Annotated in this window: 52 protein-coding genes, 1 rRNA gene and 1 riboswitch (1 of these 54 only partly in view); of the genes, 26 read left to right on the top strand and 27 right to left on the bottom strand. The window is 72.0% G+C overall.

Annotation, left to right across the window (positions count from 1 at the left end):
- The 10 genes from ACFWRV_RS22600 to ACFWRV_RS22555 all read left to right on the top strand — a co-directional run.
- Positions 1-1,269, top strand: partial view of a sigma-70 family RNA polymerase sigma factor gene (locus tag ACFWRV_RS22600; protein ID WP_384337276.1) — the 3' end only. It extends 1,875 nt beyond the left edge of the window; 1,269 of the gene's 3,144 nt are visible here — the last part of the coding sequence; its start codon lies beyond the left edge, outside the window; it ends in the stop codon at positions 1,267-1,269.
- 606 nt (positions 1,270-1,875) lie between these two features.
- Entirely contained in the window at positions 1,876-3,603 is a 1,728-nt protein-coding gene (locus ACFWRV_RS22595) for a class I mannose-6-phosphate isomerase (RefSeq protein WP_384337275.1), read from the top strand.
- A complete protein-coding gene (locus ACFWRV_RS22590) occupies positions 3,603-4,571 on the top strand; it encodes an ROK family protein (protein ID WP_384337273.1) in 969 nt (322 codons plus the stop codon). Before ACFWRV_RS22595 ends, ACFWRV_RS22590 begins: the two co-directional genes overlap by 1 nt.
- Before the next feature lie 50 nt (positions 4,572-4,621).
- On the top strand, positions 4,622-5,656 hold the full coding sequence (locus tag ACFWRV_RS22585; RefSeq protein WP_384337271.1) for a LacI family DNA-binding transcriptional regulator: 1,035 nt from the start codon (positions 4,622-4,624) through the stop codon (positions 5,654-5,656).
- A 164-nt stretch (positions 5,657-5,820) separates the two neighbouring features.
- Positions 5,821-6,990, top strand: a complete 1,170-nt coding sequence (locus ACFWRV_RS22580; RefSeq protein WP_384337269.1) for a LacI family DNA-binding transcriptional regulator — start codon at positions 5,821-5,823, stop codon at positions 6,988-6,990.
- A 103-nt stretch (positions 6,991-7,093) separates the two neighbouring features.
- The gene (locus tag ACFWRV_RS22575) at positions 7,094-8,722 is read left to right on the top strand and encodes an FAD-dependent oxidoreductase (RefSeq protein WP_384337267.1); all 1,629 of its coding nucleotides are present in this window, start codon (positions 7,094-7,096) and stop codon (positions 8,720-8,722) included.
- 187 nt (positions 8,723-8,909) lie between these two features.
- On the top strand, positions 8,910-11,039 hold the full coding sequence (locus ACFWRV_RS22570; protein WP_384337265.1) for a hydantoinase/oxoprolinase family protein: 2,130 nt from the start codon (positions 8,910-8,912) through the stop codon (positions 11,037-11,039).
- Complete coding sequence (locus ACFWRV_RS22565; protein ID WP_384337263.1) at positions 11,036-11,602, top strand: hypothetical protein; 567 nt, start codon at positions 11,036-11,038, stop codon at positions 11,600-11,602. Before ACFWRV_RS22570 ends, ACFWRV_RS22565 begins: the two co-directional genes overlap by 4 nt.
- Before the next feature lie 3 nt (positions 11,603-11,605).
- On the top strand, positions 11,606-12,886 hold the full coding sequence (locus tag ACFWRV_RS22560) for a TRAP transporter large permease subunit (protein ID WP_384337261.1): 1,281 nt from the start codon (positions 11,606-11,608) through the stop codon (positions 12,884-12,886).
- A gap of 65 nt (positions 12,887-12,951) precedes the next feature.
- Positions 12,952-13,950, top strand: a complete 999-nt coding sequence (locus ACFWRV_RS22555; RefSeq protein ID WP_384337259.1) for a hypothetical protein — start codon at positions 12,952-12,954, stop codon at positions 13,948-13,950.
- 123 nt (positions 13,951-14,073) lie between these two features.
- Here the strand turns inward: ACFWRV_RS22555 and ACFWRV_RS22550 are convergent, their stop codons facing one another.
- The 3 genes from ACFWRV_RS22550 to ACFWRV_RS22540 form a co-directional block, all read right to left on the bottom strand.
- Positions 14,074-14,406, bottom strand: a complete 333-nt coding sequence (locus ACFWRV_RS22550) for a hypothetical protein (RefSeq protein ID WP_384337257.1) — start codon at positions 14,404-14,406, stop codon at positions 14,074-14,076.
- A gap of 10 nt (positions 14,407-14,416) precedes the next feature.
- Positions 14,417-17,104, bottom strand: coding sequence for a DNRLRE domain-containing protein (locus tag ACFWRV_RS22545; protein WP_384337255.1), 2,688 nt, complete (start codon positions 17,102-17,104; stop codon positions 14,417-14,419).
- 204 nt (positions 17,105-17,308) lie between these two features.
- A complete protein-coding gene (locus ACFWRV_RS22540) occupies positions 17,309-17,656 on the bottom strand; it encodes a substrate-binding domain-containing protein (protein ID WP_384337253.1) in 348 nt (115 codons plus the stop codon).
- A gap of 67 nt (positions 17,657-17,723) precedes the next feature.
- Here ACFWRV_RS22540 and ACFWRV_RS22535 point away from each other — a divergent pair, with 67 nt between their 5' ends.
- The gene (locus ACFWRV_RS22535) at positions 17,724-17,924 is read left to right on the top strand and encodes a hypothetical protein (protein WP_384337251.1); all 201 of its coding nucleotides are present in this window, start codon (positions 17,724-17,726) and stop codon (positions 17,922-17,924) included.
- 307 nt (positions 17,925-18,231) lie between these two features.
- Here ACFWRV_RS22535 and ACFWRV_RS22530 read toward each other — a convergent pair whose 3' ends face one another.
- Entirely contained in the window at positions 18,232-18,960 is a 729-nt protein-coding gene (locus ACFWRV_RS22530) for an aspartate/glutamate racemase family protein (RefSeq protein ID WP_384337249.1), read from the bottom strand.
- A 171-nt stretch (positions 18,961-19,131) separates the two neighbouring features.
- Here ACFWRV_RS22530 and ACFWRV_RS22525 point away from each other — a divergent pair, with 171 nt between their 5' ends.
- Positions 19,132-22,263, top strand: a complete 3,132-nt coding sequence (locus tag ACFWRV_RS22525) for a discoidin domain-containing protein (RefSeq protein WP_384337247.1) — start codon at positions 19,132-19,134, stop codon at positions 22,261-22,263.
- A gap of 268 nt (positions 22,264-22,531) precedes the next feature.
- Positions 22,532-22,993: a Rieske (2Fe-2S) protein gene (locus ACFWRV_RS22520; RefSeq protein ID WP_384337245.1), complete on the top strand. Its 462-nt coding sequence runs from the start codon at positions 22,532-22,534 to the stop codon at positions 22,991-22,993.
- On the opposite strand, the gene ACFWRV_RS22515 is transcribed toward ACFWRV_RS22520, so the two are convergent.
- Positions 22,980-23,648 carry a cysteine hydrolase gene (locus ACFWRV_RS22515; RefSeq protein WP_384337244.1) on the bottom strand — a complete coding sequence of 223 codons (669 nt, stop codon included), beginning with the start codon at positions 23,646-23,648 and terminating at the stop codon, positions 22,980-22,982. The two genes, ACFWRV_RS22520 and ACFWRV_RS22515, sit on opposite strands and share 14 nt — an antisense overlap.
- Positions 23,649-23,776: 128 nt before the next feature.
- Between ACFWRV_RS22515 and ACFWRV_RS22510 the strand changes: the two genes are divergently transcribed.
- Entirely contained in the window at positions 23,777-24,247 is a 471-nt protein-coding gene (locus ACFWRV_RS22510; RefSeq protein ID WP_384337242.1) for a pyridoxamine 5'-phosphate oxidase family protein, read from the top strand.
- 34 nt (positions 24,248-24,281) lie between these two features.
- Here ACFWRV_RS22510 and ACFWRV_RS22505 read toward each other — a convergent pair whose 3' ends face one another.
- Complete coding sequence (locus tag ACFWRV_RS22505; protein ID WP_384337240.1) at positions 24,282-25,196, bottom strand: LysR family transcriptional regulator; 915 nt, start codon at positions 25,194-25,196, stop codon at positions 24,282-24,284.
- A gap of 74 nt (positions 25,197-25,270) precedes the next feature.
- Here ACFWRV_RS22505 and ACFWRV_RS22500 point away from each other — a divergent pair, with 74 nt between their 5' ends.
- Entirely contained in the window at positions 25,271-26,326 is a 1,056-nt protein-coding gene (locus tag ACFWRV_RS22500; protein ID WP_384337238.1) for a DMT family transporter, read from the top strand.
- On the opposite strand, the gene ACFWRV_RS22495 is transcribed toward ACFWRV_RS22500, so the two are convergent.
- Positions 26,313-27,644, bottom strand: a complete 1,332-nt coding sequence (locus ACFWRV_RS22495) for an aminotransferase class I/II-fold pyridoxal phosphate-dependent enzyme (protein WP_384337236.1) — start codon at positions 27,642-27,644, stop codon at positions 26,313-26,315. The two genes, ACFWRV_RS22500 and ACFWRV_RS22495, sit on opposite strands and share 14 nt — an antisense overlap.
- A gap of 35 nt (positions 27,645-27,679) precedes the next feature.
- On the opposite strand from ACFWRV_RS22495, the gene ACFWRV_RS22490 reads away from it, so the two are divergent.
- Positions 27,680-28,390 (top strand): pyridoxamine 5'-phosphate oxidase family protein, encoded by a 711-nt coding sequence (locus ACFWRV_RS22490; RefSeq protein WP_384337234.1) that lies wholly within the window; start codon positions 27,680-27,682, stop codon positions 28,388-28,390.
- 232 nt (positions 28,391-28,622) lie between these two features.
- Here ACFWRV_RS22490 and ACFWRV_RS22485 read toward each other — a convergent pair whose 3' ends face one another.
- The 3 genes from ACFWRV_RS22485 to ACFWRV_RS22475 form a co-directional block, all read right to left on the bottom strand.
- Entirely contained in the window at positions 28,623-29,582 is a 960-nt protein-coding gene (locus tag ACFWRV_RS22485; RefSeq protein WP_384337232.1) for a DMT family transporter, read from the bottom strand.
- A gap of 160 nt (positions 29,583-29,742) precedes the next feature.
- On the bottom strand, positions 29,743-30,774 hold the full coding sequence (locus ACFWRV_RS22480; protein WP_384337230.1) for a DMT family transporter: 1,032 nt from the start codon (positions 30,772-30,774) through the stop codon (positions 29,743-29,745).
- A 96-nt stretch (positions 30,775-30,870) separates the two neighbouring features.
- Entirely contained in the window at positions 30,871-31,410 is a 540-nt protein-coding gene (locus ACFWRV_RS22475) for a Clp protease N-terminal domain-containing protein (protein ID WP_384337228.1), read from the bottom strand.
- Between the two features lie 245 nt (positions 31,411-31,655).
- Here ACFWRV_RS22475 and ACFWRV_RS22470 point away from each other — a divergent pair, with 245 nt between their 5' ends.
- Together ACFWRV_RS22470 and ACFWRV_RS22465 are read left to right on the top strand one after the other, a co-directional pair.
- Positions 31,656-31,850, top strand: coding sequence for a hypothetical protein (locus ACFWRV_RS22470; RefSeq protein ID WP_384337226.1), 195 nt, complete (start codon positions 31,656-31,658; stop codon positions 31,848-31,850).
- Between the two features lie 79 nt (positions 31,851-31,929).
- On the top strand, positions 31,930-32,361 hold the full coding sequence (locus ACFWRV_RS22465) for an SRPBCC family protein (RefSeq protein WP_384337224.1): 432 nt from the start codon (positions 31,930-31,932) through the stop codon (positions 32,359-32,361).
- A gap of 114 nt (positions 32,362-32,475) precedes the next feature.
- On the opposite strand, the gene ACFWRV_RS22460 is transcribed toward ACFWRV_RS22465, so the two are convergent.
- Entirely contained in the window at positions 32,476-33,081 is a 606-nt protein-coding gene (locus ACFWRV_RS22460; protein WP_384337222.1) for a PadR family transcriptional regulator, read from the bottom strand.
- A gap of 122 nt (positions 33,082-33,203) precedes the next feature.
- On the bottom strand, positions 33,204-34,175 hold the full coding sequence (locus tag ACFWRV_RS22455) for a helix-turn-helix transcriptional regulator (RefSeq protein ID WP_384337220.1): 972 nt from the start codon (positions 34,173-34,175) through the stop codon (positions 33,204-33,206).
- A 141-nt stretch (positions 34,176-34,316) separates the two neighbouring features.
- Here ACFWRV_RS22455 and ACFWRV_RS22450 point away from each other — a divergent pair, with 141 nt between their 5' ends.
- The 3 genes from ACFWRV_RS22450 to ACFWRV_RS22440 all read left to right on the top strand — a co-directional run bounded on the left by ACFWRV_RS22450 (position 34,317) and on the right by ACFWRV_RS22440 (position 35,580).
- Positions 34,317-34,712 (top strand): RidA family protein, encoded by a 396-nt coding sequence (locus tag ACFWRV_RS22450; protein WP_384337316.1) that lies wholly within the window; start codon positions 34,317-34,319, stop codon positions 34,710-34,712.
- Positions 34,713-35,081: 369 nt separating this feature from the next.
- Positions 35,082-35,342 carry a DUF6400 family protein gene (locus ACFWRV_RS22445; protein ID WP_384337218.1) on the top strand — a complete coding sequence of 87 codons (261 nt, stop codon included), beginning with the start codon at positions 35,082-35,084 and terminating at the stop codon, positions 35,340-35,342.
- On the top strand, positions 35,326-35,580 hold the full coding sequence (locus ACFWRV_RS22440) for a hypothetical protein (RefSeq protein ID WP_384337216.1): 255 nt from the start codon (positions 35,326-35,328) through the stop codon (positions 35,578-35,580). Before ACFWRV_RS22445 ends, ACFWRV_RS22440 begins: the two co-directional genes overlap by 17 nt.
- Here ACFWRV_RS22440 and ACFWRV_RS22435 read toward each other — a convergent pair.
- Positions 35,552-36,115, bottom strand: coding sequence for a dihydrofolate reductase family protein (locus ACFWRV_RS22435; RefSeq protein WP_384337214.1), 564 nt, complete (start codon positions 36,113-36,115; stop codon positions 35,552-35,554). The two genes, ACFWRV_RS22440 and ACFWRV_RS22435, sit on opposite strands and share 29 nt — an antisense overlap.
- 252 nt (positions 36,116-36,367) lie before the next feature.
- On the opposite strand from ACFWRV_RS22435, the gene ACFWRV_RS22430 reads away from it, so the two are divergent.
- Positions 36,368-37,189: a PhzF family phenazine biosynthesis protein gene (locus ACFWRV_RS22430; protein WP_384337212.1), complete on the top strand. Its 822-nt coding sequence runs from the start codon at positions 36,368-36,370 to the stop codon at positions 37,187-37,189.
- A 43-nt stretch (positions 37,190-37,232) separates the two neighbouring features.
- On the opposite strand, the gene ACFWRV_RS22425 is transcribed toward ACFWRV_RS22430, so the two are convergent.
- Complete coding sequence (locus tag ACFWRV_RS22425) at positions 37,233-38,033, bottom strand: CPBP family intramembrane glutamic endopeptidase (protein ID WP_384337210.1); 801 nt, start codon at positions 38,031-38,033, stop codon at positions 37,233-37,235.
- Positions 38,034-38,197: 164 nt separating this feature from the next.
- On the opposite strand from ACFWRV_RS22425, the gene ACFWRV_RS22420 reads away from it, so the two are divergent.
- Entirely contained in the window at positions 38,198-39,991 is a 1,794-nt protein-coding gene (locus tag ACFWRV_RS22420; RefSeq protein ID WP_384337208.1) for a substrate-binding and VWA domain-containing protein, read from the top strand.
- A gap of 87 nt (positions 39,992-40,078) precedes the next feature.
- Here the strand turns inward: ACFWRV_RS22420 and ACFWRV_RS22415 are convergent, their stop codons facing one another.
- A complete protein-coding gene (locus tag ACFWRV_RS22415; RefSeq protein ID WP_384337206.1) occupies positions 40,079-41,584 on the bottom strand; it encodes a glutamate--cysteine ligase in 1,506 nt (501 codons plus the stop codon).
- A gap of 484 nt (positions 41,585-42,068) precedes the next feature.
- Between ACFWRV_RS22415 and ACFWRV_RS22410 the strand changes: the two genes are divergently transcribed.
- Together ACFWRV_RS22410 and ACFWRV_RS22405 are read left to right on the top strand one after the other, a co-directional pair.
- A complete protein-coding gene (locus ACFWRV_RS22410) occupies positions 42,069-42,653 on the top strand; it encodes a hypothetical protein (protein ID WP_384337204.1) in 585 nt (194 codons plus the stop codon).
- 326 nt (positions 42,654-42,979) lie between these two features.
- Entirely contained in the window at positions 42,980-43,186 is a 207-nt protein-coding gene (locus ACFWRV_RS22405; RefSeq protein WP_205083960.1) for a DUF5999 family protein, read from the top strand.
- A gap of 103 nt (positions 43,187-43,289) precedes the next feature.
- Here ACFWRV_RS22405 and gcvP read toward each other — a convergent pair whose 3' ends face one another.
- On the bottom strand, positions 43,290-46,175 hold the full coding sequence (gcvP, locus tag ACFWRV_RS22400; RefSeq protein WP_384337202.1) for an aminomethyl-transferring glycine dehydrogenase: 2,886 nt from the start codon (positions 46,173-46,175) through the stop codon (positions 43,290-43,292).
- Positions 46,176-46,368: 193 nt separating this feature from the next.
- A riboswitch (glycine riboswitch) is annotated at positions 46,369-46,466 on the bottom strand.
- 132 nt (positions 46,467-46,598) lie between these two features.
- Between gcvP and ACFWRV_RS22395 the strand changes: the two genes are divergently transcribed.
- Positions 46,599-46,973, top strand: a complete 375-nt coding sequence (locus ACFWRV_RS22395; protein ID WP_384337200.1) for a PRC-barrel domain-containing protein — start codon at positions 46,599-46,601, stop codon at positions 46,971-46,973.
- Here the strand turns inward: ACFWRV_RS22395 and ACFWRV_RS22390 are convergent.
- The 11 genes from ACFWRV_RS22390 to rrf all read right to left on the bottom strand — a co-directional run.
- Positions 46,892-48,352, bottom strand: a complete 1,461-nt coding sequence (locus ACFWRV_RS22390) for a DNA polymerase IV (protein WP_384337198.1) — start codon at positions 48,350-48,352, stop codon at positions 46,892-46,894. The genes ACFWRV_RS22395 and ACFWRV_RS22390 overlap by 82 nt on opposite strands.
- Positions 48,353-48,463: 111 nt before the next feature.
- Positions 48,464-49,090 (bottom strand): MerR family transcriptional regulator, encoded by a 627-nt coding sequence (locus ACFWRV_RS22385; RefSeq protein WP_384337196.1) that lies wholly within the window; start codon positions 49,088-49,090, stop codon positions 48,464-48,466.
- Between the two features lie 168 nt (positions 49,091-49,258).
- A complete protein-coding gene (locus ACFWRV_RS22380; protein WP_006123076.1) occupies positions 49,259-49,732 on the bottom strand; it encodes a bifunctional nuclease family protein in 474 nt (157 codons plus the stop codon).
- Between the two features lie 53 nt (positions 49,733-49,785).
- Positions 49,786-50,529: a MerR family transcriptional regulator gene (locus ACFWRV_RS22375; protein WP_384337194.1), complete on the bottom strand. Its 744-nt coding sequence runs from the start codon at positions 50,527-50,529 to the stop codon at positions 49,786-49,788.
- A gap of 41 nt (positions 50,530-50,570) precedes the next feature.
- Complete coding sequence (locus tag ACFWRV_RS22370; RefSeq protein ID WP_384337192.1) at positions 50,571-51,350, bottom strand: FHA domain-containing protein; 780 nt, start codon at positions 51,348-51,350, stop codon at positions 50,571-50,573.
- A 190-nt stretch (positions 51,351-51,540) separates the two neighbouring features.
- A complete protein-coding gene (locus ACFWRV_RS22365) occupies positions 51,541-52,350 on the bottom strand; it encodes a DUF881 domain-containing protein (RefSeq protein WP_384337190.1) in 810 nt (269 codons plus the stop codon).
- 5 nt (positions 52,351-52,355) lie between these two features.
- Positions 52,356-52,688, bottom strand: a complete 333-nt coding sequence (locus tag ACFWRV_RS22360) for a small basic family protein (protein WP_003970459.1) — start codon at positions 52,686-52,688, stop codon at positions 52,356-52,358.
- The gene (locus tag ACFWRV_RS22355; RefSeq protein WP_384337188.1) at positions 52,685-53,599 is read right to left on the bottom strand and encodes a DUF881 domain-containing protein; all 915 of its coding nucleotides are present in this window, start codon (positions 53,597-53,599) and stop codon (positions 52,685-52,687) included. The genes ACFWRV_RS22360 and ACFWRV_RS22355 overlap by 4 nt, the downstream gene beginning before the upstream one ends.
- A gap of 97 nt (positions 53,600-53,696) precedes the next feature.
- Positions 53,697-56,192, bottom strand: a complete 2,496-nt coding sequence (locus ACFWRV_RS22350; protein WP_384337186.1) for a sugar phosphate nucleotidyltransferase — start codon at positions 56,190-56,192, stop codon at positions 53,697-53,699.
- A gap of 112 nt (positions 56,193-56,304) precedes the next feature.
- Positions 56,305-56,913 (bottom strand): CDP-alcohol phosphatidyltransferase family protein, encoded by a 609-nt coding sequence (locus ACFWRV_RS22345; protein ID WP_007452211.1) that lies wholly within the window; start codon positions 56,911-56,913, stop codon positions 56,305-56,307.
- Between the two features lie 159 nt (positions 56,914-57,072).
- Positions 57,073-57,159: ribosomal RNA gene (gene rrf / locus ACFWRV_RS22340) — 5S ribosomal RNA — on the bottom strand; the annotation flags it as partial.

The raw sequence follows: 57,159 nt of genomic DNA, 5'->3' as shown, positions 1-57,159 counted from the left end.
GTCACGGCGGTGCGCAACGGCGTGATGGGCGTCAACCTGCTCGGCGACGGCGGCCCCGACGATGTGGTGGTCCGGGGCAGCAACCTCAGCTTCAACGGCCGCAAGGGCATGGGCGGCGGCAAGGCGACGAACCTGCTGCTCGAGAACAACCTGGTGTCGTACAACAACACCGAAGGGTTCCGCACCGCCTGGGACGCCGCCGGGATCAAGGTCACCGACTCCGCGGGGGTCACCGCGCGCGGCAACCACCTCCTCGGCAACTACGCCCACGCGCTGTGGCTGGACATCGACGTCCGCGACGCCGAGGTGACCGGCAACCGCCTGACCGCCAACCGCCAGTTCGGCGTGTTCTTCGAGATCTCCCGGGGCGCGGTGCTCGCGGGCAACGTCTCGGCGAACAACGGTGCGGGCGTCGCCGTGGCCAACGCCTCCGGCGCCCGGATCGTCAACAACACGCTCTCCGGCAACGTCACGAACCTGCTGGTGAAGGAGAACGCCCAGCGCAAGCCGCAGCCGTGGGAGGCGAAGACGGGGGCGACGTTCACCACGCGCGACGTGAGCGTCACCAACAACCTGTTCGTGGCCCCGTCCACGGACACCACGAAGGAGCACCTGCGCGTGCAGCGGTGGCCCTGCGCCGTCCAGCCCCGCATGGTCTCGACGCTCGACCACAACGCGTACGTCGACGATCCGGCGGCGGGTTCTGTGCGGCTCGGCACCTTCCAGCCCGCGGGCGACTCCTGCACGGCGCTGGAGCCGGGCGGCCTGGACGAGTTGCGCGGGCTCTCCTACGAGCGTGCGGGAGCTCAGGTCACCGGCGAGGACGCGCGGGACGCGGTGGCGAGTCCCGTCCGCGGCGACTTCACCATCCCCGGCGGCAGCCCGCTCGGCGGCACGGGCGCGCCGCTCGACGCGCGCACGGCTGAGCTGATCGGCGCCCCGGCGGGTCGACCGGTCGACCCGGGAGCCCCGGCGGGCGCGCGGAAGGACGCGGACGGCGGCGGAGCGCCCCGGCCGCAGGGAGGCCAGGCGCCGACTCCCATCGCGCAGGCTCCCCGGGCGGACGGCGGCGAGCCGGATGCCGGTGCCGCGAAGAGCGATGCCGGAGCGGGTGATTCCAAGACGCTGTCCGGAGGTGACGGTGAGGTGCTGGCGGTGACCGGCGCTCAGCTCTGGCCGGCAGCCGTGGGCGTAACGCTGCTGACCGGCGGCGCGTTCCTCGTCCTGAGCCGGCGGCGGAAGGCGGCAGGCCGGCACCGCTCGGCGTAGGTCGCGTGACCGGAGGTCCGGCTCCCCGTCCGGGAGCGGGAGCCGGACTTCCGGCCGTGGCTGTGGCACCGCGACGCATCACCACCCGGTGGGCCTCGGACGACACGCTCCTGGGCCCTGGTCGGTCCCCACAGTCGGCCGACCGCGATGGCGCAGACGGGGAGGCACCCCGGGGTGGCAGGGGATGGTCGCCGAGGAGTGCACGGTACGCCAACCGCCGTCAGCGGAGGAATCATGCAACCGCACGACTGCGCACTCCTGAGGCCCCAACAGCCGCGAGCTTCCGGCGCCTTCGTCCGCGCCCCGTGACGGCGAGTCGGCCGCGGGTCCTCCATCAGCCGGATAGGCCGAGAGTCCACCGGACCCTTGACCTGAGGCGGAACTGTGCCCAAACTTCGTTCATGCGCATCACTAATGCGCATGAACGATGATGCGCACCTGGTCTGCCCATGCGGCGATCTCCTGTGTCGTGGCCTGACCTTGGGCCCGCGCATCGGCCGCAGTGGCGGTCGCGCGCGCCCGTCCCCCCTCCTTCGGCCGCGCTGGGGAGCGGCGCGCGATGGTATCGATAACACACCTGCTGACCTGTTCCTTCGGAGGCTTCAGATGACCCGTTCCTACGAGCTCCATCCCCGCTACCCGGCCGTCGGAGGGGAGGTGGTGCGCGGGTGGGACGCCGCAGCGCGAACCATCGAAGGCCCCCCGGCCGTATTGGCGTTGGACGGCCCGGCCGCTCTCGACTGGGAGTCCGCCGTGACCGCCCTGTCCGCAGCCCTGAACGCGCGCGGGGTGGACGTCGACGCCGTGGACGTGAGGCGGGGCGCGGCCGCGTGGGAGACCGTCCTGGAGCGGACCGGGGACGGGCCGGGAGCCGACCCCTACTACCTCCCGCTGGCCTCGGTCCCCATGGCGGAGCTGTACGACGAACTGCCCGCGCCCGAGAAGCCCGACCACGGGGTGGTCATCGTCTTCGGCCCCGGCGCGGCACTCGTCGGGCACGACGTCCTGTGGTACGCGGACCTGCCCAAGCGCCACGCCGAGGCGGCCGTCGCGGCGGGCGAGCTGCCCGTGGGGGTGAACCTCGGCCGTCACCAGGAGCCCGGCGACCTGCGTCGCCTGTTCTACGCCGACTGGCCCGTGCTCGACACGCACCGCGACGCCCTCGCGTCCCGCATCGACCGGTGGCTGGACCTGCAGGACATGTCCGACCCGGCGTCACTCGACGGCGACGCCGTCCGCGCCACCCTCGCCGAGCTGGCCCGCGGACCGGTACGTACGCGCCCCTACTTCAACTCGACCCCCTGGGGCGGCCGGTGGGCTGTCGATGAGCTGGGGTTCGCACCGCACGGCGGCAGTACAGCGCTCGGCTACGAACTCATCGCCCCGGAGGCCGGCGTTCTGGTGGGGCCGGGCCCGCAGGCGCAGGTGGAGCTGCCGTTCCAACTGCTCTGCGTTCTCCACCCGCTGGAGTTCCTCGGCGCGGAGGTGCACGAGGAGTTCGGTACGTCTTTTCCGATCCGCTTCGACTACCTCGACACCGTCGGCGGCGGGAACCTCTCCCTGCACCTGCACCCGCGCGCCGACTACATGCGCGACCAATTCGGGTGGTCCTACACCCAGCACGAGACGTACTACATCACCGCCGCCCGCGGCGAGGACCCGCGCGTCCTGCTCGGGCTGCGGGAGGGCTGCGACGTGGGACTGATGCGCAAGCAGGTCGTGGCCGCGGTCGAGCACGGCGAGGAGATGGACGTGGAGCGGTTCGTGCAGAGCCACCCGGCGCGGGAGGGGCAGCTCTACATGATCCCCGCCGGCACCCCGCACGCCTCAGGACGAGGCAACCTCGTCCTGGAGGTCAGCGCCACTCCCTACCTCTACTCGCTGCGCTTCTACGACTGGCTGCGTACCGACGCCGCCGGTGCTCCGCGCCCGCTCGCCCACGCGCACGCGTTCGCCAACCTCGACCTCGGCCGCCAGGGCGAGGACGTACGGCGCGACCTCGTCCAGAGCCCCCGCACGCTGCGGGAAGGTCCCGGCTGGCGCGAGGAGGTGATCGGCGCGCTCCCCGAGATGTTCTACGAGGTGCGTCGGGTCGTGCTCGACCCGGGCACGACCGCCGCCGGCCCCGCCGCGATGGACACCGAAGGGCGCTTCCACATCCTCAACGTCTCCCGCGGCCAGGGCGTGGTCGTCGAGACGGCGGACGGCCGCGGCCACGAACTCGCCTTCGCCGAGACGCTGACCGTGCCCGCCGCCGTCGGCGGCTACCGGATCCGGCCGTTGGGCGAGGAGACGGTCCACGTCGTGACCTCGCTCGTCAGCAGGAGGAGCTGATGCGGGACGGCCCCGCCGTGGTCCCCTCGCTGGAGATCGGCGGTACCCACGTCACGGCCGCTCTCATCGACCTGGACGCCCGAGCAGTGATCGGCGCCCCCGTGCGCGAGGAACTGCCGTGCCATGGCGGCGCGGACGAGATCCTCGGCCGGATCGCCGCGACCGCCGACCGCATCGACGCGCCCCGTGGAGCCCGCTGGGGCGTGGCCGTGCCCGGCCCGTTCGAGTACGCGACGGGCGTCGCCCGCTTCGAGGGCGTCGGCAAGTTCGACTCCCTGTACGGCGTCGACCTGGGAGCCGAGCTGCGCCGGCGCATGCGCACCGGGCCGGCCGCGCTGCGGTTCGTCAACGACGCCGACGCGTTCGGCATCGGGGAGTACGCCGTCGGAGCCGCGGCCGGACACGCGCGCGCCGTGTGCCTCACCCTCGGCAGCGGCGTCGGCTCGTCGTTCCTGGACCACGGCGTGCCGGTCGACGACGGGCCGCTCGTGCCGGGCGGGGGCCGGGCTCACCGGCTGTCCTTCGACGGCCGGCCGTTGGAGGACACCGTCTCCCGGCGGGGCATCCGGACCGCGTACGCGCGCGCCTCGCCCGACGGTGCGGACGTCTCGCCGGATGTCCGGACCATCGCCGAGCGCGCCCGCGCCGGGGAGGCTGCGGCCCGCTTCGTCCTGCACCACGCCTTCCGGGCGCTGGGGCTGACGATGGCGCCGTGGCTGCGGCGTTTCGAGGCCACGGTGCTGGTGGTCGGCGGCTCGATCGCCGGCTCGTGGGACCTGGTGGAAGCGCCGCTCCGGTCGGGTATGGCCGAGGCCGGGCCCGGCGGCGGTGCCGTGCTGCCCCTGCCATGCTCCGCGCGGCGTCCGGAGGACGCCCCCCTGGTGGGCGCCGCCCGCTGGGCGGCGTCCGGCTCCGGGCCGCTGACCGGCGGTGTCCCGGACCGTACCCGGCGGCCCGCCTATGATTGAGGACGGCCGGCGGCACAGGAGCGCCGGGCCTCGAACAGATCGGGAACGCCGTGCCCCAGTCCGACCGGTCAGGACGGCCGCGCCGCTCCGCGCCGACCGTCCGGGATGTGGCTGCTCGGGCCGGCGTGAGCCCGATGACCGTCTCACGGGTGCTACGTGGCGAGCCCCGGGTGAGCCCGAGTACCAGGACCCGTGTCCTGGCCGCCGTGGACGAACTGGGCTACCGGCTCGACGAGGTGGCCCGCAGCCTGCGGCTGGGGCGTGCCAGCGGTCTGCTCGGCCTGGTCGTCACCAATCTGGCCAACCCCTTCTACTCCCGGCTCGCCCTGGGCGCCGAGGAGGTCGCCCGGCACCACGGGCTCCGGCTGGTCCTCGGCAGTACGGGCGGAGAGGTGCGGCGGGAGGCGGAGCTGACGGACGACCTGGTCTCCCGTCGCGTGGACGGCATGATCGTCGTGCCCGCCGCCTCCGAGCAGACCCACCTCGACGCCGAGACGCTGAGAGGCACCCCGCTCGTCCTCGCCTCCCGCCCGCCGTCGGGCATCGAGGCCGACACCGTGCTCGTCGACGACTTCGGCGGCGCGCGGGCCGGCGCCGCGCAGTTGGTGCGTGACGGTCACACCTCCGTCGGGTTCCTCGGCAACCCTCCCGGGCTGTTCACCGGCGCGGAGCGCTTCCGCGGCTGGCGGGCGGCGCTGGAGGAGGCGGGCGTGCCCGTGCGCGACGCGTGGGTGAGGCGTGACGCGCGGGACATCGGCACGGCGCAGGCGGCGGCGCTGGACCTGCTGGAGCGCTCCGACGCGCCGACGGCGCTGTTCTGCGCGACCAACCGGCTCACCCTGGGCGCCTACCGCGCCGTACGTCAGATCGGGACGGGCACCGCCCTCGCCGGGTTCGACGCGGTCGAGTTGGCGGACGTACTGGAGGGCCCGCTCCTGATCGTGTCCTACGACGCGGACGAGATCGGCCGCCGGGCCGCCCGGCTGCTGATCGACCGCGTTCTGGCGGAGCCCGGCACGCCGGTCCGTCCCGCCCGCCGTTCGGTCGTGCCGACCACCCTGGTCCGGTACGGCGTCACCCGCTGACGCGTCGCGGCCGGACCGCCGGCGCCCGATGATCCTGGCGCGCGTCCGGTGCGCCCGCACCGGCGTCTCCGTCGCGAAACTCCTTCCACATCAGTGCTGTCGGGCCTCTTGACGGGCCATTCGAGGTCCTTCAAAGTGCTCGTTAATGCGCAACAGTAATGCGCATGAACGACCGTCGAACCATGAGGAGCCACACCGTGGACCAGCCCCGGAATCGCGCGAAGCGCGGCCGGACGCCCACACCGACCGGAAAGACCTCCCGCCCCCGGCAGGCCGAGGTGGCGGAGCTGGCCGGGGTGTCCCAGGCCACCGTCTCGCTGGTGCTCTCGGGCCGGAAGCAGGGGCAGGCCATCACGGCGCAGACCCGAGAGCGGGTACTCGAATCGGCGCGCAGCCTCGGCTACGTGCCCGATCCGGCCGCACGGCGGCTGGCGGCGGCCCGCAACGACCTGCTGGGCGTCTTCAGCTTCACCGCGACGTTCCCGACGGACGTCGAGCACTCCTACTACCCGTTCCTCGTGGGCGTGGAGCAGGAGGCGGCGCGGCTGGGATACGACCTGGTGCTGTTCACCGGGTCGAGTTCCGGCGGCGCGGGTGCGTCCGCACCGGACCGACCGGACTACCCGGTGGGCGCGCTGAGCCGGGTACGGCTTGCGGACGGGTGCCTGTTCATCGGACGCCACGCGCCCAGCGGCGAACTGAAGCGCCTCATCTCCGACGGCTTCCCCGTCGTCTACCTGGGACGCCGCGACGAGCCGGAGGGCCTGCGCTGGGTGGGGGCCGACTACGTCAGCGCGACGGGCGAGGTCGTCGCCGAGATGGCCCGGTGGGGTCACGAGCGCGTGATGCTCCTGCGCGGCAACGAGGACGACCCGCCCTCCGCGGACCGCCAGCGCGGCTTCGTCGAGGGGCTGGACGCGTCAGGGATGACAGCGGGGCCGCAAGCGGTCTTCCGCACGTCCGACCCGGCGCGGGACGTGACCGCCGAATGGCTGCGGGACCGGCTCGCCGAGGGGGTCACGGCGTTCGTGGTCGAGGAGAGCGACACCGGGGCGGAGTGGCGGGCGATCACCACCGCGGTGCGCGCGGCCGGGCTGTCGTGCCCGGGCGACCTGTCGCTGGCCATCCTCGGCAGTCCGCCGGCGGACCTGGACCACGGTCCCGAGGCCACCGGGTTCGACGTACCGCGCGCCGAGTTGGGGGCGGCGGCCGTACGTCAGCTCGCGGCGCTGATCGCCGGCGAGGAGACGGACACTCCTCCCGTCGCCTGCACCTTCCGGCGGGGTTCGACGGCGGGCCCGGCCCCGGGCCGCCGCGCCGCTCCGTCCGTTTGAACCGACCGACCACCTGGATCGCACGACGACCGGGTCCGCCCGTCAGCTCCCGGAGCGGCGGGCCGACCCGAGCAGTGACGTCATCACACCAGCTAGGAGCAACGTGATACCCGAAGCAGACATCCTCATCGTGGGCGGCGGACTGGGCGGCGTGGCCGCCGCTCTCGCCGCCTGCCGGGCGGGAAGCACCGTCATCATGACCGAGGAGACCGACTGGATCGGCGGGCAGCTCACCAGCCAGGGCGTTCCCCCGGACGAGCACCCGTGGGTCGAGCAGTTCGGCACGACTGCCACGTACCGTCAACTCCGTGAGGGGATACGGGACTTCTACCGCCAGTGGTACCCGCTGCGGGCGGAGGCCGCGTCGCTGACCGATCTCAACCCGGGGGCCGGACGCGTCAGCAAGCTGTGCCACGAACCGCGGGTGGCGCTCGCCGTGATGAACGCCATGCTCGCCCCGCACGTCTCGGGGGGCCGGCTGACGATCCTCACCGAGCACCGCCCGGTCACCGCCGAGGCGGACGGGGACCTGGTGCGGGCCGTGACCGTCGAGGACATCCGCGACGGCACCCGCCGCACCCTCACCGGCCGGTACGTCATCGACGCGACGGAGACCGGCGAACTCCTCGAACTGGCCGGCGTCGAGAACGTCATCGGCGCCGAGGCGCAGTCCGAGCACGACGAGCCGCACGCCCCGGAGGTGGCGCAACCGCTCAACCAGCAGGGCATCACGGTCAGTTTCGCGATCTCGCACCACGAGGGCGAGAACCACGTCATCGACAAGCCGCAGGACTGGGAGTTCTGGCGTTCCTACCAGCCGGACTTCTGGCCCGGTCCGCTGCTGAGCTTCACCACCCCCGACACCCGCGCCACCTCGCACAACAACCGTATGCCGTCCTTCACCCGCACCTTCGTGCCCAACCCCGAGCAGGACCCGCTCGCCGTGAGCGCCGACCAGAGCACGGACGCCGGCGACAAGGAGCTGTGGTGCTTCCGCCGCATTCTGGCGCGCGGCCTGCACCGCCCCGGAGCGTTCGACTCCGACATCAGCATGGTCATCTGGCCGCTGAACGACTACTGGCTCAAGCCGCTGATCGGTGGCGGCGAGGAGACCACCAGGGAGGCCGAGTTCGAGGCCCGCCAGCTGAGCCTGTCGCTGCTGTACTGGCTCCAGACGGAGGCCCCCCGCCAGGACGGCGGCACGGGCTTCCCCGGCCTGCGCATCCGCCCCGATGTGACGGGCACGGAGGACGGTCTGGCCAAGGCCACCTACGTACGGGAGTCGCGCCGCATCAAGGCGGTCAAGACGATCACCGAGCGCGAGGTGTCGCTGGACCTGCTCGGCGCGTACGGCCGCACCAGCCACCGCGACTCGGTGGGCGTCGGCGGCTACCGCATCGACCTGCACCCCTCGACGGGCGGCGACAACTACATCGACGTCGGCTCGGTGCCGTTCGAGATCCCGCTGGGGGCACTGCTGCCGCGCCGGGTCCGCAACCTGCTGCCCGCCGGCAAGAACATCGGCACCACCCACATCTCCAACGGCTGCCACCGCCTCCACCCCGTGGAGTGGAACATCGGCGAGGCCGCCGGCGCGCTCGCGGCCCACTGCCTGCGGGAGAGCGTCACCCCGCACCAGGTGCAGTCCGAGGGGAAGCGGTTCGACGAGTTCGCCCGCGTGCTCGACCGCGACGGGGTGCAGCGGCGCTGGCCCGACGTACGCGGCTACTGACTCACCGTGACGGTCGTCGGACCGCGTGCGCCGCGCTCCGGCCGCTGAACCGCCGTCGCCGGTACCCGGTCATCGCACCCGCGGTCACCGCGTCCGGGACGCGAACGCCGGGTGGGACAGCTCCACCTGTCCCACCCGGCCACCGCTCACGCTTCTACGCCAACACAGCACAAGGAGGTGCTCAGACATGACCAACCACCGCATACGCGTCGGCATCGACGTGGGCGGAACCTTCACCGATGCCGTGGCCGTCGACGCCGCGACCCTCGAACTTCTGGGACAGGTCAAGGTACCGACCAGCCACCACCACGAGGACGGTGTCGCCCACGGCATCGTCGAGGCACTCGACCGACTCCTCAGGAGCGTCGGTCGTGAAGCCGGCGACGTCGCCTTCCTGGCGCACGGCACGACTCAGGCTACCAACGCCCTGCTTGAGGGCGACGTCGCCACCGTAGGACTGCTCGGTATCGGGACGGGACCGGGCGCCGCGCTCACCCGGCGGCTCGCCTCGCTCGGCAAGCTGTCCCTGACCCCCGGCAAGAAGCTCCCGCTTCACTACGTCCACGTTGCCGACCCCGACGACGCCCCCGCGGTGCGCTCGGCCGTCGACAAGCTCACCGGGCAGGGCGCAGAAGTCCTGGTCGCCAGCCAGCCGTTCAGCGTCGACCACCCCGACGGCGAGCGGGCCGTGCTGGCCGTCGCCGGGGACGCCGGGCTGCCCGCGACGGCGACCCACCAGATCACGTCGCTGTACGGGCTGAGCAAGCGCACCCGCACGGCGGTGATCAACGCGGCGATCCTGCCCCGGATGCTCGCCACCGCCGACCTGGTCGACGCCTCGATCAGCAAGGCCGGCGTCACCGCGCCGCTGATGGTGATGCGCTGCGACGGCGGTGTCATGTCGCTGGACGAGATGCGGCGGCGGCCGCTCCTGACGGTCCTGTCCGGTCCGGCGGCGGGCGTCGCGGGCGCGCTGATGCAGGAACGGGTCAGCGAGGGCCTGTTCCTGGAGACCGGCGGCACGTCCACCGACATCAGCGTCGTGCGGCGCGGCAAGGTCGCGGTCCGGCAGGCCACGGTGCTGGGGCGCACCTCCTTCCTGAACGCCCTGGACGTCCGCACGGTCGGGGTCGGCGGCGGATCGATGGTCCGGATCTCCGGCGGGAAGGTCACCGGCGCCGGTCCGCGCAGCGCACACATCGCCGGTCTGCCGTACGCCTGTTACGCCGATCCCGCGGACCTGCGGGACGCGAAGGTCACCACGATCCGTCCGATGGCCGGCGACCCCGACGACTACGCCGTCGTCGACGCGGCCGGCGGCCGCTTCGCGCTCACCATGACGTGCGCGGCGAACGCGCTCGGCCGGGTACCCGAGGGCGACTTCGCCCGCTGCGACCAGGCGACCGCGATCGCCGCCCTCACCCCGCTCGCCGCCATGCTCGGCGTGGACGTGGCGACCGCGGCCACCGCGCTCCTGGACGCCGGTGTGAAGCAGGTCAAGGCGGTCGTGGACACGATGATCCACGACTACCGCATCGACACCGACGCCGCCGTGCTCGTCGGTGGTGGCGGGGGCGCGGCGTCCGTCACCCCGCACCTGGCGGCAACGGCCGGCCTGGAGGGGCGGATCGCCGCGCACAGCGAGGTCATCAGCCCGATCGGGGTGGCCCTCGCCCTGGTGCGGGAGCAGGTGGAGCGGACGATCCCCGGGGCGACCCAGGAGCAGATCCTGGCCGTCCGGGCGGAGGCCGAGCGGGCGGTGATCGCTCAGGGTGCGGCGGTCGACGGCGTCGAGGTGGAGGTGACCGTCGACCCGCAGACCTCCACCGTCAAGGCGGTGGCGACCGGGGCCACCGAGCTGCGCACCCAGGACCGCGCGCACCGCGCGGACGACGCGGAACGCCTGCGCGCGGCAGCCGCGAGCCTGAAGACCGAACCGGACCGGGTGCGCGTCCTCGCGGCGACCGCCGCGCACACCGTCTACGGGTCGGACGTCCACCGGCGCTTCCGCGCCGACCGGCACCCGGTGCGGGTCGTGGACGGTGACGGCGTCGTCCGGCTGCACTCCCCCGACGCCCGGGTCGAGACGACCACGGCGGGCCAGGCGCAGGAGGTCCTGGCCCAGCTCATCCGCGAGGGCACCTCCTACGGGGACGGCGGGGAGCGGGCGCCCGCCCTGCGGATGCTGGTCGGCGCGCGCATCGTCGACCTGTCCGGGGTGCTCGACCCGCAGCCGCTCCTGGCCCTGGCCCGCAACGAGCTGCACACCAGGTCCTCGGACGAGCCGCTCGTCGCTCTCGTCGAGGTCCGGTCGTGAGCACCGCTCTCGATGCGGCGGAGGACGTCGAGCTCGGCATCCGGCTGCTGGCCGGGACGCCCACCCAGGAGGGCCGCGACCCGGAGCTCCTGCGGCGCTGGGTGCTGACGGCGACCGAGTTCGGCGAGGGCCTCGCGGCAGGTCCGTGCCGGGCGCGAATCGTGGAGCGGGAGGGCGGCCTGGAGCGGAAACTGCTGGCCCGCTACACCTCCCGCCCGCCGACGGTCGAGCTGTACGTCGACACGATCGCCCTGGCGGAGCGGCTCGTCGACGAGCGCGGCTGGGGCCACTGGTACCCGCAGGGCTCGGTGCGGGCGGCGGCGCTCGCCCACGAGGCGGCGCACCACGAGCTCCACCACGGGCCCGCGAAGAAGGAGTTGAGACAGCTTCTCGACCACCAGGTGCTGCGCCTGGGCCGGTGGAAGGTCACCGGCCATGTGGCGGGCGCCGAGGAGATCGCCGCCCACGCCTACGCCCGCACCGCCTGCGGCCTCGGCCGCAGCCCCCTGCACCTCACCGCCGCGCTCGCCGCCGCGGTGACCTCGAACAGAAGAGAGACCTGACCCATGGGTGTCGTCATTCTCCTCGTCATGGCGGCGGGCGTCGCGGCCATGCTCACCCGGAAGCTCCCCACCGCCTGCGCGCTCGTCCTGCTCGCCGGCGCGATCGCGCTGCTCGCCGGCGCCCCCGCGACCGGCGAGAACAGCCTGCTCGACACCGTCCTCCAGGAGGGCGCGCCGGCACTCGCCGCGACGATGATCGCGGTCCTGCTCGGCGCCTGGATGGGCAAGCTGCTCGAAGAGACGGGCATCGCCGCCACGCTGGTGCGCAAGATCGTCGAGTTCGGCGGGGACCGCCCGGTCGTCGTGGCGCTCGGTGTGCTGGCCGTCTCGGCGCTCATCGGCACGGTGACCGGCTCCGCGGCCGCCGCGATGCTCGCCGGCATCATCGGCATCCCCGCGATGACCGCGGTGGGCGTGCCGAAGGTGACGGCCGCCGGCACGATCCTGATGGGCATCGCCGTCGGGGTGCCGTTCGAACTCCCGGTGTGGCAGTTCCTGTCCACCGTGCTCGAGCTGCCGATCCCCACGGTCCGCGGCTTCATGGTGAAGCTGTTCCCGTTCGCGCTGGTCGCCGCGCTCGCGTTCGTCGTCGTCGAGACCCGGCGGCGCGGTGTGGAGCACGCGTGGTCGCTGGCGAGCCCGGCCGCCAAGACCCGGTCGCGGCGCCACCAGCTCGGGGACGCGCCGTGGTACGCGCTCGTCACCCCGGCGATCCCGATCGTCCTGGCGCTCGGCTTCGAGATCGCCATCATCCCGTCCCTGCTGGCCGGTGTGCTGTGGGCGCTGGTGACCACGACGCGGCCGCGCGAGATGAACACCCGTCTGCTGCGCACCCTCTACGGCGGGTTCGGCGTGGCGGCGCCGCCCATCGCCCTGTTCGTCGCCATCGGCATCCTGCTGGCGGCCGTCAAGCTGCCGGGGACGGTGGAGGCGCTGGAACCGCTGGTGAAGGCGGTCACCCCGCAGAATCCCGTCCTGTTCGTCATCCTGTTCACCCTCATCACCCCGCTGTGCCTGTACCGGGGGCCGCTCAACATCTTCGGCCTCGGCGCAGGCCTCGCCGGCATCCTCACCGCCACCGGCATCTACCCGGTGGGCGCCGTGCTCGGCCTGGCCGCCTCGTACAACCAGGTCTTCGGCGTCTCCGACCCGACGAGCACCCAGACGGTGTGGAGCGCCCAGTACGCGGGCGTCTCGCCGCAGCAGGTCATGGTGCGCACCCTGCCGTACGTGTGGGTCGTGGCGCTGGGCGGTCTGTGTGTCACCGCCGCCACCTACCTGTGAGCCCTTCGGTCACGTCCGATCACACCACCCTTGCTGAGCACGCTGAGCGTCAGAGGAGACGACTCATGACCCAGCCCCACCTCGACCGGCGGCTGTTCCTGCGCGCCGCCGCGGCGACCGGAGCCGCCGTCACGGCCGGCGGCCTCGCGGCCCCGTCCGCTTCCGCCGCTCCCGGCGGATTCCCCGACTACACCTACGTCCGCACGCTGCTGACCCCGTCGAAGCTCGCGTACAACCCGACCGGGGAGATCATCTTTCCGTGCGTGCGCGGCGTCTACGACCGGCTGAGCAACCCGCTGGGCCGGTACTACCTCTACTACGCCCCGCACGACGCACCCGGCGGGATCTGCCTCGCCTACGGGGACAGCCTCGAAGGCCCCTTCACCGAGTACGCGGGCAATCCGGTCGTGTCCAGGAGCCGGCAGCCGCACTACTCCGTGAGCCACGTGTCGTCGCCGCACGTGATCTGGAACGAGGACGCCCGCGAGCTATGGCTGTACTTCCACGGCGAGAACACCACGACCCGCCTGGCCCGCTCCACGGACGGCATCCACTTCACCTACGACCGGGTCGTGCTCAACACCTCCATGCTGCCGTCCGGCACCACGGAGACGTCCTACGCACGCGTCTTCCGCCACGACCTGCCCTCCCGAGGGGCCCGGTACGTGATGCTCTTCATGCGCAACAGCACAGCCAACCACCGGGACATCGGCTGGGGCTGGTCGGCCGACGGGCGCTCCTGGGCGTTCGACGCACAACCGCTCGTACGGCACTCGGACGTCGGCGCGCAGAACATCGGCGGTCCACACCTGCTCAAGAGTGGTGCGAACACCTACGTCGTCTACAACAAGGACCGGGCGAGCGGCGGCGAGATCATGATCACTGAGGTGGGCGCGGACTTCTCCCGCCGCCGTCACCTCGGCGTGTTCCACCGCCCCCGGGCCGGAGCGCCCGACAACGGGCGGGCTGCGTCCCCGTCCTTCGGGACCGACCGCGGGGTGCCGTACATGATCTACGAGGCGGGTGACCGGCTCAACGGCTCCATCGCGGTGGCGCGAGGCTGACAGCGGAACACGGTCGAGCGGTGCATCAACACGATCAGGCGATGGCGCGGCGTGAGGCGTTTCCACCGGGCCGACGCGTCTTCGGGCCCGCCGCACGTCGGTGCGGCGGGCCCGATGGAGCGACTAGAGGTAGGGCAGTGGCCCTGACAGCAGCCACGTGGCGGAGGCGGCGCCGCACAGGAGGCAGACGGCGTTCGCCGTCCAGCGCGGTGCTCCGAGCTTCACCGTGGCGTCGGCTGCTTCAGCTGTGATGAGCAGCCCGCTGAGGAGGACGAGGACGCTTGAGGACCAGGTGATCTCCGGGCGTCCGATGCCGAGCCAGCCGGCCGCGATCCCGAGCAGGCAGAGCCCGGTGTACAGCACGGGAGGGTCGGGGCGGGTGCGGACCTTGTCGACCCGGCGGTGGGTGAGGATCACCGCGAACTGCGCGAGCAGTGCCGTGAGGGCGATCAGCATGGGGTGGCTCCTAGAACTTGCAGGCGTTCTTGACCGCGGTGATCCCGAGCAGCGCGGCGACGGCCTTGCGGTGTGCCGAGGTCATCTTCCGCCGCTTGGCGTAGGTGCGGATGAGGTTGGCGGTCTTCTTCACGCCGATGCGCTTGACCAGCCGGACCGCCGTCCAGACCTTCGTGGAGGAACCGGCCGGCGTCAGGGCGAAGACGACGCTCGCCACGGTCGCCGCGCACTTGGTGATCTTCCAGGTGGTCGACCAGAAGCCGGGGTCGATGACGATCGGGAAGGCGCTGGCGGTGTTGAAGTCCACGGTCTGGACGATCTTGTTGCCGACGACCTGGTAGCTGGTGGGGAGGGAGTGGCCTGCCGCGTCCTTCGCCCAGGGGGCGTCGAAGAAGGCCGCGGCCTCCTTGGCCGGCGCCACGTCGGGGTTGGTGTCGCCCGGTGAGTAGAGGGAGACGGAACCGTCGTCGTGCGTCACCGCGCTCATGCCGGCGGGGATCTGGAAGCTGGTCTCGTAGGTCTTGGGCGCCGCGGCGTTCTTCAGGATGTTCAGGGTGCGCGAGCCGCCGTCCGTGGTGGGCTGAACCACGGTGTCCACGGGGCCGGAAGTGGTGTAGACGACGTTGCCGCCGACCTGTGTGCCCTGGGAACCGGCCTCCGGGATGGAGAGCTGGTTGGGCATGATGTCGTTCTTGATGGTGATGGACTTGTTCTTGCCGTCCCAGGGGATGGAGACGATGTTGTCCTCGGTCACCGCGATGGAGGCGTAGGTGGAGTCCGATGAGGTGGCGGCGGTGACGTCCGCGGCGTCGGAGTAGGTGTTGGCCAGCCCCAGGGCGTTCTCCGCCGCCGTCGGCTTCCAGGCGGTGTCGACGGTGAAGCGGACCGGGGCGGACCAGCCGTTCGCGTAGTGCTCGCCGTCGAAGGTGGTGGTGCGGAAGCTGTAGGTCCTGCCGTTGGACAGCTTGCCCGCGGGGACCTTGACCTGCGAGGTGCTGTTCGCGGCCGCCGGGTCGGCGTTGAAGGTGGCCACGACCTTCCCGGTCGCCGTGTCGGTGATCTCGTAGGTGCCCACGATGGTGTCGTCGCCGTCGGTGTCCTCGGTGGAGAACCTCAGCGTCGGGGTCGTGGAGTCGACCTTGAAGATGCCGCCGGTGGAGATGAAGGGAGCGCCCGCCTGGAGGTTGGTGCCGTTGTAGGGACGGTAGTTGTAGGTCACCTCCAGCGTGGGGATCCTGGTCTGGTCGGCGACATCCGCGGAGGAGAAGCGCTTCCAGCCGTGGACGTCGTTCTCGTCGGCGGCCTTGAGAGCGATGGATCCGGTCTCGGCCTTGGCGGAGGACCAGGTCCGGGCGAGCGAGGTGACGTCGGCCGTGGCCCAGCCCTCGGTCTTGCACGTGGCCGACTTCGTGTCCGAAGAGGTAGCGATCCGGTCGGTGCGGGACGGCTGCCTGGTCCAGCGGGTGTTCTTGTCAGCGGCGCCCGAGGCCCAGACCTCCCAGTCCCGCTTCTCGCACGACCAGGAGTGGTAGTTCCACATCTTCAGCCGGGCCTTCGCCACGAGGGCGTCGGCGAAGTTCGAGGTCCGGAAGGTGAGGAAGGAGCGCGCGACGCGCTTGGTGCTTCCTTCGTAGTCACCGGGCCAGCCGACCTTCAGGTCGGTGTTCACCGACTGGTCGGTGGTGTCGCCGCCCTGCACGAAGGTGTCGAACAGGACGTCGAGGGCGTCGGTGGAGGGGTCGATCGTGACCGGGTACCGGGTGTTCTCGTCGGTGAGCCATCCGGTGTCGGGCCGCAGGGAGAGCTCGGCGGTGTCGCCGCTCTGGGTCACCGTCATGGCGACCCTCTCGCGGTTGGTGTGTTCGAGTGAGCGTGCGTCGACCTGGCTGTCCCACATCGTGGGAGCGGGCATCGTCGCGACGATCTCACCGGACGCACCGCGGAAGTCGACGCCTCCGCCGGCGCCCGGCTCAGCCTTCATACCGTCCGGGAGGACGAGCGGCATCACCAGAGGAGCCCCGTCCCGCGGGCGCTCGCGCAGCTTCAGGTACTGCTCGAAGCCCGTCCTGGTGGCCTCCACGACGAGGTCGCCCCCGGGCACGGCCTCGGGGTACGTGGCGACGTTGTCCGCGAGCCGCGGCGCAGGCAGTCCGCCCTTCCACTGCAACGCGACCTTGCGGTCACCCCTCCCGAGCGTGACCAGGTCGCGGGCGGCGCCCTCCGGGGCTGCAGCGGCGGCCTTCAGCGACCGTGCCGTGCTCCCGCCCCGGCCGGCCAGCCGCAGCCCCTCGGGGTGCGCGGCGGCGACGACCTCTCCGTCGGCGGAGGGCTTCAGATCGAGATCGACATCGACCCAGCGGCCGTTCTTGATCATGCGCACAGGTCCGGCCGCGGAGGTGCGCGTGAGCGTTCCGTCCGCGTTGGCGTAGACCGTGTCGGTCTCGGTGCGCATCTGGAGAACCTCTACCCGGCGCTCCTGCATCTTCGCGGCGGTCAGAGCGGCTTCGGGGGTCTCCGCCTCGGTTATGGGGTGCTCCGCGAGGGCCTGAGCGGTATCGAGCAGTTCCGTGACGGCCTGCTCGGTGGCGGTGTCAGCCGCGGTGCCGCGATCGTCCGCGGCGGCCAGGTAGGGCGTGGACAGCAGCACAGCACCTGCTGTCGCGATGGCGACGGTCCCCGTACGCCAAGAGGTATTCACTTATGTACTCCCCATCATCACGGTCAGGCACGAGGCGCACCTGACCGTGCGGTTCCTTGATCGAGGAGGAACGTAACACGTTCATACTTATATGACCTATATAGCCTCAGATGGTGATCTGAGGCATAGGCAATCAAAGTTCTAACTGTCCGTATTGAGCATTCAGTTGAGCTTGCCGATCAGGTCCTGCCGACGGGGGCGGCCTCACGGCCTCCACACTGGAGGCGAGGGCGAGGTCTCCGACCGAACTGCCGCTACCCGGGCAGGGGCCGCCGTCCGCCGTCCGTGGACTCCCGCACCGCCAACCGGTTCGGTGCTGTGCGGACTTCGTACGGCAGAGGCCCCCTGGCCGCCGATCCGAGCGGCCAGGCAGTCGGCGGCGAGCGAGGCGATGGCCGCCTTGTCGGGGACCAAGGTGAGCGAGGGCGTCGCGTAGAGCGCCTCGCCCGAACCGTCCACGCCCGCCGGCGCCACGTCACGGGGAACGTCGGGACCCGCTTCGTACAGCGCCCTGCGGGCTCCGACGGCGAGCAGGTCGCTGAAGCAGAACACGGCGTCGGGCCGGGCGGCCCCGGGCAGTTCGAGCAGTGCGCGCGGCGGCGACGTTCTCGATCAGCACGTGGTCGGCCACGACCTGGCCGCTGCCGTCATCGCGCTCGACGAGCAGCACCAGCGGGAACTCGTCGGCCACCGGGGCGAGATCGCCCGGCGACACGCGCAGCGGGGAGAGGATCACCCGTCCAGCAGCAAGGCGCCGACCCCGGTCGCCAAACGCAGCTCCTCGCGCGCGTCGCCCCGGTCTCCTCGATCAGCACCGTGAAGCCGCGCGAGGACGCCTCGCGCCCGACGTGGTGCGCCAGTTCGGCGAAGTACGGCGCAGCGAGATCCGGCACGACGAGCGCGATCAGGCCGCTGCGGCCGGTGCGCAGCCGGCGGGCCGAGGGGTTGGGCCGGTAGCCCAGCTCCCCCACCGCCGCCAGCACGGGGTCCGGTCTCCGGGTACGGGGCCCCGCGCTCTCCGCCGGCCCGCTCCATGCCGGAGGGGGGTGCCGGTGCTGCCGCGTCCCGGACTCGGCGGCGACGTCAAGGACCGCCGCTCCGTGCGCAGTTGGCGTGGGCGCTCCGGGTCACCGGCGGTTCCGAGAGCCGGGCGCCGTCCCGGAAGGTTCGGACAGGGCCGCGTCGACCGCCGCCAGGGCGTGCAGCCGGGCGGTGGGGAAGACCGGCACCGGGCTGTCCTCGGGGCCGATGAGCAGTTCGATCTCCGTGCAGCCGAGGATCACCCCCTCGGCCCCGTCCGCCACCAGGCCCCGGATGATCTCCCGGTAAGCCTCACGGGACTCGGCGCGCACCTGGCCCAGGCACAGCTCGCCGTAGATCACCTCGTGCACCAGGGCCCGGCCCGCCGCGTCCGGGACGCGTACGTCCAGCCCCCGGTCCCGCAGCCGGCCCCGGTAGAAGTCCTGCTCCATGGTGAAGGCGGTGCCCAGCAGCCCCACCTTCCGCATCCCCGCCGCACGGACCGCGTCCGCCGTGGCGTCGGCCAGGTGCAGCAGCGGGACGGAGAGGGCCGCCGCCACCGTGTCGGCGACCTTGTGCATGGTGTTGGTGCAGATCAGCACCATGTCGGCGCCGGCTCTCTGCACCGCGCGGGCGGCGTCGGCCAGGACCTCTCCGGCCTCCTCCCAGCGGCCTTCCGTCTGGAGCCGCTCGATCTCGGCGAAGTCGACCGAGTAGAGAACGCACCGCGCCGAGTGCAGCCCGCCCAGCCGGTCCCGGGTGTACTCGTTGATCAGCCGGTAGTACTCCGCCGTCGACTCCCAGCTCATGCCGCCGACGAGCCCGATCGTCCTCACTGCCGCTGTCCCTTCCTCGGTCAATCGTGCGTTTTCCCTTGACGGAACATACCGGGGCCGCCAAGGGTGTCACTCACCCCTTTGACAACGTTGTCCATCGCGGCCGCGCCGTGCGACGGTCCTGCTGACCCGTCCTCCGACCGCCGCGAGAATCCCCAGAGGAGAACCACCGTGGGCCCGACCTCCCTTCCCCTCGGCCGTCGCCGACTGCTCCAGATCCTCGGCGCGTCCGGAGCCGTGGCCGCGCTGCCGCTGAGCGCGGGCTCGCCGTCGGCAGCCGCGTCCCCGCTCGCCGGGGCGGGCGGGAGCGGCGCCGAGGACGACGTCGCCGCCACGTACTACCGGGTCCTGTTGCGGCACACCCGCTGGTCCGAGACGCAGTGGGACGAGGCCCGGGGCATCTACACCGACAAGTTCTTCGGCTTCGCGGCGGTGCTCGGTCATGCCGTGCTGCTGACACGTGGCAGCTACGACGCCGAACTGGCGGGGGTGGACCGTGACACGCTCAAGCGGCGGACCCTGGCGACGCTGCGGCACTTCGCCGCCTCCAACCGGCTGACCGGCGGCAGCCAGTGGGGCCGCACCCTCTTCTTCGACACCACGTTCCAGTCGTACTTCGTGCTGGCCGCCCGGCTGCTCTGGGACGAGCTGGACGCGCACACCCGCTCCCTGGTGGACACCATCGTGCGGGAGCAGGCGGCGTACACCCATGCCCTGGGCACCGGCGACGACCCGGCCTCCGGGTCCTGGACGCCGAACGGTCTGACGGGCGGACAGGTCGGCGACACCAAGCTGGAGGAGATGGGCATCTACGCCCAGGCGCTGGCCCCCGCGCTGGCCTGGGCCCCGGACGACCGCCGACGCTCCGAGTGGGCGGCCGACTACGGCGCCTGGTCGCGCAACGAGGCCGGGCTGCCGGAGGCCGACCTCGCCAACCCGGCCCGCGTGGACGGCGTGCCGGTGGCCCGTAACACCGCCCGGAACGTCTACGACACGTTCATCGTGGAGAACCACGGCTCCTTCGGCCCGCACTACCAGGCGGAGCTGTGGCGGACCTCGGGGCGCAACGCGGCGCACTTCCTCGCCGCCGGGGAGCCGCTGCCGGAGGTGCTGACCCGGCAGCCGAACGCCGGGCCGCTGTGGCGGACCCTGCTCGGCGTGATGTCCGACGCCGGGGAGCCGCTGATGCCGATGGTCAACGACCGCGAGCACCTCTACGGCCGGGACGTGATCCCGCTGGCGTTCCTGTCCCGGGTGATGGGCGACCGGGCGGCGGCCCGCGCCGAACAGGACCTGGCGGCGCGGCTGGAGGCCTACCAGGCGTACCCGCCGGAGCACCGGCTGGCGAAGTTCTCCGGTGAGCCGAAGTACGAGCCGGAGGCCCGCGCCGAGCTGGCCATCAGCTACCTGCTGCACGTGTGGCCCGGGGCGGGCCGTCCTGTCGTGCCGCTGTCGCAGCGGGAGCTGTTCGCGTACGCCTCCGGGGTGACGGACTTCGGGGAGGGGCCCGGCCTGGTGTCCCACCAGTCCCCCGCCGCCTGGGCGGGCGCGGTGTCCAAGCCGAAGTTCGTGAAGTTCGCGTGGCAGCCGGGCCACGACGACTGGCTGTTCCGGATCAGCGGCGGTACGCCGATGTTCCTGCCCTCGACGGCCGTGGAGGTCACCGGCCGCTCGGTGCGCACGCACACCCGGCTGCGCGACGGGTTCGACGGAAGCGCGACGCTGCTGCGGCTGAAGGACGGCTTCGCGGGCTTCACCACGCTGCCCACCGGCGCGGTGGCCCACGCCGCCGACGGCCCGGACACCGTGGGCGGGCGGCTGGAGGTGCACAACCTCACCATGCCGGGTGTGGCGGGCCTGGACGGCCGGCGGACGTACCGCTTCGCGGAGGGATCGGCCACGGTCGCGTCCCGGGACTCGTCCGGTGGCTCGACGGGCCGCGTCGACGAGCTGTCGTTCGACCGTACGACAGTCCGTCACCTGCGGGTCCAGGGCGTGACGCCCGATCCGGCGTACGGCTACTCGCTGTTCGCCGTGGAGGCCCGGGACGGGGCCGACGGGCCTGACCTCGCGCGCGGCGGCCGGGCCACGGCCTCCTCGTCCGCGCCGGGCAGGGGACCGGAGCTGGCCGTGGACGGCGACGGCACGACCCGCTGGGCGGTGTCCACCGCCGACCGGCCGCGCCCCGACAGCTGGCTGGCGGTGGACCTCGCCGAGCCCCGTGCCCTGGACCGGGTCACCCTGCGCTGGGAGAGCGCGGCGGGCCGTGGCTACCTGGTGCAGGGGTCGGACGACGGCGAGCGGTGGACGGACCTGGCGAGCGGCCCGGTCCCGGCGCTGCGCAGCACGGGCGGCTGGCTGGACGTGGACGGCCGCGCGGGCCTGGTGGTACGCGGCGGGCGCGGTCCGCTGGCGGTGTACGGCGACACGATCGTCCTGGCGGAGGGCGGTGCGGGTCCGCTGGTCGTGGAGGGCCACAGCGGGGTGTCCGCCGCCGGCCTGCGCGACCTCGCCCGCCGCCCGGCGCCCACGGCCGGGGACGAGAGGGTGCGGGCGGCGGTGACGGACGGGCATCTGAGCCTGTTCAACCTGTCGGACCAGGCGGTGCGGACCCCGGTCTCCCTGGTGCGGGAGGGCCGCCGCCGGGAGGTCTACGAGGGCGAGCAGCTGGTGACCCGGGACGGGCTGCGGTACGAGGCGCGGCTGGAGGCGGCCTCGGCGCTGCTGCTGCCGCCCCGGTTCACGCTGGTCCCGCTGTCGGGGCGGTCGCTGCCGAACGGGTTGCGGGTCGAGGTGGTGGACGCCGCCACGGTGCGGCTGGCCGGGCCGGTCTGCCGGGTGCGGGTCGAGGCGCAGGGGCGCAGCGCGGTGGTGGTGGTGCGGCCGGGCCGGGGTGCGGAGGTCACCGTGCGCGGGGCCGAGCCGTATCCGACGACGGACCATGCCCTGGGCCGGGCCGTCTTCCCGAACGCGCCGCTGCCGACGGGGATGTCGGAGCCGTCGGCGGCGGTCGACGGTGACCCGGACACGGTGTGGCGGCCGGGACGCGACGGCCGCATGGTCGTGGACCTCGGGGCGCGGCGCGCGGTGGGCCGGGTGGAGGCCGAGTGGTCGGCCGGACGAGTCCCGGGCCTGTCCGTGGAGTTCAGCGACGACGGGATCCGCTACCGCCGGGAGGGCACGCTGTCCGGTCACGGCCGGGTCCGCAGCCTGCGTGCCTCGGGCTCCCCGCGCTATGTGGCACTGCGGGTGTCCGGCGCCCCGGAGGGACGCGGCGGTCTCGTGCGGCTGTCGGTCCGCTGACCGGTACGGCCTCACCGCCGTTCGGGGCACCACAGGGCACCCGGGCCGTGCGGGCCGTCGGCCGCACGGTCCGCGGCGTCCGCCGCCCATGCGGTGGGCGACGGCTGCGGTCCTGCGCGTCGTGGACCGCGACGAGCGTGATCCCGTATGCGGTGGGGACGGGCCACCGGCGTACGGCGCGGTCGTCGGCGTGAACATCGCGGTCCCGGGGCACGTACCTGTGACCGACGTGCCCGAGACGGGCGACACCGACGAAGGGAATGCCGCGATGAGCGCAACGCAGGAGCACCGGAGCCTCCTCGGACGCCGCACGGTCGTCGCCGCGGTGGGAGCGGCCGGAGCGGCTGCCGCCCTCACCGCGTGCGGCGGATCGGACGATTCGGGAGGCTCCGACACGGTCGAGCAGCCCGGGAGCGGCGGCGAGGACAAGGGCGGTCAGGGCGGTGCGGTGCTCGCCGCGACCGCGGACATCCCCGAGGGCGGCGGCGTGGTCTTCGCGAAACAGAAAGTCGTGGTGACCCAGCCGCAGCCGGGTGAGTTCAAGGCGTTCTCGTCGCTGTGCACCCATCAGGGGTGCGCGGTCAAGGACGTCTCGGCCGGCACGATCACCTGCCCCTGCCACAACTCCACCTTCGACGCCGCCACGGGCAGCCCGACCGGCGGCCCCGCCACCCAGCCGCTGCCCGCCCGCGAGATCACCGTCGAGGGCGACTCGATCAGGCTGGCGTAGCCGCCCCCTGCCTGCAGGGCCGCTTCCAGGCGCCGAGGACCGCGTCCGTGGTGGTGACGGTGGCGACCAGGGCGAGCGTGTTGCGGACCATGGCGGGGGTGTACTCGGCGGGCACCCCCGCGATGGCGTCGGCCGGGACGACGGCCGTGTAGCCGAGGTTGACCGCGTCGAAGACGGCGTTGGGGACGGCGATGTTGGCCGAGACGCCGGTGACGAGGAGCGTGCGGCAGCCGAGGTTGCGCAGGAGCGGATCGACGTCGGTGCCGGCCAGGGGCGAGAGGCCGTGCAGCCGGCGGACGACGAGGTCCTCGTCGGCCACCTCGACGGGAGGCGCGACCCGGACGGCGGTGCTGCCGGTGTGCTGCTGGACGGGCAGCCGGGCGGCGGCGCGGAAGAGCCGGGCGTTGCGGTTGCCGCCGCGCCCGTCGGGCCGGCTCTCGGCGACCGCGTGCATCACCTGGACGCCGCTCTCGTGGGCGGCGGCGACGAGACGGGCGATGTTGTTCAGCGCACCCGACGAGCGTGCGGCGGCGGCGAGTTCGGGCAGGGCGCTGTCCGGCCCCACGACGCCCTGCTGGCACTCGACGGTCAGCAGGACGGTGGTGGCGGGGTCGAGCAGCGCGGTGAGCCGCTCGTGTGATTCCCTCGACGGCACGGGCACTCCTGTCCTGGGGACGGGCTTCGCGGACGGACCGGGCGCGCGAGAGTAGCGGCCATTGCGTCACGAAGGAAGAGCGTCCATCATTTCTGACACCTAGTCAGATCTCGGCGGAGAGGGCGACCATGACCGACACCCAGCGACGAGGCCGCCGGATCATGATGACGCCCGAGGAGCGGGACGCCTATCTCGCCGAACAGCGCACCTGCCGGGTGGCGACGCTCGGCCCGGACGGCGCTCCGCACATCGGCGCGCTGTGGTTCGTCTGGGACGGCGGCTCTCTCTGGCTGTACTCCATCACGCGCAGTCTGCGCTGGTCCCAGCTGCGCGGGGACGCCAGGATCGCGGTGGTCGTGGACGACGGCGAAGGATACGAGGAGTTGCGGGGCGTGGAGCTGACCGGCCGGGCGGAGTTCGTCGGCGAGGCGCCCCGCACGGGCGATCCCTGCCTCGAACTCGCCGAGCCGGAGCGCCTGTTCCCCGTGAAGTACTTCGGCATGACGGAGATGCCGCACGACGGACGGCACGCCTGGCTGCGGCTCACCCCGGAGAAGATCACCTCCTGGGACTTCCGCAAGCTCGCCGATCTCACCTGAACCTCCGGGGCGGGGCTCAGGCGGGACCAGCGGTTCACCCGCCACAGGCCGTCACGTCCGCACCCGCCGCACGCAGCGCCGCCACGGCGGCACGGACCGACGGGCGGCGGTCCGCGTCCGTGCGCCAGACCGCGTGGACGTGCCGCCGCATGGTCTGCCGCACCGGCACCAGGCGCACCCCCTCGGGGACCGGGCCGCGCCCCAGCCTGGGGGCCACACAGACGCCGAACCCGGCCGCGATCAGCGCGAGTTGCGTATGGTGCTCGCCCGCCAGGTGGGCGATGCGCGGCTCGATGCCCCGTGAGCGCAGGGTGAACATCAGCCAGTCGTAACAGAATTCGCCCTCGGGCCAGGACACCCAGGGGTCGTCCGCGAAGTCCTCCAGCTCCACCTCGTCACGGTCCGCGAGCGGGTGGTCGGCCGGCATCGCGATGTCCGGTGCGTCGTCCAGGAGTTCGGCCTTGGTCAGTCCACCGGGCACGGGCAGCCGCTTGTTGCTCCAGTCGAGCACGACGGCCAGGTCGACGTCGCCGCGGAAGACCGCGCGGAGCCCCTGCTCGGGCTCCAGCTCCCGGGTACGGACGGTGAGATCGGGGTGGTCCGCGCGCAGGGAGGTGAGCGTCGCGGGGAACAGTCCCCGGGCCGCGGTCGGGAAGGCGCAGATCCGCACCTCGCCGACGACCTCGCCCCGCTGGGCCTCGATGTCGGACTGGGCGAGCTCCACCTGCGACAGGATCCGCGCGGCGTGGTCGGCGAGGAGCCGGCCGGCATCCGTGAGACGGACACCCCGGCCGTTCTTGGCGAGCAGTCGCTGACCGACCTCGCGCTCCAGCTTGGCCATCTGCTGCGAGACCGCCGATGTCGTGACGTGCAGCCCGTCGGCCGCTCCGCTCACCGAGCCGTGCCGGGCGAGGGCGTCCAGCGTGCGCAGCCGCTCCAGGTTCAACATGTAAGCGATGCTACGCGATCGACCGCAGAAACATTCGCTTGTTCTACGACGTTCTCTTCGTCAGAGTGGACCTCATGAGCGCTCCCTGCGAGCCGAGGGCCACGACCCCGGCATCAGCCCCGCCACCCGCCCCGCCCGTGCCGCCGACGCCGGCACCGGCCGGCCGGCGGCCTGCTCTCGACTGGCGGATCCGGTTCGCGGGGCTGTCGCTCATCTGGGGGTTCAGCTTTCTGCTGATCAAGGTCGGGACCGAGGGCTACGCCCCGTTCCAGGTCACCTTCGGCCGGCTGCTGGCAGGAGCGGCGGTGCTGGTCGCCGCGATGGCGATGCGCCGGGAGCGGCTGCCGCGTTCGGCCCGGACCTGGGGGCACCTCACGGTCGCGGCGCTCCTCCTCAACGCGCTGCCGTTCTCGCTCTTCTCGTACGCGGAGCTGACGATCCCCTCGACACTGGCCGGGATCTGCAACGCGACCTCGCCGCTGTGGGGCATGGTGCTCTCGGTGGTCGCCCTGTCGGAGGACCGCCCGACCCGCCGCCGGGTGGCCGGCCTGGGCGTCGGTTTCCTCGGCGTTCTCACGGTGCTGGGCGCCTGGCAGGGCTTCTCCGGCCTCGACCTGCCGGGTACGGGCATGGCGCTGCTCGCCTCGTTCTGCTATCCGGTCGGCTGGATCTACGTCCGCCGCACCCTGGCCGGGACCGGATCGTCGACGCTGGCGCTGACGGGCAGCCAGCTCCTCCTGGGTACGATGCAACTGGCCGTGGTGACCCCGCTGTTCACCTCGGCGCCCACCTCCTTCCCGCTGCTTCCGACGCTGTCCGTCCTCGCTCTGGGCGCGCTGGGCACGGGCCTCGCGGTGCTGCTCCAGTACGGCCTGGTCCAGGAGGTCGGTCCGACGACGGCCCAGATGGTCACGTACTTCATTCCGGTGATCGCGACGGCGGCGGGCGTCGCGCTGCTCGGCGAACAGCTGAGCTGGAACACCCCGGTCGGGGCGGTGGTCGTCCTCATCGGGGCGGCCCTCACCCAGAGCCGTCCCCGCCGGGCCGCCGTCCCGGATCCCGGGGCCCTCGCGGCCGTGCCGCCGGAGCCGTCCGAACACCCGGACGCCGCCCGTCTCAGCCGTAGCTGACCGGCCGGGCCGGCCCCGCGGCGGCGGCCACCGCGTCCGCCAGGGGCCCGATGTCCGCCGCGGTCAACGGGGAGACGGTGAGCCGCACCGCCTGGGGCGTGTCCAGCCGGAAGCGGGCGCCGGGAGCCGCCGCCCAGCCCGCGTGGAGCAGCCGGGCGACGGCTCCGGTCTCGTCGCTCACGGGCACCCACACATTCATCCCGCTGCGCCCCCGGGCCGCCACGCCACGCTCCGCGAGGGCGTGGACGAGCGCGTCCCGGCGGTCGGCGTAGGAGCGGGCCACGGCACGGGTGTCGACGGCGTCGGTGGTCCACAGATGGAGCACGGCACGCTGGAGCAGCCGGCTCACCCAGCCGGGCCCGAGCCGCTGCCGCCCCGCCACCCGGTCGACCGTGACGGCGTCCCCGGTGAGCGTGGCGACCCGCAGATCCGGACCGTACGCCTTGGCCGCCGAGCGGATGAACGCCCAGTGGGCCGTCACCCCGCCCAGCGCGTGCAGCGGCAGGTCGACGATGGCGTGCCCGTGGTCGTCCTCGATCAGCAGCACGTCGGGGTGGCGGGCGAGGACCGCGCGCAGCTCCCGGGCGCGCCGGGCGTCCAGCGACGCACCGGTCGGGTTCTGCGCCCGGTCGGTGACCACGAGGGCCCGCGCCCCGGCCCGCAGCACCCGCTCCACATCCGCGACCAGCGGACCGGAGTCGTCCACGCCGACCGGCACCGCGCGCAGCCCGAGCGCCGGTACGAGGTCGAGCACACTGCCCCAGCCGGGGTCCTCCACCGCCACCGCGTCGCCCGGCCTGAGGTGCGCCGCGAGGACCCGCTCGATCGCGTCCAGGGCGCCGGACGTCACGGCGACCGGCCCGGCGGGGACCCCGTCGGCGTCCATCGCGGCACGGGCGTACGCGGCGAACTCGGCGACCACCGGGGACTGCCCGTACAGACCGCGGCACTCCGCGTCGGCGGCGGCGGCCGCGGCCAGAGCCGGCCCGAGGCCGGGCAACAGCTCCGGATCGGGATTGCCCTCGCCGAGGTCCCGGACGCCCGCAGGCGCCTCGATCCGCAGGGATCCGCGCGAGGTGCTGGCCGGAGCGGGCCGCACCCGGCTCCCCCGGCGCCCCGCCGTCTCGATCACCCCGCGCTCGCGCAGCGTGCGGTAGGCGGCCGCCACGGTGTTGGGGTTGACCTCCAGGTGCGCGGCCAACTCCCGCATGGGGGGCAGCACATGACCCGGCGGGAGGTCTCCGGAGCCGACCCCGCGCTCCACGCTGGCGGCAATCTCCGATGCGCGCCGCCCACTGATCCGATACTCTCCTAGCACAAACAATAGTATGCACTAGTGCAATGGAGATGGCAATGCAGCACGCCGCAACGCCCAGCAGCGCCGACGCCGACAGCCCGGGCTCCGGCGTCGCCGCCCCCTACCGGCCCACCGACCGCACGGTCCCCACCCGGTCCAAGGACCGCGCCTCCTACGACCGGGAGCTGGTCCACTCGATCCTCGACGAGACCTACCTCTGCCACCTCGGCTTCGTACGCGACGGCGCGCCGGTGGTCCTGCCGACCCTCTTCGGCCGGATAGGCGAGCGGCTGTACGTCCACGGCTCGACGGGCTCGCGACCGCTGCGGTCGGCGAAGAGCGCGGATCCGGGGCTGCCGGTCTGCCTGACGGTCACCCATGTCGACGCCCTCGTGCTGGCCCGGTCCGCCTTCCACCACTCGATCAACTACCGCTCGGTGGTGGTGCACGGCACGGCCGTGACGGTGACCGACCCCGAGGAGCGACGGCTCGCCCTGGACGCGATCGTGGACCAGGTGGTGCCCGGCCGCTCCCAGGACTCCCGCCCGGCCGACGCCAAGGAGCTCGCCGCGACGGCGGTGATCCGGCTGGATCTGAACGAGGTCTCCGCGAAGGTCCGCACCGGCGGGCCCAACGACGAGCCCGAGGACGGCTCCCTCCCTCACTGGACCGGCATCGTGCCGCTCACCCGGGGCTACGCTCCGCCGGTTCCCGCGGACGACCTGGACCCGGCCATCGGCGTACCGGACTATCTGTCAGCACTCTGACGGCGAGGGAGGCAGGCCGCCCGCACGGCCGGCGCCCCGATGACCGAACGCGCGCCATGACCGAACGCGCCCCATGGCCGGGCGGCGGCCCCGCGGCCGTGGCCACCGCACAGCCGTGGCCACCGCGCGGAGACCGGCAGGACCGGGGGCCTGGGCCGCCGCGGCCCCACCGCGCGGAGGCCGCACGGCCAACGCCGCCGCGGCCCCCGCCCACCTCATCCGGCAGGTCCCGTCAGACCGCCACGGGCTCCTTCCGGCGGGCGGCCGCCGCGCCGCGCGCCTCCGCGAGGGCCAGTCCGGCCACGGCGGTCAGCAGGAGCAGCGTGCCGAGGACCGTGGCCGCCGTCAGCCGCTCCCCCAGGACGGTCACCGCGATGACGGCCGCGCTCACCGGCTCCAGGAGCATGATCACGGAGACGGTGGCCGCTCGGACGGCGGCCGCTCCGGCGAAGTACAGCGCGTAGGCGAGCGCCGTGGGGATCGCCGCCACGTAGACCATCAGCCACAGCACCTGCCCGGTCTCCGCGGTGTGCGGCACCAGCCCCTCGGCCATGGCCATGGGCAGCAGGCCCACCGCTCCGATGCCGAACGCCCAGGCGCTGGTGGTCAGCGCGTCACCGCCGCCGCCGTCCCGCCCGAGCCACCGGGTGAGCAGGGTGATCGCCGCGTACCCGGAGGCGGACACCAGCGCGAGCAGCACCCCGGCCGGTACGACGTCGCCGCCCTCGCCGCCCAGGACCAGCACGGCGAGCCCGGCCAGCGCGCCGGTCACGGCGGCCAGGCCGCCGCTGCCGAGACGTTCGCCCAGCAGCAGGCGCCCCCCGACGGCGATCAGGACGGGCCCGGCGCCGAGCGTGACGACGGTGCCGACGGCGAGGCCGGTCACCTCGACCGCCGCGAAGTACGCGCTCTGGAAGACGGTGAGCCCGATGCCGGTGCCGAGGATGCGGAGCAGCCGGCGGCGCCGGGGCTCGGGTTCCCGGGGCGCGCGGCGGGGGCGCAGCGCGAGCGCTCCGGCGAGCAGGACGAGACCGCCCACGCAGCGCCAGAACGACAGGGCGAGGGGGCCGAGATCGCTGATGCGGAAGACCAGGGACGCGGCTGCGCCGGCGGTGCCCCAGGCGACTCCGGCGACGACGAGATACAGCAGGCTCCGCCCGACGGGCAGCGCGGATGAGACAGGGATGGACATGTGACTTCTCCAGAAGAAGAACAGGGTGGTGGGTCGCTCGGCTCCGCACGCGGGCAGCGACGAACCGCTCGGGGACTGCCCGAGCCCGGTCTTCGTCAGGAACGGCCGCGCGCGCTAGGCGACAGGCGGCGGCAGCACAGTCAGATGCATGTTCAGCACACTAATGCGGGGCCCGATCGTTGGACAACTCCCCCTCGACCGGACCGGCCACCGCCCCGGTGCCGGCCCCGGCGGCGACCGGACCCGAGGGCGGCTTCGGCGCGGCGGACTGGGCGATGAACGCACCGGTCAGCACGACGAATCCGCCGATGAGCTGCGGCGCCGAAAGATGCTCGCCGAGGAGCACCCAGGCCAGTCCGGTCGCGATGACCGCTTCGAGGCAGGCGACGACCCCGGCCACCTGGGGCGAGAGCATCCGGACCGAGACGACCCCGGTGACGTACGCGAGCACGGTGGCGAGCAGCACGATCCAGCCGAGCAGCAGCCAGGCGGGGACCTCGTTGCCGTTCATGCCCGCGCTGCCGCCGAGCAGCGCCCAGTCCATGCCCCAGGGGCGGGCGACGACGGTGAGGACGGCCGAGCCGACGATCAGTCCGTACGCGATGACGCCGACGGGGTGCGGGGGCTCGGCGTGCTTGCCCTCGCCGTCCCGGCCGTCCTGTCCGCCGTGGTCGGAGAGGACGAAGTACCCCACCTGGCAACAGGCGGCGCCGAGGGCGAGCAGCAGTCCGAGGAGATCGAAGCTGAGTCCGGCCCAGACCTCGACGACACACGCGAGTCCGCCGACCGCCAGCACCACACCGACGGCGGCGGCCCGGGTGACGGGCCTGCGCTGCACGAAGCGGACCCAGCCGAGGACCAGTGCGGGCGCCAGGTATTCCACCAGAAGCGCCACACCGACCGGGATACGGGAGATCGACGCGAAGTAGAAGGCCTGGACCCCGGCCACCGCGAAGAGGCCGAACCCGGCGAGCAGGGCGGGGCGTTCCGTGACGAGGTTCCGGTGGCGCCAGGCGACCGGCAGCATGATGACGGCGGCGCCCGTGACGCGCAGCCACACCACGTGCAGCGGGTCGAGCCCCGCCTCGATCAGCGGCTTGGCCGCCACTCCCGAACCGCCGAACGCAAAGGCCGAGAGCAGGGCGAGACCCAGCCCGGCGCTTCTGCCCTGAAACCCCGAAGACGCGTGCATCGGCACATCATGGCAGCAGTCGACAGCAGCGTCATCCCCGTGACACCTGTCGAGACGGACCCCCGCCGCGCCGCGCCTCCTCGACCGCGGGCACGGTCACGGCCGCGGCTCCTCGGCCGTGAGCGCGGCCGTCCGGTCCGCCAGCCACCGCGCGTCCACACCCCCGCGGGCGAGCACCTCCACCGCACGCGAATCGGCGTCGGCGGCCAGCGCGGCGAGCAGATCGAGACCGGCCACCCGCGCCTCACCGCGCGACGCCGCACGGTACAGCGCGTCCTCCAGCGCGGCCAGGGCCGACGGCGACCAGCCGTCGGCGGCCGGGTCCCGCACCACCGGAACGGCCCCGGAGTCCTCGACGGAGCCCTGCCAGCGGAGTCCGTAGCCGATGCTGCGCTGGACGAGATAGCCGAGCACTCTGGCCAGTTGGGGGCCAGCGTCGAAGGCCTCGCGAACCGCGGGGTCCGTCTCGATCAGCGAATGCAGGAGGTGGGCCGTGTCGATCTGGCGGTCCCCGTCGCGCAGCGCACGCCTGCGCGCGCCCGTCAGCACCGATGCCAGTTCGACGGTGAAGCGGGCATCGAGTTCGGGTTGGTTCGGTGCGGGCTGTTCAGGTATCCGCGGCGTCCGGTTTTGCACACCTCTACCCCATCAGTTCCGGGGCCGAAAGGCATCGCCGGAGCGACCTATCGGGCATCCCACCGAAGTTGGGGACAGCGGAGCGGTCCGTCATCCTTGCGGATGAGATCGTGCCGGGGGCACAACCATGAGGGGTCCGGGGCGCGCGCCGCCTTGCATCGCACGCCTCGCGGCAACCGCGGCCCCCCGCGCGCACGTCCCTCACGCCACGACAGACACGGCTGGGACGGAAGGGGAGGAAACGGGTGTTCTGGATGGTCGCCCTGCTCGCCCAGGACGGGCTGCAGTACGTCTACCGCGTGTACGCACCCGACGACGCCCGGCCCGCCGATCTCTTCTGGACGGCCTTCCACTGCCATGACGACGGCCCCCACCCCCGCGCGTCGGACAGCTTCGACGCCGCGGTGATCTGGCGGAACCGGCAGCCCCAACAGATCTGACAGTTCATCAGTATTGAATGTTGGCACGGCCCCCGCTACGTTCCGCGACACCGATACCGGACGAACCAGGGGTGGTCGCATGGCTGAAGTCAGCGCCGAGGCACGCATCGAGGCACCCGCCGCGAAGGTCTGGGACCGCCTGACGGACTTCTCGTCGTACGGGGAGTGGAACGCCACCCACACCAGCTTCCCGGGGGGCGGTCCGGCCGAGCTGAAGCTCGGGGCCGCCTACGAGGAGAACATGAAGCTCATGGGCTTCCCGGCCGAGGTGACCTGGACGGTCGACGGCCTGGAGGAGGGCCGCCTGCTGGCGACCCGGGGTAAGGGCCCGATGCAGGTCAGCCTGGCCATGCGGTACTCCCTGACCCCGGAGGGCGACGCCACGACGATGCGTATCGAGGGTGGGTTCACCGGCGCGGCGGTCTCGCTGATGGGCGGCAAGCTCAAGGACTCCGCGACAGCGGCACTTCAGGAGTCGCTGCGGAAGCTGGGCGGGCTCGTGGCCCCGTGACGTCGCCCGCGCGGTACGCGAGAGGCCCCGCGGGATGGATCCCGCGGGGCCTTTGACGCAAGGCCACCATCCGCTCACGGCCGACCTTCACGTCCCGCCCGCCGTCCCGATGGCTCAGTGCTCGTCGGCGAGGATCAGGTAGAGCTTCTTGCGCGCGTCGTTGATGACCGTCAGCGCCTTCTGCCGCTGATCGGCCGAGCCGGTCTTCCAGACCTGCCCGAACGCCTCCATCAGACCGAATCCGGCCTGCCGGATCTCGTTGACGCCCTCCCAGTCCACACCGCGCCCGGCCTCCTCCCACGGAGCCTCCGGGCCGGTCTCGGCCTCGCTCCGCCCGGATTCGGTGAGCGTGAACAGCTTCTTGCCGCCCTCGCTGGCGCTGATGATCAGCCCCTCGTCCTCCAGCAGCTGGAGCGTCGGGTAGACGGAGCCCGGACTGGGCCGCCAGGCCCCGCCGCTGCGCTCGCCGATCTCCTGAATCATCTCGTAACCGTGCATCGGGCGATCCTTCAGCAGGGCCAGGATCGACGCCCGCACGTCACCGCGCCGCGCCCGTCCCCGACCGCCGCCCCGACCGCGTCCGCCCCCGAAGGGACCACCACCGAACGGCGGCCCGAACGGCCCGAAAGCAGCCCGCCGGCCGTCGCCCTCGCCCCGACCCTGATGACCGGGCCCGTAGCGCCCCGGCCCGTGCTCGTATCCATGTCCGTGTGAACGCATCTCTACGCTCCTTCCATCATTGATCTGTCGCGATGCGTCAACGATATATCGGAAACTATCGGATGACAAGACGGACGACAGAAGGCCCGGACCGGTGGCTCACCGGTGGCGAAGACCTGCCGTCAGGACGGGTCCGCGTAGAGGGCGGCGATCGTGGCGGCGCGGTCGCGCAGGGCGCTGCGCAAGGACTGTGGCGCCAGAGCTTCCGCGTCCGCGCCGAGCTGCCACAGAGCCCATTCGGCGTGCCGGGCATCCTGGAAGGTGACCTCCAGCCGCGACCAGCCGTCCACGTCGGGGCCCTCGGCGCGTACGGCCGTCACGGTGCCCAACAGCTCCTCGCGCCGCATCGGGCTCACGCGGACCAGCGCGGTGATGTGGTCGTCGGAGAGGAACCGCGCGGTGCGCTCCCGCCAGATCCGGTCCAGGTCGACCCGGTCCGGCCGCTGTGCCGCTTCGGGAAGTTCCTCGGCGGCCAGCACGCGTGACAGCCGGTAGGTGCGGTCCGCGCCGGATCTCGTGGCCAGCAGATAACCCCGGTCCCGCACGGTGACCAGGCCGATCGGGTCCACCGTGCGCCACCGCGGGGCCTCGCCCGTGGCCGCGTAGTGGATCCGCAGCTTGTGCCCGGCGAGCACGGCGCGGCGGACCGCGATCATGGTGGCGCCGGGCACCTCGTCGGCGACCGGGCGGCGGGAGAGCAGGTCGGTCTCCGGGTCGACGAGAAAGCGCCTGGCCGCGTCGCCCGCGGCGGCCTGATGGCTCTCGGGCAGCGCGTCGACCACCTTCCGCATGGCCGAGGCGAGCGCGGACCCGAGGCCGAACACCTGGTCCCCGCGCCCCGATCCGGCGGCCAGCAGGGCGAGGGCCTCGTCGTGGTTCAGCCCGGTGAGCTCGGTCCGGAAGCCGGGCAGCAGCGCGAACCCGCCGTGCCGGCCGCGTTCGGCGTAGACGGGGACGCCGGCCGCGGACAGCGCCTCGATGTCGCGCAGCACGGTCCGGGTGGACACCTCCAGCTCGCGGGCCAGCGTGTCGGCGGTCAGCCGGCCGCGCTGGCGCAACAGCAGTACCAGCGAGACCAGTCGGTCGGCGCGCATGCGGGAACCGTAGCGAAATACGTGACCAAGGGTGTCGTGATTCGTTGGAAGGCTCCCCTGTACGACGTCGAAGCCGGCGGCCGCCGAGCCGAAGGACGTACGTCATCCTCGCGAATCGAACCGAGTGGAGCTGAAGTGGCAGTGGAACGAACGGCCGTCAACCCGGTGACCTGGTCGCTGGATGTGGGGTTCAACCAGGGTGAAGTCGTCTCCGGGCAGTCCCGGACCCTGTACATCTCGGGGCAGACCGCGACGAGCGCCGACGGGAAGCCCCAGCACGAAGGCGACATGGCTGCGCAGCTGGCGCTGAGCATCGACAACCTGGAGGCCGTCCTGAGCGAGGCGGGCATGTCGCTCGCCGACCTCGTCCGCCTCAACGTCTGCACGACCGACGTCGATCTGCTCCTCCAGCACTACGGCGGGCTGGCGGGCCGGCTGGGCGCGGCCGGGGTGGCGCCGGCCAGCACCCTGCTCGGGGTGACGCGACTGGCGGTCCCCGGGCTGCTGGTCGAGCTGGAGGGCACCGCCGTCGCGTGACGCGGCTCCCCTGTCCGTACGGCTCATGCGGCCGAGCCGTGCGGACGGCCGGGACCTCCCGCGCCACCGGGCCCTCGCTTCGTGGCCGGAAACCCCTGGCCGCGAGCCGTGCACCTCGCCTCGGCCCGCCTTCCCGTTCTCCTTCGCGGCCACCATGGCCATGAGGTGCGCCACAGCGGCGCGCGCGGACCGGGGCGGCCTCCGCGGCCCCCGTACGGACAACCGCCCGTCCTCGCCCGCCGATCCGAGGACGCGGTTCCTGGGCGGCGGGACAGAAGCCCGGTCGGGCGACTTAGGTCACCCTTCCCTGGCCCCGCGTGGGCCTGGTACAGATGGTGAGGTTTCACCCCCCACACCGGAAGCGTGGCCATGCATCAGGACAGGCAGGACAGAACAGCCGACCTCATCCCCTTCACCATCGACCTGACCTTCGAGGAAGCGCGACGACGGGCCGAGGTCGTCGCCGCGCTGGGGCCCGACTGGGATCCGGCGGCCGCCCTCCGCAGCGAGAACGAGGCCTACGCCCTGCTCTACTCGGGCCTGGACGCGGATCAGCAGCGCACCTACGACCGGCTGGTGGCCGCCGGTGTCCTGCCGGACGAGGATCCGGGCCGTGCGGCTGCCCGTTGATCCGCAGGCGGACCACGCCCGCCGCGCCTGGGTGGCCTGTCCCGCCTGCGACGACGCCCGCCACTGCGCGACCTGCGCGGACCGGCGCACCTGCGGCGAGCACTGGCGCTACCTGATCTCGAACAAGGGTCCGGTCCTGCACCTCCAGTGCCCCGGCTGCACGCACACCTGGTCGCTCGACACCCGGCCCGGCCGGACGCCGGCCGAGCTCAGGCCGGGGCGTACCGCTGCAGGGTGATCCCACTGCGGAACGCCCTCGACTCCAGGAGCCGCAGCCGGGGAACCTCGTAGCCGTCGGGGAACAGGCCCTTCCCGCGGCCCTGGACAGTGGGGTAGACGAAGAGGCGGTACTCGTCGACCAGCCCGGCCGCGATCAGTGTGTGCGCCAGGGTGATGCTGCCGGTGACGACGATGTCCTTGCCGCCCTCCTCGGCCTTGAGCCGGCGCACCTCCTCGACGGGATCGCCCTTCAGCACCGTCGAGTTCTGCCATCCGGGGTCGGTGAGGGTACCGGAGACGACGTACTTGGCGACCCGGTCGAGGTAGGCGGTGATGCCCGTGGGGTCCTCGGTCTGCAGCGGCCAGTAGCCGCGGAAGTCCTCGAACGTCCGCCGCCCGAGGAGCAGCGCGTCGGCACGGTCGTCCTGCCGGTGGCTCTCCTCCAGGACGTCGCTCATGTCTTCGCGCGCCTGGCCCTGGGGATCGAACCAGTCGGTGATCATTTCGACCGCGCCGTCGACGGTGATGTTCTGGGTGATCGCAAGGGTGCGCATGCCACTCTCTCCCGTACTCGGTGGGTACGCCCTCCGATGCCGGGAGCGTACGTTCTCCTCTCTGGTGACTCCCCCGGGCCCGGGGAGTCATCGGTGAGCGACCGATCCCCTCCGGACGCGGCGGCCCGGGCAGCGGTGGGCGGGCAGCGACCCCCGGGCGGACGCGGCGCGCGCCCGCGGCGTGACGGGCAGGGGCCAGACACCCGGAATTGGCCTTGGTCCGTCTCCGCGCGGGCGATCTACGGTCGCCTCATGAGGATTCGCATCGTCGACGCGTTCACCGACCGCCCCTTCTCCGGAAACCCCGCCGGCGTGCTTCTGCTGGAGGGCGGCGCGTTCCCCGCGGCCGAACGCCTTCAGGAGATCGCCGCCGAGGTCAACCTCTCCGAGACGGCCTTCGCCCACCCGATGCCGCCGGGCGGCACGGCCGACTGGGCGCTGCGCTGGTTCACCCCGGCCACCGAGGTGGACATGTGCGGGCACGCGACGCTCGCCACCGCCCACGTCCTGCACACCACGGGTCTGGCCACCGGCCCGGTGCGCTTCGCCGCGCGCTGCGGGACCCTGACCGCGACCGCCCACCCGGACGGCTCCCTCACCCTCGATTTCCCGACCTCCCCGCTGACCGAGGAGCCGGTGCCGTACGGCCTCGCCGACGCCCTCGGGGCGGACCCCGTCTCGGTGCACGACACCGGCGAGCACATCGGCGACCTGCTCGTCGAGCTCCGCGACGAGGCGACCGTGCGGGCGCTCGCCCCGGACTTCGCGGCCCTGGTGGCCCACTCCCGGCGCGGCGTCATCGCCACCGCCGCGGCCGATGACCCCGCCCGGGGCTACGACTACGTCTCGCGCGGCTTCTTCCCGGGCGTCGGCATCGACGAGGACCCGGTCACCGGCAGCGCCCATACCGCGCTGGCCCCCTTCTGGTCGGCCCGCCTCGGCCGCGACGACCTCACCGGACTGCAGGCGTCCGCCCGCTCGGGGCTGGTCCGCACCGCGCTGCGCGGCGAGCGCACCCTGCTGACCGGCACCGCGGTCACGGTGATCGACGGAGAACTGCTCACCGCCCTCTGACGACGGGGCCCGCTTGGAGTCCACCCCCCACACGGCATGGTGCTCAGGGCGTCGGCAGCCAGTCGACCCGGCCCGCGAGCAGGGCGTAACCGACGAACGCCCCGATGTCCAGGAGCGCGTGCGCGACGACCAGCGGCCCGACCCGGCCCCAGCGCCGGTAGAGCAGCACGAAGACGACGCCCATCACCACGTTGCCGATGAAGCCGCCGATCCCCTGGTACAGGTGGTACGACCCGCGCAGCACGGAGCTGGCCACCAGGGCGGCCATCGGCGTCCAGCCCAACTGCCCGAGCCTGCGCAGCAGATACCCGACGACGATGACCTCCTCCACCACGGAGTTCTGGATCGCCGAGAGGATCAGTACGGGGAATTTCCACCAGACCTCGGGCAGGGATTCGGGAACGACCGTCAGGTTGAATCCGGTGGCGCGGGCCACGAGGTAGAAGGCGAGGCCCGCGCTGCCGATGCCGGCCGCGACCAGGGTTCCCCGGCCGAGGTCGAACCAGGGCCTGGCCCGGTCGAAGCCGATGGCCCGCAGGCCCGCACCCTCCCGGATCAGCAGATGCGCGACCAGCGCGACCGGCACCAGAGCCGTTGCGATCCCGAACATTTGCCATGCCAGATCAAGCCATGGGCGGCCCGGAGCGTACGAGCCGTTGAGTGTCGCCGCCTGGTCCTTCAATCCTCCCGGTTTCGTCAGTGATCCGATGAAACTGATGAGGGCCGACAGTGCGCTCGCACCCAGGGAGAGCGCCAGGACCAGCACCACCTCGGACCGCAAGATCCTTCGTGACACGGCCTCTTGGGGAAAAGAATCAGCCACGCGCCCGGCCTCCACCTGCACACCTGCCTTTTGTTCTGCAATCGCGTCTCATCCCACCGACCGTCCCGCTAGGGTCTCGAATACAGGTACGAAGATCATGCGTGACAGGCCGGGGGACGACCACCATCACTGATGGTCGGGGCCCCCTTTTCCTTGTTTCATCCTCAAGGAGGGGCACCACCGACATGGGACGTCATAGCTTGCCCGACGGCTACGCGGCGGAGGGACGCCGGGACCGCCCGAGCACCCGGCGCCGACGCCGTACGGTCGTCATCGCCACCGTGCTCGTCCTCGCCGTGGCGACGGGAACGGCGGTAGCGGCCAAGGGCGGTCTGTTGTCGTTCTCCGAGTCCTGCGAGGACTCCGCCGTGCACCTGTCCGTGGTCGCGTCCCCGGACATCGCCCCCGCCGTACGCTCCATGGCCGAGCAGGCCCGCGCGGACGAGGTGAAGGCCGACGGGCGCTGCCTCGCGGTGGAGGTGCTGGCCCGGGACGCGCACAAGGTCGCCGAAGCCCTCGCGGCGGGCGACGCGGAACCCGACTTCCAGGTCTGGCTGCCCGACTCCGACCTGTGGCTGGAGCGGGCCAAGGGGCTGGGCGAGGGCGTTCCCGTCTCCCCGTCCGATTCGGTGGCCTCCTCTCCGGTGGCGCTGGCCATGGTGCCGTCCGCCTCACGGTCGCTGGGCTGGCCCGGGAAGACGTACACCTGGGCCGAGCTGGTAGCCGGGACTCTCGGTTCGGACCGGGTGCGCCTCGGCGCCGCGGACCCGGCGCGCAGCGCCACCGGGCTGCTGGCGCTCGCCGGCATCGGCGCCTCGTCCGCGCGGCAGGGCGGGGACAGCGACACCCGGGTCGCCCAGACCGCGAAGGTGCTCGCCGAGCGGATGTCGGACGGCGATGCCCACGTGCTGGAGACCCTCGCACGGAGCACGTCCGGGGCCGAGGAGGGCAATCCGAAGCGCAACCAAGCGGTCCTGATCTCCGAGCAGGCGGCTTTCGCGCACAACGCGGAGGCGACCGGCGCCGGCAGGCTGGACCTCTTCTACCCGAAGGACGGCACCGTGCTGCTGGACTACCCGTACACGCTGGTGAACGAGGTGCGGCTGAGCACCGCGGAGTCCCGCGCGGCCCTGCGCTTCATGAACCTTCTGGGCGACGCGAAGGCTCAGGCCACCTTCGCCCGGCACGGGTTCCGGGCCGGCGACGGGACCGCGAAGGACTCCCTCGTCGCGGCGGCCGGCGGCCGAAAGCCCCAGCCGTACGCCGAACCGGTCGCCGAGGCTCCCTCGACCGAGGAACTCCAGGAGACGCTCGGGATGTGGACGATCACCGTGCAGAGCGCCCGGCTGACCACGGTGGTCGACGCCTCCGGCTCCATGGCGACCCTCGTGCCGGGCCGGAACCAGTCCCGGATGGACGTCACCAAGGAGTCGCTGATCCAGGCGCTGGGCCAGTTCACCCCGGACGACGAGATCGGGCTGTGGGAGTTCGCCACCACGCTGGACGGCGAGAAGGACTACCGGCGGCTCATGGAGACGGAACGGCTCGGCGACCCGGCCGAGGGCGGTGGCACCCACCGGGAGAGACTCACGGCCGCGTTCGCGGGGCTGCGGCCGGTGCCCGGCGGCGCGACGGGGCTGTACGACACGACGCTGGCCTCGTACAAGGAGGCCCGGTCGACGTATGTGAAGGGCAAGTTCAACGCCCTGGTGATTCTCACCGACGGCTCCAACCAGGACACGAACAGCATCTCGCGCAGCGGGCTCGTAGCGGAGCTGAAGGAACTCGTCGACCCGGAGCGCCCCGTCCCGGTCATCGCGATCGCGGTGGGCCCGGACGCGGACCGCGACGAGGTCGCCGAGATCGCCCGGGTCACCGGCGGCGACGGCTACGAGGTGAGCGACCCGGCGGAGATCCAGGCGGTGATCCTCCAGGCCATCATGGCGGCGGGCCAGAACGGCCGCGCCGCACAGGAGTGACGGTTCCCGGAGATCCCCCGGGCCGCACGCCGCACAGCGGTGACGGGGCCACGGGCCGGCCCCGTCACTCACCCGCGAGCGGGGCCCTCAGGGCGCCGGGAAGCCCACCGGCCAGGTGTGCACCGGCTCCCCGGCGTGCATCAGCTCCGCGTAGCGCCGTGTCATGGCCGCGAGTGCCGCCTCCCGCCCGAGCCCGGCCTCCAGGGCCCGGTCGTACGTGGCGACCTGCCAGGAGGCCCCGTTGACGCGCCGCTTGCAACGCTCCTCGATCACGCCGAGATAGTGGTCCCGGTCCGCGGGCTCGATGTGCCAGGCGTCCAGGCCCGCGGCGGCCAGCGGCAGCAGCTCCTCCCGCACCAGCTGTACGGCGGGGATCCTGGCCAGCCCGCCGGAGCGACCCGGGCGCGGCCAGAGCAGCTCGGCCTCGATGCCGTGCCGGCAGGCCTCGGTGAAATTCTCCTCGGCGGCCTCGAACGGCAGCCGGCTCCACACCGGCCGGGACTCCTCGGCGAGCGCCCGCACGAGCCCGTAGTAGAAGGCGGCGTTGGCGATCACGTCGGTGACCGTCGGCCCGGCGGGCAGCACGCGGTTCTCCACCCGCAGATGGGGAACGCCGTCGGCGATCCCGTACACCGGGCGGTTCCAGCGGTAGACGGTGCCGTTGTGCAGCACCAGCTCGCCCAGCGCGGGCACCCCGCCCTCGTCCAGCACCTCCAGCGGATCCTCGTCGTCGCAGATCGGCAGCAGCGGCGGGAAGTAGCGCAGGTTCTCCTCGAACAGCTCGTGGGCGGAGCCGATCCAGCGCTCCCCGAACCAGGTCCTGGGGCGCACGCCCTGGTTCGCCAGCTCCGGCGGCCGTACGTCGGTGGCCTGCTGGAACAGCGGCGGCCGGGACTCGCGCCACAGCTCCTTGCCGAACAGGAAGGGCGCGTTGGCGCCCAGCGCGATCTGGACGCCGGTGATCGCCTGGGCGGCGTTCCAGACGTCGGCGAACCTGGCCGGGGTCACCTGGAGATGCAGTTGCACCGAGGTGCAGGCCGATTCCGGGGCGATCGAGGGCGAGGTGCAGACCAATCGCTCGACGCCTTCGATATCCAGGGCGAATTCCTCCCCCCGGGCGGCCGCCATCTGATCGTTGAGCAGGGTGTAGCGGTCCACGTCCGAGAGATTCGCGGAGACCACGTCGTGCTCCCCCAAGGTGGGCAGGATTCCGATCATCACGATCCCCGCGTCCACCTCCCCCGCCTTGCGGTGGGCATAGGCGAGGCCGGTCCGCAACTCCTCCGAGAGCTGATCGAATACGCGGCCGCCGAGGCGGTGCGGAACGATATTCACTTCGAGATTGAACATCCCCAGTTCGGTCTGGAAATCCCGGCTCGCGATGCGCTGGAGCACTTGCTGATTCATCATCCGAGGCATCCCGTCGGAACCCGCGAGATTCAGCTCTATCTCCAGCCCCATCAGGTTCCGCGGACGGTCGAACCTCCGCTCCGCCAGGAGTCTGCCCAGCCCCTCCAGGCACCGGTTGAGCTTCGTGCGGTACGCCTGTCGATCGGACAGGTCAAAGGCTCCCGCCACGACCTTCTCCCCCATCGAGGGGTCCCTCCTCCCGTGGGCGGCCCGCGGCCCAGGCCGCTCGCATCACGATCGATAATGCCCAGCGAGAGTGATCCGTAACGCCCCCACGGGCCTCCGATACCCGATAGTCTGGTTGAAGGAGACCGGAGGCACATTCCCCCGGCATGCGGCACCCGGCATTTTCAGCCGGTGCATGCGTGGTGGAAACGCCGACGAGTTTCGGCCGTCCGTGCCATCGGAAGAGTGCCAGGTCGACGTCGACCGCGGCAGACCAAATCATCAGGAATACCGCGTTTCGAAGGCTGGATGACGCCTTGTGCGACATATCCGCGACTGCTAGCGGAAACACTGTGTGAACACGCGTCATATAAACTCCGCTCAACGAGGCAGAGAGTTGATACGACTCGCCCGTCACCGGCCTCCTCTGGCCCGCACGCCGACAGCGCCGTCTGCACCCGCCCAAGCTCCACCGTGTCTCCGAAGTGAGAGGCGACCCACTATGCCGCTGCATGTCCCTCCGGCTCCCGCGCCCGCCCTGCGCAGCGTTCTCGCGGCCCTCGGTTCTCCCACCGCCGTCCGCGAAGCCCGAACCTCCGCTCTCCGGTCCGTCCAGGGACCGCTGAGCCCTGAACTGCCGCTTCCGGTGCATGTGCTGGACCGGATCGCTCCCACCGGGGAGGCGCCCCTGACCCGGCTCGCGGCCTGGCGTTTCCTGATCAGGAGCGAGGGCCGCGCGGTCGCCGCCGCGGACACCGTGCTCACCCCCGACGGCTGGACGTTCTCGCACTTCTTCGAGGGGCCCTACCTCGCCTCGACCGAGCTGGCCGTCCGGCAGGCGGAGGCGTCGGCCACCGGCTGCCAGGCGCGGCTGCTGTCCATCCCGGAGCTGTACATGCTCACCCTCTGGCTGCACGGCGACACCGAGGCCGATCCCGCCGGCGGGGTGCTCGCGCCGACGGACGTCCTGGTGCCCCTGGCGCCGGCCCCGCCGGGCATCGCCGCCCATCGCCCGCACCGCGTCGCCGATCTGCTGCCCGTCATCTCGCTGCGCGTGGCGCCCGGGCCGCTCCTCAGCTCGGCCTGACCGGCACCGTCCCGGCACACCGCCCCCGCGGCTGCCCCGATCCGCCCGGCACGCCGGGCGCGGCGGGGTTCACTGCGGGGGCGCTGCGCTGCCCACTCGGACTAGCCCCATCCGGCCCCCCCGAACCACCCAAAGGGACAGTGCAGTTGCGCTGAACCGTCCGCGCGGGTGATGCGTCATGGGAGGAGTACGGGTGCTGCAGCGAAATCCCTGCGGATTCTTCCCCGTAGGGCAACACTGGGACCGGACCGACTGATACGGGGGCGGCCATGAACACCTCATCCAGCCGCAGGACACTCGACTCGACGCAGCGAAAGAACCCATCCATGTGCCAGCACCAGCCAACCTGCCCCACCGCCGACTCACCCGACCGGGAGGCCGCCCGCCTGAGCGCCCACCACCCCGAACAGGGCTGGAGCCTGCTGTGCAACGGCGTCCTGCTCTTCGAGGACACCGGCGAACTGCTGCCCGACGGGCAGATCATCGCCCCGCACCGGCCGCTGGCAGCCGGCCGCGTGGTGAAGGCCGCCTGAGAGCGGTCGTACGAGAAGGGGCCGGCCCGGAGAGATCTCCGCACCGGCCCCGACGCATGTCCGGCGTACGCCGCTCACGGCGCACGCCCTACGACAGGCGGGCTCAGTCGTCGTACGCGTCCAGCGGCGGGCAGGAGCAGACGAGGTTCCGGTCGCCGAAGGCCCCGTCGATCCGGCGCACCGGCGGCCAGTACTTGTCCGCGGCGGACACCCCGGCCGGGAAGACGGCCTCCTCACGGCTGTAGCCGTGGTCCCAGTCGCCGCCGAGCGCGGCCGCGGTGTGCGGGGCGTTGGCCAGCGGGTTGTCGTCCGCGCTCCACTCCCCCGACGCGACCTTCTCGATCTCGGCACGGATCGCGATCATGGTGTCGCAGAACCGGTCGAGCTCCGCGAGATCCTCGCTCTCCGTCGGCTCGATCATCAGCGTGCCGGCCACCGGGAACGACATGGTCGGCGAGTGGAAGCCGTAGTCGATCAGGCGCTTGGCCACGTCGTCGATGGAGACGCCGGTCGCCTTCGAGATCGGGCGCAGGTCCACGATGCACTCGTGCGCGACCAGTCCGGCCGGGCCGTTGTACAGGATCGGGAAGTGCGGCTCCAGGCGCTTGGCGATGTAGTTCGCGGCCAGCACGGCGACCTGCGTGGCCCGCTTGAGCCCCTCGCCGCCCATCAGACGGACGTACGCCCACGAGATCGGCAGGATGCCCGCCGAGCCCCACGGGGCGGCCGAGATCGGGCCGACACCGGTCTCCGGGCCCGCGGCCGGCTGGAGCGGGTGGTTGGGGAGGTACGGGGCGAGGTGCGCGCGGACGCCGACCGGGCCGACGCCGGGGCCGCCGCCGCCGTGCGGGATGCAGAAGGTCTTGTGCAGGTTCAGGTGCGAGACGTCGCCGCCGAACTTGCCGGGCTTGGCGAGCCCGACCAGCGCGTTGAGGTTGGCGCCGTCGACGTAGACCTGGCCGCCGGCGTCGTGGACCTCGCCGCAGATGTCGGCGACGTGCTCCTCGAACACCCCGTGCGTGGACGGGTAGGTGATCATGAGCACGGCCAGTTCGTCGCGGTGCTGCTCGATCTTGGCGCGCAGGTCGGCGATGTCGACCTCGCCGTCGTCGGCGGTCTTCACCACGACGACCTTCATGCCCGCCATGACGGCGCTGGCGGCGTTGGTGCCGTGCGCGGAGGAGGGGATGAGACAGACGGTGCGCTGGTCGTCGCCGTTGGCCCGGTGGTACGCCCGGACGGCCAGCAGACCCGCGAACTCGCCCTGGGAGCCGGCGTTGGGCTGGATGGACACCGCGTCGTAGCCGGTGACCTCGGCGAGGCGCTCCTCCAGCTCACGGATGAGGGTGAGGAAGCCCTGCGCCTGCTCGGCCGGGGCGAAGGGGTGCAGCGCGCCGAACTCGGGCCAGGTGATCGACTCCATCTCGGCGGTCGCGTTCAGCTTCATGGTGCAGGAGCCGAGCGGGATCATGCCGCGGTCCAGCGCGTAGTCGCGGTCGGCGAGCTTGCGCAGGTAGCGCAGCATCGCCGTCTCGGAGCGGTGCTGGTGGAAGACCGGGTGGGTCAGGATGTCGTCGGAGCGCAGCAGCCCCTCGGGCAGGGCGTCGGAGACCGTGGCGTCCAGCGCCTCGATGTCGCCCTCGGCGCCGAAGGCCGCCCAGAGGGCGGAGATCTGCGCGCGGGTGGTGGTCTCGTCGCAGGCGGCGGAGACGTGGTCCGCGTCGACGAGACGGAGGTTGACCCCGCGCTCGCGGGCGTCGGCGACGATGTCCGCGGCCTTGCCGGGGACGCGCACGGTCAGGGTGTCGAAGAACGCGTCGTGCACGACGTCGGCGCCGGCGCTCCGCAGGCCGTCGGCCAGGATCGCGGCGAAGCGGTGGGTGCGCCGGGCGATCGTCCGCAGCCCCTCGGGGCCGTGGTAGACCGCGTACATCCCGGCCATCACGGCGAGCAGCACCTGCGCGGTGCAGATGTTGCTGGTGGCCTTCTCGCGGCGGATGTGCTGCTCGCGGGTCTGGAGGGCCAGGCGGTAGGCCTTGTTGCCGTCGGCGTCGACGGAGACGCCGACGAGGCGGCCGGGCAGGGAGCGGGCGAACTTCTCGCGGACCGCCATGAACCCGGCGTGCGGGCCGCCGAAGCCCATCGGGACGCCGAAGCGCTGGGTGGTGCCGACCGCGATGTCGGCGCCGAGCGCGCCGGGCGAGGTGAGCAGCGTGAGGGCCAGCAGGTCGGCGGCGACGGTGACGATCGCGCCGAGCTCGTGGGCCTGCTCGATGACGGGCTCGATGGCGCGCACGGCACCGGAGGCGCCCGGGTACTGGAGCAGGACGCCGAAGACGCCGCGCTCGGCGATCTCGGCGGGGATGCCGTCGCTCAGGTCGGCGACGACGACCTCGACGCCGGTCGGCTCGGCGCGGGTCTCGATGACCGCGACGGTCTGGGGCAGGGTGTCGGCGTCGACCAGGAAGACGCCCTTCTTGACCTTCCCGACGCGCCGGGCGAGGGCCATCGCCTCGGCGGCCGCGGTGCCCTCGTCGAGCAGGGAGGCGCCGGAGGTGGGCAGCCCGGTCAGCTCGGCGACCATCGTCTGGAAGTTCAGGAGGGCTTCGAGCCGGCCCTGGGAGATCTCCGGCTGGTACGGCGTGTAGGCCGTGTACCACGCGGGGTTCTCCAGGACGTTGCGCAGGATGACGGGCGGCGTGAAGGTGCCGTAGTAGCCGAGGCCGATCATCGGGGCCAGCACCTGGTTGCGGTCGGCCAGCGACCGCAGCTCGGCCAGGACCTCCGCCTCGGTGCGTGCCGAGGGAAGACCCAGGGCCTCCGCGCTCTTGATCACGTCGGGCACCGCGGCGGCGGTGAGCTCGTCGAGGGAGCCGTAGCCGACCTGGGCGAGCATCTTCGCCTGGGCCCCGGCGTCGGGCCCTATGTGGCGCTGCTCGAACGGAATGCCCTGCTCCAGCTGGGAGAGCGGAGTGCGACGGGGGGTCATGGTGGAGGCCTCCTGGTCTGTCACGACCTGCGAGGGGCACCACGGCGCGGGTGCCCGAACGGCCTCCCCCTCTGTCATCTCAACCTGAGAGCTTCACCGGCCCGCCCGTAGGCGTGCCGACTTTCACCGTCGGTGAGGGTCGAGCCCGTTCGAGCCTTCGCCCGCGCGGAACTGCCCTGCTTTCCAGAGTGACCTCAACCGTGCGGTACGGGGGCCTGAGAGATTCCGGGGAGGAGTTGCTCCTTCGGCGCCTCCGGATTCCGCACCGGAGGACTCTCCCGCACGGGGTCAGCAGCCACTGCCAGCCTACCAGCGGCCACCGCGCCGGAGCTCTCGAGTGGCCGACACCACGGATCTGCACTTCTGTGGTGCTGGTGGGGCGACAGGAACCACCCTGAGCAGCCGCGACCAGTGGGAGGCACCGTGCAGACCGATATCGATCCGCGCCGCCTGATCGGCCGCAAGGCATTCGATCGCAAGGGCGCCAAGATCGGAACGGTGGATGAGGTCTATCTCGACGACGCGACGGGTGTGCCCGAGTGGGCGGCCGTGCGCACCGGCCTGTTCAGCAGGGACGCCTTCGTCCCGCTGGAGCCCAGCGAATTCGTCGAGGACGCGCTGCGCGTCCCCTTCGACCGCGCGTTGATCAAGGGCGCGCCGGACTTCGGCGTCGGCAGGCACCTCTCGCCCGAGCAGGAACTGCAGCTCTACCGCCACTACGGGCTGGACTCCCCGCCTCCGGAGGATGCGACGCCCTCCGACCGGGACTTCGGCAGGCTGGCGGGCCAGGAGGAGTAGTCGGCCGCCTCGCGGACGAGCGGCAGCGGATCGGCGGGCCGCAGCAGCGGATCGTCGATCCGGAACGTGAGGACCCGGCCGGGCTCGCTCCACGGTTCCTCGAACCGGACGGTGACCCGGCCGATGCCACTCCCCTGTACCCAGCCGTGCCCGTGCTCCTCGTGGTGCACATCGTGCCCGGCGGGCCAGCGCCGCGCGGCGAGCAGTTCGGCGCTGTCCGCCTCGGGCTCCGGGGCGGCCTCCTCCTCGCCGCCCTCCATGACCGGCGTCCGGTGCTCCTGTGCCCGCTGCGCGAGCTCCCGGGCGTCGGCGGCCTGGGCGAACAGATCCTCCTGGGTGTAGTCGGCAAGACCTGTGACGCCGACCCCCAGGAGCCGTACGCCGCCCGTGGTGTCGACGGACTCCAGCAGCCGCCCCGCCGCCTCACGGACCACGGTGGGGTCGTCCGTGGGGCCTCTGAGGGTCTCGGAGCGGGTCAGGGTGGAGAAGTCGTAGCGGCGTACCTTCAGCACCACCGTGCGGCCCGACCGGTCGGCGCCGCGCAGCCGTTCCACGCACCGGACGGCCAGCCGCTCCACCTCGGCGCGCACCCGCACCCGGTCGTGCAGGTCCACGTCGAAGGTGTCCTCCACCGATACGGACTTGGCGTCCCGCTCGGCGACCACCGGCCGGTCGTCCAGGCCCAGCGCCATCCGGTAGAGCCCGTGGCCGTGGGCCTTGCCGACCAGCCGTACGAGCTCCGCCTCGCCCGCCTCGGCCAGGTCGTGGACGGTGGTCATCCCCGCACGTCTGAGGTGGTCGCCGGTGGCCGGGCCGACCCCGGGCAGGATGCGGACGGACCTGGGAGCGAGCAGCTCGCGCTCGGTGCCCGGCTCGATGACCAGCAGCCCGTCGGGCTTCGCCTCCTCGGAGGCGATCTTGGCGAGCATCTTGGAACCGGCCAGCCCGACGGATCCGCTGAGGCCGGTCACCGCGCGGATGGCCTCCCGCAGCCCCTCGCCCGTCGCGCGGGCGGAAGCCGAGTCGTCCGCCACTCCGCCCGCCTCCAGGTCCACGAAGGCCTCGTCCAGGCTGAGCGGCTCCACCAGGGGCGACAGCCGCCCCAGAAGCTCCATCACCTGGTCGCTCACCGCCCGGTACAGAGAGAAGCGGGGCACCAGATAGGCCGCGTTCGGCGCCAGCCGCCGGGCCTGCGCGGTCGGCATCGCCGAGTGCACGCCGAGGCGCCGGGCCTCGTACGAGGCGGTGGCGACCACTCCGCGCGGGCCGAGGCCGCCCACCACGACCGCCTTGCCGCGCAGGCTCGGCTTGGCCGCCTGCTCCGCCGACGCGTAGAAGGCGTCCATGTCCAGGTGGAGGATGGTGGGCGCGGGTCTCACACCGTCGATGCTGCCCTATGGCACTGACAACGGGACGGTCCGGCGCCCCGTGGGGTGCCGGACCGTCCCGTGTCCGTCGTACTGCCGCGCCGCGCCGCCCGTCCGGGGCGCTCAGCCGGCGCGGTTGCGGCGCCGCGCCAGCTCGTCGGCGGGATTGTGGCCGACGAGCGTCTCGCCGGTGTCGACCCGCTCGCCGTGCAGCTGCGAGAGCGCCGCGTCCACGTCCCGCCACACGACGCCGACGGCGATCCCGAAGACGCCCTGCCCGCCCTGGAGCAGGCTGACGACCTCGTCGGGCGAGGAGCACTCGTAGACCGTGGCCCCGTCGCTCATCAGCGTCATGCGCTCAAGATCCTGGAATCCGCGGGCCCGCAGATGCTGGACCGTGGTGCGGATGTTCTGCAGAGCCACCCCGGTGTCCAGGAACCGCTTGACGATCTTGAGGAGGACCACGTCCCGGAAACTGTAGAGACGCTGGGTCCCCGACCCGTAGGCCGGGCGCACACTGGGCTCGACCAGTCCCGTACGCGCCCAGTAGTCCAGTTGGCGGTAGGTGATCCCCGCCGCCGCGCACGCCGTCGGTCCGCGATAGCCGATGTCGCCGGCATCGCTCGCCGCTGCCACGCCGCCCGCTGCCACCGCTGCCGGCTGAACCGGCTGCCTGATGGCGTGGTCGGCTCCACTGCCGTGCTGCGGATACGGCCCACCCGCCGCCGTACCGTCGCCGCTGCTTCTCACGCCGACCTCCGTCCTTGACCTGCCCACTCGAAGGTAGGCAGTCACTCGGGGTGCGTCAACGATCGCCACACTCGGCACGCCGAGTGATAATCACCCTGAGGGTGGTTTCCCGTGTCTCGTTTCCGGGAAAGGCTTCTCGGATGCGCTGACGGCACCCCTGCGGGACGGTCACTGGCTGTTCGTACCGAAGTCCTCCGGAGAGATCTGGTCGAGGAATTCGCGGAACTTCTCCACCTCGTCCTCCTGCTCGTCGGGGATGGCGATGCCCGCATCGTCCAGCACGCCGTCACTGCCGTAGATCGGCGTGCCGGTCCGCAGGGCGAGCGCTATGGCGTCGGAGGGCCGGGCGCTCACCTCGACTCCGCTGGCGAAGACGAGCTCCGCGTAGAAGACCCCTTCGCGGAGGTCCGTGATGCGGACCTCGGTGAGCTCTTGGCCCACGGCCTCGAGCACATCCTTGAATAGGTCATGGGTCAGCGGCCTGGCGGGAGCCATGCCCTGCTGGGCGAAGGCAATCGCGGTCGCCTCCCCCGGACCGATCCAAATGGGGAGGTACCGGTCGCCTCCCACTTCACGCAGGAGAACGATCGGTTGGTTGGAGGGCATTTCCACCCGGACACCGACAACGTCGAGCTCGTTCACACAGCAACCCTAGGACGTGCTCGCCATGTTTGGGTAGTCGGGCTCCGCCGAGGTCAGTGCAGACGGCTGCGCAGAGCGCTCTGCACGAGGGCCGCGTGGAGCCGTACGGACAGCTCGGCGAGCTCGTTCGCGGTGGCCTCGGCATGGGCTCTGGTCTGCGGATTACGGTGCCGGCGCAAGGGAGCGACCAGCTGCTCCACCAGACCCGCCTCCCGGTCGGCGGAGGCCCGCATGGCCCGAAGGTGACGTGGTTCCAGACCGAAACGGCCCAGATCCGCCACCAGCTTGGCGACGGTCACCATCTCGGCGTCGTACCCACCCTCGGGGGCCGGGACGATGAGCCCGTAGGACTCCCACTCGGCCAGCCGCTCCTCGTCGACCTCGGCGGCCGCGAGCAGCTCGGCCCGCCCGATCCGGGCGGCGGTCGCCGCGCCGGGGCCGCCTTCCCACACCCCGTCCGCGAGGTCCCGCTGCGCACCGGGTGAGGGCAGGACGGGCTGCTCCCCCCGGGCGAGTGCGTCCAGGTGCTCCCGGATGACCTTCAGCGGCAGGTAGTGGTCCCGCTGCATACGGAGCACCTGCGCCAGGCGCTCCACATCACGCGGGGCGAACTTCCGGTATCCGGAAGGAGTGCGCTGCGGCTCGATGAGCCCCTCGGCCTCCAGGAACCGGATCTTGGAGATGGTGACTTCGGGAAACTCCTCGCGCAGCTGGATGAGCACCGTTCCGATGCTCATCGGGCGCGCTTCCGCGGTGGCGGTGCCGTGTCCGGCACCGCCTGTCGGTGTTCGCAGCATGGGCCTTCCTGGGGGTCCCCCCGGACGAGGTCCGGGGCTGGTCACACGCCCCGCGGGCTCGCGTAGAAGACCAGGCGGTACTTTCCGATCTGGACTTCGTCGCCGTTGGACAGCGGGACCGAATCGATGCGCTCACGGTTGACGTAGGTGCCGTTGAGGCTGCCGACATCACCCACGGTGAAGCTACCGTCCGGGTTCCTGCGGAACTCCACATGACGCCGCGACACGGTCACGTCATCGAGAAAGATGTCGCTCTGCGGGTGACGGCCGGCCGTGGTGAGGTCGCTGTCGAGCAGGAAGCGGCTGCCGGAATTCGGACCGCGCCGCACGACCAGCAACGCCGAGCCCCCGGGCAGGGCATCGACCGCGGCCTGGGCCTCGGGGGAGAGCGAGGGCAGAGCGGTCTGACCCGTCGCCTCCGCCTCGTACGCCTCAAGACCGGAGATGGAGATCGTCGACGTCGTCTCCGAGGGACGCTCGGGAACGCCGCCCCGCAGCGGCGCACCGCAGTTGGAGCAGAACTTGCTGGCCTCCGCGTTGCGGTGACCGCACCTCGCACAGACCGGCATCGACGAGCCCTCCGGGGTGAACCCTCCACCCGTACTCGAGGCTGATGGTGCGCCGAAACCTATGCGCCCGGCACCGGCAGGGTCAACAGACGACACGCCGTCACCCCCCGGGGCTCCGGACACCTCGTCGCGGAAGAGCGGACGCTCCGCCTCCTGCTCCTCGCCCTGACCGTGGCGCGGCGCGCGGTGGCGGGCAGCATTGTTGCTGTCCTCGCGTGCACTCTTCCCGAACAACTTCGCAAACAACTTCACGGGCGATTCCCCTTGACCGACATAGACCCGCCCGTGGGGCAGGACGAACCCTGAATGAACACACCTGCCGACCCGGACATCTTCACAACGTCCGTATCCACCCGACAGTTTCCACCACGCACCACCAATCCGGTGCGCCGACCCCCCGCAACCGTCCGACCCGGTCCACCGGCCCACTCGCTCGCCCGGCTCACGGGGACGACGACCGAGCGTAGTCAGGCCGCTGCGCCGGTCGCAAGGCGTCCACGACGATGTCGTCGGACCGCTCCACGAGCACCGTGGCCTGCTCCTTCTCCAGCGTCTGGACGACACCGCCGGGGATGTTGAGGGCGGGCTCCAGATCCTGCGGCTTGCCGATCACCGTGAACTCGTACGGCGCCTCGATCTTCTTCCCGTCGACCTGGACGTCCCCCGCGTCCCCGGAGAAGTAGGTGTTGGCCACCACCCGCACTCCGTTGACCTGGATCGCCTCGGCCCCCGCCGCCCTCAGTTCCTGGATGGCGTCGAGCAGCATGTCGGGCGCGACGGCACCCGCGGGGTCGGTGATCGTCAGCGTGATGCCGGGTCCCTGTGCCGCCACGGTGCCCGCGAGGATGCCGAGCTGGCGTTCCTTCTCCAGCGTCTGCTTCCGGGCCTCCTCGGCCTGGTCGGAGCTGTTCTCCAGCTCGGTGCGCTGATCGTCCAGGCGCTGCTTCTCGTCCTCCAGGCGCTGGGTCCGGTCGTCGACCTCGTCGAGGATGCGGACCAGGTCCTCCTGCCGGGCGCCGCGCAGCGCACTGTCGTCGCTGGTGGACCGCACCTGGATGGCGAGCCCCAGACCGAGCCCGAACAGCAGCACGGCGACGATCAGTTGGGCCCGGCTCAGCCGCGGCGGCCACAGGCCCGCCCGCAGCCTCTGCCGGCCGGACACCTCTTCGGCGGGCGGCGGGGCGGGAGCGTCGGGGACGGCGGACGCGCCGCCCTCGGGGTGTTCGCTGCGGGGGTTCTCGTCGTGGTTCATCGGCCTCAAGCCCGGAAGACGTGCCGGCGGATAGCGGCGGCGTTGGAGAAGATCCGGATGCCGAGCACGACCACCACACCCGTGGAGAGCTGAGCGCCGACACCCAGTTTGTCGCCGAGGAAGACGATCAGCGCGGCCACCACGACGTTGGAGAGGAAGGAGACCACGAAGACCTTGTCGACGAAGATGCCGTCGAGCATGGCCCGCAGACCGCCGAACACGGCGTCGAGCGCGGCGACCACCGCGATCGGCAGGTAGGGCTCGACCACCGCCGGTACCTCGGGCCGGACCAACAGTCCGACCACGACTCCCACGACGAGGCCCAGTACGGCGATCACGATGTGCCCTTCTCTGTCTCTGCCGCACCACTGCCGGCGGCCTTCGGCTCTGCTGTACGGACGATCAGGCTCGGCGCTGCCGGAAGCCGCACCTTCGCCTGCTCGGAGATGCTGGTGCGGATGTCGAAGCTGTCCTTGAGCGCCTGCAGGTACAGGCCGTCGGCGCTGCCCTGGAACGCGGTCGCGAGCTTCTTGCCGTCCCCCACCGCAAGCACCGTGTACGGCGGCACCAGCGGTCTGTTGTCGACCAGTATGGCGTCGCCGGCGGCCCGGATGGCCGACAGCGCCGTCAACCTTTGCCCATTGATGGCGATGGCCTCGGCGCCGGACTCCCACAGTCCGTTGACGACCCGCTGCATATCCCGGTCGCGCACCCGTCCGGTGTCGGCGAAGCCGGATGACTCGCGGGGTCCGTCGCCGCCCTGGGCGGTGTCCTTCGCGTCGTCGACGATCAGTTTCACGCCGGGGCCCTCGACCGGAGTCGCTCCGGCCAGCAGGGCCACCAGCTGCCCCTGGTCGCCTCCGTGCCGCTCCAGGGCCTTGCGTTGACGTTCGGTCACATCGAGGCGGAGCTTGTCGACATCGGACTCCAGCGTGTCCGCCGCCTCCGTCTCGGCGTCGATGCGGTCGATCAGCTCTTCGCGCTCCTTGGCGACGACCGGCGCCGAGATCCGCGCCTCGGCGGCGCCGAGGGTGACCACCAGGGCGGCCACCACGAGTCCGGCGGCCAGGCCGAGCTTCGACTTGAGCGAACGGGGCAGCCCCGCGCTCCCGTCGGCCTTGCGCCGCGCCGAGGCCTCCGCGTACCCGTCGTCGAGGCTGTGGTCCATCACGTTGTTCAGCAGCGACATGGAGGCGTCGGGGCGTGCGGGCGGCGGGGCGGTGCTCCGATCGGGGGACTGCTGCGACATGCCGCACATCGTCGCACGTCATCACGGCTGCCGCCGAATGGCCCCACCGGTGCGCCGCGACCCCCTGGCCGGGACGTCGCGGCGCACCCTCATCGCGTCAGTCTCCCGCGCTGTCCACCACCGCGGCCCACTCGTCGAGCAGCGCCTGGGCCGAGGCGTCGTCCGGGCCTTCCGCCCACAGATGGGTGACGGCTTCCGCCCGGTCGGGCAGGACCATGATCCACCGCCCGTCCGCCTCGACCACGCGTACCCCGTCCGTGGTGTCCACGCTGCGGTCGCCGGCCGCTTCGACGACCCGGCGCATAACGAGCCCCTTGACGGCCCACGGCGTCGCCAGGTCGCGGCGCAGGACGTGCGCCCGGGGAATGCGGGCGTCGATCTGGCTCAGGGTGAGCTGGGTGCGCGCGACGAGCCCGATGAGCCGGACGAAGGCGGCGGTTCCGTCGAAGACGCTGCTGAATTCGGGAACGATGAACCCTCCGCGCCCGTCTCCTCCGAAGATGGTGTCCTCTTCACGGCCCACCCGGGTCAGGTCGTCGGGCGAGGTGGTCGTCCACTCCACCTGGGTGCCGTGGTAGGCCGCCACCTGCTCGGCGACGCGCGTGGTCGTCACGGGCAGGGCGACCCGACCGCTGCGACGCTCGGCGGCGACGAGATCGAGGAGGACCAGCAGGGCGCGGTCGTCCTCGATGATCCGGCCCAGTTCGTCGACGAGGGAGAGCCGCTCGCCCACCGGGTCGAACCGCACCCCGAAGGCCGCCCGCGCGGAGGACACGATCTCCCCGAGCCGCACCAGGCCGGCCCGCCGGGTGTCGGCGGACTCGGTCGGCCGTGCCTCGTCGAGCCCCGGGTTGATGGTCAGCGCGTCCACGCCGAGCCGCCCGAGCAGGCTGGGCAGAACGAGCCCGGCGCTCCCGTTGGACGCGTCGACGACGACCTTGAGCCCGGAGTCGGCGATGCCGTCGACGTCGACGTTCCGCAGGAGGGACCCGGTGTACGAGTCGAACACGCTGGACGGGAAGTGCAGGTCCCCGATCTCGCCGGGGAAGGCCCTGCGGTACTCCTGGCGTGCGTAGACCCGGTCGAGCTTGCGCTGCTGCGCCTGCGAGAGGTCGGCGCCCCGTTCGTCGATGAACATGATGTCCACCGAGTCGGGCACGCCGGGCGACGTACGGATCATGATGCCGCCGGCGCTGCCCCGGGCGGTCTGCTGGCGTGCCACGGGCAGCGGTACGTTCTCCAGGTCGCGGACGTCGATGGCGCTGGCCTGGAGGGCCGAGATGACGGCCCGCTTGAGTGCGCGGGCACCGCGGGAGTGGTCACGTGCCGTGGTGACCGTCGAGCCCTTCTTGAGGGTCGTGGCGTAGGCGCCCGCCAGCCGTACGGCCAGTTCGGGGGTGATCTCGACGTTCAGGATTCCGGAGACCCCGCGCGCTCCGAAGAGATGCGCCTGCCCTCGGGATTCCCAGATCACCGAGGTGTTGACGAACGCGCCCGCCTCGATGGTCTTGAACGGATACACCCGTACGTTGCCCTGGATGATCGACTCCTCGCCGACCAGGCATTCGTCACCGATGACAGCACCGTCCTCGATCCGGGCCGCACGCATGATGTCGGTGTTCTTGCCGACCACGCAGCCCCGGAGGTTGCTGTGCTGTCCGATGTAGACGTTGTCGTGCACCACGGCCCGGTGGAGGAAGGCCCCCGTCTTGACGACGACGTTCGACCCCACCACCGTGTGCTCGCGGATCTCGACGTCGGCCTCGACCTTGGCGTAGTCGCCGATGTACAGCGGCCCGCGCAGCACGGCGTCGGGGTGGACCTCCGCTCCTTCGGCGACCCACACGCCGGGCGAGATCTCGAAGCCGTCGAGCTCCACGTCGACCTTGCGCTCCAGGACGTCCGCCTGGGCCTTCACGTAACTCTCGTGGGTGCCTACGTCCTCCCAGTAGCCCTCGGCGATATAGCCGTAGATGGGCTTGCCCTCCTTCATCAGCTGAGGGAAGACGTCACCGGACCAGTCGACGGAGGTGTCGGCCTGGACGTAGTCGAAGACCTCGGGCTCCATCACGTAGATGCCCGTGTTCACGGTGTCCGAGAAGACCTGCCCCCAGGTCGGCTTCTCCAGGAACCGTTCGACCTGACCGTCCTCGTCCACGATGGTGATGCCGAATTCCAGCGGATTGGGAACCCGGGTGAGGCAGACCGTGACGAGGCCGCCCTTTTCCTTGTGGAAGGCGATGAGGTCGGTGAGGTCGAAGTCGGTGAGCGCGTCACCGGAAATGACGAGGAACGTGTCGTCCTTCAACGCCTCCTCGGCGTTCTTCACGCTGCCCGCGGTGCCGAGTGGCTTCTCCTCGTTGGCATAGGTGAGCTCCATACCGAGCTCCTCGCCGTCCCCGAAATAGTTCTTGACGAGGGAGGCGAGGAACTGGACGGTCACTACGGTTTCACTGAGCCCATGCCGCTTGAGCAGCCGCAGGACGTGCTCCATGATCGGCCTGTTGGCCACGGGCAGGAGCGGCTTGGGCATGCTCGAGGTCATGGGGCGAAGGCGTGTGCCTTCGCCGCCAGCCATCACGACGGCCTTCATGTCGGGAACGTCCTCCTACAAGAGACGACGGTTGGCCGACTTCGCCCGTAGGGGCGTCACGCGCACCATCTGCCGCGGGCCGGCGACATTGCACGGCACCGCATCAACGAGCTCAATCGGCTACTGCGTCCGCCTTCACGAGCCGGCGGACCTGAACCACGTACAAGATTCCTGCCCACCAGTAGAGGGTTGTACCCCATCCTGCGAACGCCCATCCGAAAACAGCGGCCAGTGTGGCCAGCCAACCACTCCCGTCGCTGAGCAGCAACAAGGGGAACGCGTACATCAGGTTGAAGGTTGCAGCTTTCCCGAGGAAGTTGACCTGCGGGGGCGGATAGCCGTGGCGGCGCAGGATGGCCACCATCACGAGAAGCATCAGTTCCCGGGCGAGAAGTGCCGCGGTGACCCAGAGGGGCAGAATCTCACGCCAGGTGAGGCCGACCAGGGTGGAAAGGATGTAGAGACGGTCCGCAGCCGGGTCCAGGAGCCGGCCGAGGCTGCTGATCTGGTTCCACTTGCGGGCGAGCTTCCCGTCGAGGTAGTCGCTGATGCCGCTGAGCATCAGGACGAGCAGCGCCCAGTTGTCGCTGTTGGGCCCTCCGAACACGGGGCGGAGAATCAGCCACAGGAAGAGCGGTACCCCGACAAGGCGAGCCATGCTGAGGATGTTGGGGATGGTGAGGACTCGGTCCGTCTGGACCCGAGTCTCCTGGACCTCCACCCGGGTGCCTCCTGTGAAGAACGTGCCAATGATGCCCCCTGACCCTACCCTCAGCCCCCACCGACGGGTGCACGGGGGTGGAGGCTGAACAAGACATAAAGGGCCCGGAACGCAGAAAAGCCCCGCACCAAAATGGTGCGGGGCTTTCCCGGAAAAATTGTTCGGCGGCGTCCTACTCTCCCACAGGGTCCCCCCTGCAGTACCATCGGCGCTGAAAGGCTTAGCTTCCGGGTTCGGAATGTAACC

This window comes from Streptomyces sp. NPDC058576 (assembly GCF_042718715.1).
Taxonomy (GTDB): Bacteria; Actinomycetota; Actinomycetes; order Streptomycetales; family Streptomycetaceae; genus Streptomyces.
Note: the sequence above shows the minus strand (reverse complement) of the source record. Positions and strands in the feature narration are given on the sequence as shown.

Coding starts and splice junctions, on each gene's coding strand:
- ACFWRV_RS22595 (WP_384337275.1), top strand. CDS start 1,876: ATGACCCGTTCCTACGAGCTCCATCCCCGCTACCCGGCCGTCGGAGGG.
- ACFWRV_RS22590 (WP_384337273.1), top strand. CDS start 3,603: ATGCGGGACGGCCCCGCCGTGGTCCCCTCGCTGGAGATCGGCGGTACC.
- ACFWRV_RS22580 (WP_384337269.1), top strand. CDS start 5,821: ATGAACGACCGTCGAACCATGAGGAGCCACACCGTGGACCAGCCCCGG.
- ACFWRV_RS22570 (WP_384337265.1), top strand. CDS start 8,910: ATGACCAACCACCGCATACGCGTCGGCATCGACGTGGGCGGAACCTTC.
- ACFWRV_RS22560 (WP_384337261.1), top strand. CDS start 11,606: ATGGGTGTCGTCATTCTCCTCGTCATGGCGGCGGGCGTCGCGGCCATG.
- ACFWRV_RS22555 (WP_384337259.1), top strand. CDS start 12,952: ATGACCCAGCCCCACCTCGACCGGCGGCTGTTCCTGCGCGCCGCCGCG.
- ACFWRV_RS22550 (WP_384337257.1), bottom strand. CDS start 14,406: ATGCTGATCGCCCTCACGGCACTGCTCGCGCAGTTCGCGGTGATCCTC.
- ACFWRV_RS22520 (WP_384337245.1), top strand. CDS start 22,532: ATGAGCGCAACGCAGGAGCACCGGAGCCTCCTCGGACGCCGCACGGTC.
- ACFWRV_RS22510 (WP_384337242.1), top strand. CDS start 23,777: ATGACCGACACCCAGCGACGAGGCCGCCGGATCATGATGACGCCCGAG.
- ACFWRV_RS22505 (WP_384337240.1), bottom strand. CDS start 25,196: ATGTTGAACCTGGAGCGGCTGCGCACGCTGGACGCCCTCGCCCGGCAC.
- ACFWRV_RS22500 (WP_384337238.1), top strand. CDS start 25,271: ATGAGCGCTCCCTGCGAGCCGAGGGCCACGACCCCGGCATCAGCCCCG.
- ACFWRV_RS22490 (WP_384337234.1), top strand. CDS start 27,680: ATGCAGCACGCCGCAACGCCCAGCAGCGCCGACGCCGACAGCCCGGGC.
- ACFWRV_RS22485 (WP_384337232.1), bottom strand. CDS start 29,582: ATGTCCATCCCTGTCTCATCCGCGCTGCCCGTCGGGCGGAGCCTGCTG.
- ACFWRV_RS22480 (WP_384337230.1), bottom strand. CDS start 30,774: ATGCACGCGTCTTCGGGGTTTCAGGGCAGAAGCGCCGGGCTGGGTCTC.
- ACFWRV_RS22465 (WP_384337224.1), top strand. CDS start 31,930: ATGGCTGAAGTCAGCGCCGAGGCACGCATCGAGGCACCCGCCGCGAAG.
- ACFWRV_RS22460 (WP_384337222.1), bottom strand. CDS start 33,081: ATGCGTTCACACGGACATGGATACGAGCACGGGCCGGGGCGCTACGGG.
- ACFWRV_RS22455 (WP_384337220.1), bottom strand. CDS start 34,175: ATGCGCGCCGACCGACTGGTCTCGCTGGTACTGCTGTTGCGCCAGCGC.
- ACFWRV_RS22445 (WP_384337218.1), top strand. CDS start 35,082: ATGCATCAGGACAGGCAGGACAGAACAGCCGACCTCATCCCCTTCACC.
- ACFWRV_RS22435 (WP_384337214.1), bottom strand. CDS start 36,115: ATGCGCACCCTTGCGATCACCCAGAACATCACCGTCGACGGCGCGGTC.
- ACFWRV_RS22430 (WP_384337212.1), top strand. CDS start 36,368: ATGAGGATTCGCATCGTCGACGCGTTCACCGACCGCCCCTTCTCCGGA.
- ACFWRV_RS22420 (WP_384337208.1), top strand. CDS start 38,198: ATGGGACGTCATAGCTTGCCCGACGGCTACGCGGCGGAGGGACGCCGG.
- ACFWRV_RS22415 (WP_384337206.1), bottom strand. CDS start 41,584: ATGGGGGAGAAGGTCGTGGCGGGAGCCTTTGACCTGTCCGATCGACAG.
- ACFWRV_RS22410 (WP_384337204.1), top strand. CDS start 42,069: ATGCCGCTGCATGTCCCTCCGGCTCCCGCGCCCGCCCTGCGCAGCGTT.
- ACFWRV_RS22405 (WP_205083960.1), top strand. CDS start 42,980: ATGTGCCAGCACCAGCCAACCTGCCCCACCGCCGACTCACCCGACCGG.
- gcvP (WP_384337202.1), bottom strand. CDS start 46,175: ATGACCCCCCGTCGCACTCCGCTCTCCCAGCTGGAGCAGGGCATTCCG.
- ACFWRV_RS22375 (WP_384337194.1), bottom strand. CDS start 50,529: ATGCTGCGAACACCGACAGGCGGTGCCGGACACGGCACCGCCACCGCG.
- ACFWRV_RS22365 (WP_384337190.1), bottom strand. CDS start 52,350: ATGAACCACGACGAGAACCCCCGCAGCGAACACCCCGAGGGCGGCGCG.
- ACFWRV_RS22355 (WP_384337188.1), bottom strand. CDS start 53,599: ATGTCGCAGCAGTCCCCCGATCGGAGCACCGCCCCGCCGCCCGCACGC.
- ACFWRV_RS22350 (WP_384337186.1), bottom strand. CDS start 56,192: ATGAAGGCCGTCGTGATGGCTGGCGGCGAAGGCACACGCCTTCGCCCC.